We start from the raw sequence: 57,671 nt of genomic DNA on the forward strand, positions 1-57,671 counted from the left end.
CTGAATTGACCACCTCCTTCGCCACTGGTGCCAGGGCATCCTCTACATTTTGTTGTCGTGCCTTGTGCATTCCAGCATGGATTTCCTGCATGAAAGCATGAAAATGCACACGCCGTGCCGGGATGTCGCCCAGCGTATCGACGAACATATCCATCAGCATCGATTTTCCACGCCCGACACCGCCCCATAGATACAGTCCTCTGGGGGGCGGAGGTGCCTTGCGGAAGAACCCGCGTTTGACCGGCTCGGACAAAGCGGCTCGGATACGTTCGAATTGAGGCAGAACGGCCTCTTGCGCGTCGTCGCGTGTCAGGGTTCCATCCGCGATGCGGGCCTCGTAGAGCGAAATTAGATCCGTCATGAATCTGAGCCTTACCCGTCACCTCGCCCGTTGAAAAGAAGCCATTTTTGGCGAAACATCAATTTTGTATATCCGTGACCGCAAATCTGCTGAATTGACGCTGACACCAAAACTAATACGGTCCTTCGGACGCAACGCCTGAGGTCCCATGCCCCAATACGCCCGCTTGTTGAATCCGATCCTGATTGTTGGATGCATCATCGTCACGGTCAGTTTCGCCGTGCGCGCCTCTTTCGGCTTATTCCAGATTCCGATAGCGGTTGAGTTCGGCTGGCTGCGGACCGATTTCTCAATGGCGATTGCAATTCAGAACCTGGCTTGGGGTATCGGACAGCCGATCTTTGCCGCTATTGCCGAAAAGGTAGGCGACCGACGAGCCATCATTCTTGGCGCTCTCACCTACGCGGCCGGCATGGTGCTGACAGCGTGGTCTGTCACACCATTCGAACATCAGATGTATGCGTGGCTGGTGGGTTTCGGTATCGCCGGGACCGGGTTTGGTGTGGTTCTGGCGGTCGTCGGTCGCGCGTCTGCCGACGAAAACCGGTCCATGTCGCTTGCCATCGTTACCGCCGCGGGCAGCTTTGGGCAGGTTGTGGGGGCGCCAACGGCGGAATGGCTGCTGTCATTCTTGCCATGGCAGCACGTCTTTGTCGTGTTCGCCGTGGCGATTCTTGCGCTTGTGTTGACCTTGCCCTTTATGCGCGCACCACAGACGATCTCGAAGGCTGAGCTGGAAGAAAGCATGAGCGAGATACTGGGCAAGGCGTTCCGCGATCCTTCCTACGCTCTCATTTTTCTGGGGTTTTTCAGCTGCGGATATCAACTGGGCTTCATCACCGCGCATTTCCCGGCTTTCGTAACCGAGATGTGCGGGCCAATCCAGCCCGGAGGTGTACTGCATTCCATCGGTATCACCTCCACATCGGCGCTTGGAGCGGTGTCGATTTCATTGATCGGTCTGGCCAATATCGGCGGTACGCTTCTAGCAGGTTGGGCCGGCAATCACTTTCACAAGAAATACCTTCTGGCCGCAGTCTATACGTGCCGGACGATTGCCGCGGCATTGTTCATCCTGTTCCCGATCACACCACTTACGGTCATCGTATTCTCGTTGATGATGGGATCGCTTTGGCTGGCTACCGTGCCGCTGACTTCGGGTCTCGTCGCGCATCTTTACGGTCTGCGCTATATGGGCACGCTCTATGGTTTTATCTTCCTGAGCCACCAGATCGGCAGCTTTCTGGGCGTCTGGCTTGGCGGTCGCATGTATGACCAGTATGGCGACTACAACATGGTTTGGTGGATCGGGGTCGCGATCGGTGCCTTCAGCGCGATAGTACACCTGCCGATCCGTGAAGACCGATCCGCAGTTCCTGCCTGAGGCACATCGGTACACCACAGGCAGGGAACCAATCGGGCAAAGGCGTTACCGAAGTTCGGCTTCGGTGTTGCCGCCATCCACCGTCACGACATGACCGGTGGTGCGTTCCATCAGCGCCAATGCAACAAAGGCATTTGCGACGTGCTTTGCCTCGACTTCGCGGCCCAGCAGGTTGCCTGACATATAGGTCTCCTCGGAAACGCCACGTGCGGCAGCGCGTTCCTGAATGAACCCATCCGTCAGCAGGCCAGACCGAATTCGGTCTGCATTCACCCCATTCACACGGATTCCATATTCGGCCAATTCAAGCGTCAACTGGCGCAACAGAAACAGGGTGGCGGCTTTTGGCGTGCCATAGGCCCCCATGTTCCGGCCCGGGTTGATCGCCTGTTTCGAGATATTGAACAGGATCTGACCGCCGCGGCCCTGAGCTTGCATAACTCGGGCAGCCTGTATCGCAAATGCCTTGTGCGCGAAGAAATTCAGTTCAAAAGCAGCACGGAATTCCTCTTCGCCAAGATCCAGCAATGCGCCCGAGGTCGCGGCCCCGGCATTTGACACCATTACATCGAGCCCACCAAACCGGTGTATCACCGCGGCTATTGCGGCATCCGCGGCGCCTCTTTCGGTTACGTCGCAAGCGTATGTCGAATGCCATGTGCCAAGGGTCGATTTGGCCTCGGCCAACGCGCCTTCATCCCGATCCACCAGAACGACATTTGCACCGGCATCAGCAAAGGCCTTGGCGGTCGCCAGACCTATCGCCCCTGCACCGCCGGTTACCATCACGATCTTACCCTGAAGCGGAGGTGGTGAGCTCTTGCCCAGCTTCGCCTGTTCCAGCGACCAGTATTCACAATCAAAGCGATCTTTTTCATTGTTGGGAAAAAAACCGCCCGCGTCTTCGCCCACTGATCGCACCCGCAGGTTTTGTTCCGCAAGATCCGCCGCTGTCGAGGCAGCCTTCGCGTTTGGGCCTATTCCCAGGATTCCCACGCCCTCGATCCAAGCATGCTTGGGGTCTTGGGGCAGCAGTTTCTTGGGCTCGTCGGCCTGCGGGGCCTGCCGTACAAAATATTCCCGATAGTCTTTGGCAAACTCTGCGACCTTCGCCTTGATCCGCGCCCGGCCCCCAGACAAATCCGATGCTCGCAATACAAGCGGGCAGCCTTTTGTCCGTAATACATGATCCGGCGACGCCATGCCTCGCTGGGCCAATGAATCAATATCCAGACGATCAAAAAACTGCATGACATCCGGCCCGTTGCGGAGGTCAAAAACCGGCATCGGGTCATCCCGTTGGGCTGCAACTTCGGCAATGACCCCGCGCAGGATCGGCAATACCTCAAGATTCTCAGCCGGATCGCGACGGCCAATTGTCGTCAGGTCCTTCATTCCGAAATAGGCAGCGACTTCGTTGGTATGGGCCACGATCCGGTCATAGCTTTCCTGCGCCGTCGCGCCGAACGTAAAATGCCCATGCTGAAGCAGTAGAAGTCCTTCGACATTCGGGTTTTTGTCAAACACCTCGGCCGCCTTTTTGGCCAGCCCAAAGCCAGGCATGATATAGGGTACAATGCCCAATCGGTCACCAAAAATCTCGCGGCAAACCTCCTCGGCGTTTGGCAGATTGGCGAGCACCAGAAAGGGTGTCGCGTGCGTATGATCCACATATTTGTGCGGCAGAAACGCATGTAAGAGTGTTTCTACAGAGGGGTTCGGTGAGCCCGAGTCCAGCAGATTGGCGCGCTGAACATTGACCATCTGCGCATCTGAAAGGTGGTCCAGCGCGCGCAGTTTCATCAAAGGAGCAAGCCAAACACCTGGCAGGCCCGGCGCCTCGATGCTGTCCAGATCCCACCCAGACCCCTTGACATGCAGAACACGCCGCGGATCGCCGAACAGATCAGGGCGTTCCAGCTTGACTGACGTGTTGCCTCCACCATGCATCAGAAGGTCCGGGTTCTGACCGATCAGCCGCGAGGTGTAGACACGTTCGCCCAGTTCCTGATCTGCGGGATCTGTTCCGGCCCGATCCCGCCATTTTCGTGCCTCATCGGCCCTGTACCAGTTTTCAATCATCATTCATTCTCAGCAAGTTAAGCGGGTGCATGATCCGCGGGGGCGATTGCACAATTTAGGACTGTGCTAAACAAAGTATTAACCAGCCCGTTCGGGAAACAACCGGGCAAGCCCGTCGGCAGAAGCCTCGCTGATGCCGCGCTCGGTGATAAGCCCCGTCACCAGCCGGTTTGGTGTGACATCAAAGGCAGGATTGCCACCTTCTGTGCCATTTGGCGTCACGCGTACGTCCGAGATATTCCCCTGTCCATCAACCCCCATGACATGGGTTACTTCCCTTGCATCACGTTCCTCGATAGGGATCTCGGCCACACCGTCGCGAACTGTCCAGTCAATCGTAGGAGAGGGCAGGGCTACGTAAAATGGCACACCGTTGTCACATGCAGCCAAAGCTTTCAGATAAGTCCCGATCTTGTTGCAAACATCACCTTGGGCCGTGGTTCGGTCTGTGCCCGTAATCACCAAATCAACCAAGCCGTGCTGCATCAAATGACCGCCGGCATTGTCCACGATGTAACGATGGGGAATGCCATGCTCACCCAATTCCCAGGATGTCAAGGCGCCCTGGTTGCGCGGTCTGGTTTCATCCACCCAGACTTGCAGGGGGATGCCCGCGTCATGCGCGTGATACATCGGGCTTGTGGCCGTGCCCCAATCCACAGTCGCCAGCCATCCCGCGTTGCAATGGGTCAACAACTTTACCGGCTCACCGGCGGGTTTTCGAGCTGCGATATCCTTGATCAGTTCCAGCCCGTGACGGCCAATTGCGGCGTTGATCTCGACATCTTCGTCTGCAATCTCCTGCGCCAGCGACCAGGCGCGCTCGGCACGATCACCAGGAGCAAGCGGCATCAGCGCTTCTCGGCATCTGTCCAATGCCCAGCGCAGGTTGATTGCGGTGGGTCGGGTTGTGTGCAGAACGTCATACGCAGCGTCGAAGGAAGCTTCCGAACTGTCCCGAGACATCTGCTCGGCAATTCCAAACGCAGCGGTCGCGCCAATCAAAGGTGCGCCCCTGACCCACATATCCCGTATCGCCGCTGCAAATTCGTCAAGCGTTTTCAGGGTTACGACCCGAAAATCATGCGGCAACCACCTTTGGTCGATGATCCGAACCACACCTGCCGGTTTGTCCCGCCAAATAGACCGATAATGGGTGCCTTGTACTTTCATAACGCAGTCTCCGTATTCGAATAGCCTGATCGGAATTCAATTACAGGGTGCTTTCTTATGAAGAACTTGTAAACGGGCGTTTCTGATTTCGCGTCAGTAATTTGGGCAGGCCGCCGCCTTGGCTATCCCCGTCTGGCGGCACGTAATTCCCGTTCCAGGGCGTCCAGAAACCGCGAGCGGTCTGCCTTGCCGAACGGTCGACCACCACCGCCGGTTCCCAACGGATTGGCCGCGCGCAGATCGGCCATCAAATCACGCATGGCCAGTTGCTGACCAATATTCGCCGCGGTGAAGGTTTCACCGTTCGGGCGCAGCACGCGCGCAGCCGCTTCGACGCATTTTGCAGCCAAAGGGATGTCGGACGTAATGACGACATCCCCCGCTCCACAGCGTTCGGCAATCCATTTGTCGGCCTCATCGGCGCCTTCGGAAACGACAATGACCTGTACCAGCGGGTTGGCCGATGGTCGAAGCCCACCATTAGACACCAGCGCCATCGGCACTTTGTGTCGCGTTGCGACCCGTTCGGCCTCGGCCTTTACTGGACAGGCATCGCCATCGACATACAGCGTCGTCACGCTTTCTTCGCCTCTTTCTTTGCCGGTTCCGCGGGTTTCTTTTTTACCTTGAATTCCTCTGGTATGGGCATTCGGTTGAACGCATCCAGGCCCGCAATTTTGTAAGCTTCGGCAAGTGTCGGGTAGTTGAACGTGTTCTGAACGAAGTAGTCCACTGTGCCTTTCAGGTTCAGCACGGCCTGCGCGATGTGAATCAGTTCAGTCGCGCCTTCACCGACGATCTGAACGCCCAGCACCCTGCGGGTCTTTAGCGAGAACAGCATCTTCAACATGCCGTGTTCCAGCCCCATGATATGCCCGCGTGACGTCTCGCGGAACCGTGCCACACCGACCTCGTAGGGTATGTTGCGCTCCTGCAATTCTTCTTCTGACATTCCGCAGGTTGAAATTTCGGGCACTGAATAGATGCCGTACGGATACCACGGGCTTTCCGGCAGCGTGGGCGTCTCGAGCGCATGACAGGCAGCCACTCGCCCCTGTTGCAAAGAAGTTGACGCCAGTGACGGATGTCCGATCACATCGCCTGTGGCATAGATATGCGGCACAGCCGTTTGATAGGTTTTGCGGTCGACCTTGATCCGGTTGCGGTGGTCCGTCTCCAGCCCGACGGCATCCAGATTGAGTTTGGACGTCGCTCCCATGCGCCCGGCCGCGAACAGAAGCATTTCTGCACGAACGTGGCGACCGTTGTCGAGGGTCACTTCCACATGTTCGCCGGCGTCTTCAATCTTCTCGACAGCCGAGCCCAAACGCAGGTCGACACCGTTTTCCCGAATCTGGTGGGTGAAGTCGTGGATCAACCGGCTGTCTATGAAATCCAGAAACGTGTCGCGGGGTTCAATCAACGTGACGCGGACGTCCAGTGCCGAAAACATTGTGGCGTATTCCACGCCAATGACCCCGGCACCGATGACAACCTGCGAGCGCGGAATCTCTGCCATTTCCAGAAATTCGTCACCATCGACCACGGTTTTGCCGTTGAACGGAACATAATCCGGGCGATAGGTTTTCGTGCCTGTCGCAATCAGAAACTTCGCGGCCGTCACACGCGTTGTTTCTCCGGCATCGGTTGCGACTTCTACTTCGTGCGGTCCAACAAACCTGGCCAAACCGTCCAGAGTTTCGACGTGGTTCCGGTTGAACTGATGCTCCAAGACGTCGACCTCATGGTCGAGGGTCATATGCAGGCGGGCTTTCAGATCCTCTGCACGGATCTGATCCTTTACCCGGTAGGAACGCCCATAAAAGCTGCGCTCACGCCAGCCCGACAGGTTCAGCACCGTTTCGCGCAGGGTTTTGGACGGAATTGTACCGGTATGGACAGAGACGCCACCAAAACGGTCCTTGCGATCGATGACCAACACACGCCGTTTAAGTTTGCCTGCCTGAATTGCCGCAGAACGCCCTGAAGGTCCTGACCCGATGATGATCAGGTCGTAATCGTATCTGTTCATCCCTCAGTCTCCGTACAGTGCCTCGGCATGGAAGATGATGTGATCTTCCATAAACGTGGACACAAAGAAGTACGAATGATCGTAACCCGGCTGGAAGCGATATGTCGCTTGCTGGCGACGTTCGGCGATGGCTTGCGCCAACGCTTCGGGACGCAGAAGATCCATGAACTGATCGTTTGCACCGGTGTCGATCAGGATCGGACCGTCGAAACCGGATTTCTTCATCAACAAAGACGCATCGTGTTTTGCCCAAAGCGCTTCGTCGTCACCGAGATAGGCGCTCAGCTGTTTGCGGCCCCAATCCGCTCCGGTCGGGTTCGAGATCGGCGCAAAGGCTGACACCGAACGGAAGCGTCCGGGCAGGTCCATGGCAAGTGTTAGGGCGCCGTGCCCCCCCATGGAATGGCCCGTAATGGCCTGGCGTTCGCTGTCGATGGCGAAGTTTTCGAACAGCAGGGCGGGCAGCTCTTCGGCAACATAGTCCCACATACGGAAATGCGGCGCCCAAGGTTCCTGTGTCGCGTTCACATAGAACCCTGCGCCCTGACCCAGATCGTAATCTTCGTGATCCGCGACGCCTTCACCGCGCGGCGACGTATCCGGAAACACCACGGCGATTCCTTGTTCCGCAGCCCACGCCTGAGCCCCGGCTTTGGTCATCGCGTTTTCATGGGTGCAGGTCAATCCCGACAAATACCAAAGAACCGGAACCGGCCCGTCCTTAGCCTCGGCTGGAAGAAACAGGCCAAAAGTCATGTCACACTTGCACGACGAGGAGGCGTGGCGGTACACGCCCTGCACACCGCCAAAACAGGCATTCTCCGAAAGGGTTTCCATCAGGCACCGTCCTTATTTTAGAGTCGCAACATGGCTAACGATCAGCAGACCCGGCGTAAAGTCTGCGCGCCTTCGTTGAGAGATTTTTTCGAAAAGGTGAAAGTCAGAATGCGCCCATCCAGGCGATCACCATTGGCACGGTGAGAATACTGACGATTGTGGATAGAAGGATTGCGGCTGACGCGCGATGCGGGGCGATTCCATAATGCGCGGCCAGCATGTAAACATTGCCCGCAACAGGCAAAGCGGCTGCTGCGATGGCAACAGTTGCCGGAAAAATTTCAATCGGTATCAGCCACAACAGAGCAACCGCAACGCAGGCCGGGTGGATCACCAGTTTGCAAAAGCTTAACCAAGCGGCGATCTGGACACGTTCAGCCGACTTGCTTGCCAACGATGCGCCAATAGCGAACAATGCTCCGGGAGTTGCGGCACCACCGAGAATGGTCAGAAAATCGCCAAGAGGTTCAGGGACAGGTATTTGCAGCCAGGACCAGACGAGGCCGGCTGAGATGGATACGATCATGGGATTCCTGACCAAACCCATTCCGATCAGCTTGAACGTGGCCGGAGTCAGCTTTCCGTCACGGCCGCCATTGATCAAGATCACGATAAGGGATGAAAACACCACCAAATCGACGGTCAGGACCAGCATCACGGGCCCAATCGCAGCCTCAGAGAACAAAAGAGCAAGCATGGGAAGTCCCAGAAACCCGACATTGCCGATGGCCGCGCACTGAGCTTCGACCGCGGCGGTCGGAATATCGAGCCCCCGCAGCCACGCGACGACCGTCGCCAGCACATATACAATCACGGTTCCCAGCAGATATCCAAGGATGAGCCGGGCATTGAAAATCTCGGCAAAGGGTAGGGTGGCTGCAAAGCGAAACAGCATCGCCGAAAGTGCAAAATAAAAGACGAACTTGGTCAGATATGCCGTGGCTTCAGCCGAGAAAAACCGTGTGCGCCCCGCCCAAAATCCCAGGCCGATAATCGCGAAAAACGGAAGGGTGCGCAAAAAGATGTCGAGCATGGGCCAAGTCCTAGCACGGTTTGAACTCGCTGCAAGTACCCGACATCAAAGCAAATGCACCGTCGGATTCGCTGAAGTATCCGAGAATCGTTGTATCTAAACCGAACGGTTTATAAGCTGGTGTAGTTATCGATCAAGGAGACGACATGACCCAGACCGCCACCATCCTGCGCACCGGCCGAAAATTCGACCAGGTTCTGCGCGGGGCCCGAGAGGTTTTCATGGCGGACGGGTTTGAAGGTGCAAGTGTAGATGACATCGCCCGCGCGGCTGGCGTGTCAAAAGCAACGCTATACAGCTACTTCCCTGATAAGCGCCTTTTGTTCATGGAAGTTGCCCAAACAGAATGCTGCCTGATGGCCGAGCGGGTCATCTCGATGATCGACGAAACCAAACCTGCTCGTGAAGTGCTTCAGATCACGGCGACACAGCTGACCAGTTTTCTTGTGTCAGATTTCGCGCAACAGGTATTCAGGATCTGCGTTGCCGAACGCGACAGGTTCCCCGAACTAGGTCGCGCTTTCTATGAGGCTGGGCCACAAAATGGTCAGCGACAGATGGCCGAGTACCTGGAAAAGGCCGTGGCCAAAGGCGAATTGGCCATTGAAGATGTACATATCGCCGCCGAGCAGTTTTCCGAACTGTGCAAAGTGCGGATCTGGACCCGGGCGGCTTTCGGCATTCAGAACACTTTCACCCAGGATGAAATAGATCAGGTTGCTGCTCAGGCCGTTGACATGTTTCTTGCTCGTTATGGGGTGTAACCCACCAAAAGGATGGCCCGCGCCCGGAACAGGGGCGCAGACCATCGCTCACACACCAAAACACTCGATACTCAAAAGTTTAAAGCTATAAGTCTTGTAAAACCGTTTACTCGATAAACGTTTGGGCCAGACACTCGCTGATAGGCTGTGCCGGATAAGCAATCACTGCGCGTTCGCCTGTGCTTGCGAACAGGTCTGCGGGCATACCGGGGACCAACCCCAAAGCCGCCACAGCAACGGATTGCTTTTCATCCACTTCGACTCGGGTTTTTGAAAGATCCCGCAGGTATGTTCACTTTCCAATGCGTCAGCCGAGATATCAAAGATAACACCTCGGGCCTCGGGCACATCGGCCTGCGCGAAAAGGGACAAACTGGCCTGCCCCAGAAACGTCCCTCGTTCTGATGTAGAGTTTGTTTAGCTTTGGAAGGCGCAAATGAATGCGAAAAAGCTGTTTCACGAAAGCCCTGAACATTGGGATGGACCCGTCACGCTTTCGTGCCGCTCCGATTGCTTTCTATTGCAGCCTTTGCATCGAAGGCCAAAGAGCTTTTCCAGCCGAGGGCTGAGTGCCTGCGTCGTGGATTGTAGAAGCCGTTGAAATATTCGAAGATTGCGATCTCGGTGTCTCTACACGTTTTCCAGGATTGCTGCCACAACAACTCAGCTTTGATCGCCTTGAAGAAGGTTTCGACCATTGCCCGGCAGGCCCATGTATAGCATTCTTTCCAGAGGCGGGCGGCGTTGTCATAGCAGTTGCTGGTTCTGGCTGAGCGGACGATCGCGGTAGGCGCGATACCCTCTTGGACTGACATCCATGATCTGGCACAGCCGCTCGACAGGGAGGATGTCGGAGGTCTTGACGATGAAAGCAAACCTCATTTGCTTTACTCCGCAAAGAACTGGGTGGCAATTTTTAGCTCCTCTCCTTCTCAAGCATGCGGTTCTCTTTCCGCAGTTCCGCGACCTCGCGCTCGAGATCAGACTGGGCGGACGGCTTCTCAGGATTGCGCCGATCCTGCTGGATCAAACGGCTCAGCGTCGAGAAGCCAATACCAAAATCTGTTGCAACCTGTTTTCGCGGCAGGCCGCTGGTTAACCTTACCCGCACTGCCTCCGCGCAAAACCCCGGGACAGGACCAGATAGACTGGCTTTAGGATCGAAATGTCATCTTTCGGAAGGATCAAAGGGGTTATAACGGCAGTAAGGAAGGTGTGTTCGAAACAGTAAGGTCTTTCACCACCGTCAAAACCTGTTCAGCGCGTTGGCCTCAATACGTGGTGCGCATCTGGTATCCCTGATGGAAAGTCATGCGCACGAATGTAACCGGATCGCTGCGAAACCAGGTCGTGCGTTCCAATCGAAACAACGGTGTGCCGGGCGGTACCGCCAGGAACTCCTGCAAATGCCCTGTTGCCGGGACGGCCGAGAAAGCAATTTCAGCGTTTGAAAACGGCACCTCGGACAGCAGCCATTCATTCGGCCCGGTGGTCAGGAAATCTTCGTCGAGAACCTGAGGCACGGTGCTGACGTTGATCCAGCGTTCCTCGAACTGAAACGGACGGTTGTCGGCGTGGTGCATACATTGCAGATGGACGACATGCGCGCCTTCGGGAATGCTCAGCTTTGCCTGTAACCACGCGGGGCAGTCGATCAGTGTTCGGCTGACCAAAGCATAGCGGTATTCGGCATTCATTTCTTCTATTGTCTGCCGAACGACAGTGATTGGCAGCTTCGCCTGCTTTACCGGCGTGGTCACAACACGCGTGCCACCCTTACGTTTGCGGGTGACAATGCCCTGTTCGGCAAGTTCCCGCAGCGCCCGATTGACCGTCGCCCGTGCTACGCCGAACTCGGCTGCCAATTCCATCTCGGTAGGCAACAGACTTCCCTGCGGCCAGACTCGGGTTTGAATGCGGTTCACGACTTCGTCCTGAATGTCCTGAAAGCCGAGGTGTTTTTGATCGGTCACGTGGTGTTCATCCAATTACGTACAAACATATTGGCATTATGAAGCCATTTTTGTCAGCCCGTAAAGGGAACAGCAAACTCAAAGCCTCAGTATGAGATCAGCCATAGCCCGCCGATAGTCAAATACGATTCGATCCCGTGCAATATGACGGCCCTGGCGTACCTGATGGCGGCCCGCCGACCACAGATCGGTCACTACGTGATCCTTCGCGGCAAAGACCAACCCGTCGAGCAACTGTTCAGGACGCAGGGCACAAAGCGCGGGATCCTGACTGTCAATGGCAACAAGATCCGCCAGCATCCCTTCTGCGATCTGACCCGCTGCGCGCGCCAGGGCTTGCGCGCCACCCAAAGCCGCATTGCAATAAAGTGTCTGTCCAACCGAACCGTCCCCGTCGACCAGAACATTGCGCGACAGGTCTCGCAGGCGTTGTGAGTACTCCAGCGTTCGCAGTTCCTCTGTCATCGAAATCAAAATGTTTGAATCCGACCCAACTCCGAAACGACCGCCGGCTTCAAGATAGACAACTCCGTTGAAAGGGCCATCGCCCAAATTGGCCTCGGTGATCGGGCAAAGCCCCGCGACCGCGCCGGTTGCCGCCATATCTCGGGTTTCCCTTTCGGTCATATGAGTGGCGTGGATGAGGCACCAGCGATTGTTTACCTCTGCATTGTTCAAGAGCCATTCCACCGGGCGTGCGCCCAGACTCTCTTGAACCTGCGCCACCTCTTTGGGCTGTTCCGCGATGTGAATGTGGACAGGTCCTGTCGTTTTGGTTTCCAAAGCCCGGGCAAGATCTTGTGGTGACGTCGCGCGTAAGGAATGCGGGGCAATGCCTATCTGACAGTCATCCGGCAGATCGCCCAGTGCCGCTTGCGCTTGCTCGACCAGCGCCAGATAGCGGTCCACATCATTGCCAAATCGTTGCTGTCCCGATTCCAACGGTTGCTCGCCGACCCCTGCATAAGAATAAAGTACGGGCAGATGCGTCAGTCCGATTCCAGACTCGGCCGAAGCAGCCATGATCCGCTGGGACAGCTCTGCAAGATTGCCATAAGGTGTGCCGTCTGGCTGGTGATGCAGATACTGGAATTCACCAACCGAGGCATAGCCGGCTTCCTGCATCTCCATATAGACCAGTGCGGCAATCGCCTGTACCTGATTGGGCGTCAGGTGCGCGGTGAATCGGTACATTAGTTCCCGCCACGTCCAGAAGCTGTCGCGCCCGGCCTTTCGATATTCAGTCATCCCCGCCATCGCGCGCTGAAATGCGTGGCTGTGCAGATTGGCCAATGCGGGCAGCAAAGTGTCGACGCGCGTATCGCCTTCTTGCGCCGTCGCGCCCTTCTGCAACGACGTTATCAGACCTTCCTTGATTTCCACCCGCAGGTTCGAAGCCCAACCGGTGCTCAATAATGCGCGATTAGCGAAGATAGCCATTTTCCACCTCATTTTATGCATAGACATATAATTGATAGAAATGTACTAGAAAAGACGGAAATGCACGGAGGTTGCGAGTCACATGCAGACGCAAACGCGGGTTTTGACCGATCTTGACGCCGCAACGATGACCGAAGGCAGCACGCCATACGGTTTGGTTCCAGATGCCGCGATCGCGTTGCAGGACGGGCGCATCGCATGGATCGGAGCTGTCGCTGACCTTCCTTCACGATTCGCCGACCAGCCGCGGACTCGACTCGGTGGACGCCTGGTTACGCCTGCGTTGATCGATTGCCACACTCACGTGGTTCATGGTGGTCATCGCGCCGTAGAGTTCGAAATGCGCCTGAATGGGGCGAGCTATGAAGAGGTTGCCCGCACTGGGGGTGGAATCATCTCGACAGTAAAGTCCACGCGCGCGGCTGGCGTGGAGGAGTTGGTCGCACAAGCATTGCCGCGTGTGGACGCGATGCTGGCCGAAGGGGTATCGGTCATCGAAGTGAAGTCTGGTTACGGGTTGGATGACAAGACTGAATTGAAAATGTTGCGCGCGGCTCGGGCGTTGCCGGATCATCGTCCCGTCCGTGTTCTGACCAGCTTTTTGGGGGCTCATGCGGTGCCTCAGGACTATAAGGGCAGGGCGTCGGACTACATTCATCAGCTGTGCATTCCCACGCTTCGCGCCGCTCATGCCGAGGGATTGGTCGATGCAGTCGATGCCTTCTGCGAAGGCATCGCCTTTCAACCGGAAGAGCTGATCCCGCTTTTTGATGTCGCGACAGAGCTTGGCCTGCCGATTAAGATCCACGCCGAACAATTGTCGAATTTGGGCGGCGCAAAACTGGCTGCCGGATACGGCGCGTTGTCGGCAGATCATTTAGAATATCTTGATGAAGCAGGTGTTCAGGCCATGGCACAGGCCGGTACCGTCGGCGTCATTCTGCCGGGTGCGTTCTACACTCTTCGCGAAACCCAGGCACCGCCGATTGACTTGTTGCGCCGGCACGGTGTGCCCATGGCGCTTGCAACGGATTGCAACCCCGGCTCGGCGCCGATGACCTCGGTGCTGCTTGCGATGAACATGGGCTGTACCCTGTTTCGCATGACGCCAGAGGAAGCCCTTAAGGGCGTGACGACCCACGCTGCCCGCGCTCTCGGCATGGCTGACTGCGGACAGATTTCAGTCGGGCATCGCGCCGATCTGACGGTTTGGAATGTCGAACACCCCGCGGAACTGGCCTATCGCATCGGCTTCAACCCTCTTCATACCCGCATATTCGGAGGCTCACTTTGACGACCATAACCCTCACTCCGGGCACCGTTACCCTGTCACAGCTGGAACAGGTCTTTCGCGAGGAACGCCCGGTTCAACTGGATCCCGCTTGCCACCCGTCTGTCGAAGAAGCGCACAAGCGCATTGCTGATGCGGCGGCGGGAGAGGCCGCTGTTTATGGCGTGAACACAGGGTTCGGGAAACTGGCCAGCGTCAAAATCGCAGCCGAGGACACCGCCACCCTGCAGCGCAACCTGATCCTCAGCCATTGCTGCGGTGTAGGCCCTGCGATCCCGCGCACCCTTGCCAGATTGATGATGGTTCTAAAACTGCTGAGCCTTGGTCGCGGGGCCTCGGGGGTTCGGCCAGAGGTGATCACCCTGCTGGAAGGGATGTTGTCCAAGGGTGTGGCCCCGGTGATCCTGGCGCAGGGTTCGGTCGGGGCTTCGGGTGATCTTGCGCCCTTGTCCCACATGGCTGCCGTCATGATGGGCGCTGGTGAGGCCGAATTCGGTGGCGATGTGATGCCCGGTGACGCTGCGCTGTCCAAGGCGGGTCTGCAACCAATCGAGCTGGGCCCTAAAGAAGGGCTGGCGTTGATCAACGGCACCCAGTTTTCGACGGCCTTTGCACTGGCCGGCCTGTTTGGCGCGTGGCAGGCGGCGCAAAGCGCGTTGGTTACGTCGGCGCTGACGACGGATGCGATCATGGGTTCGACCGCCCCGTTGCAACCGGAAATCCACACGTTGCGTGGGCATCGCGGGCAGATTGAGGCCGGAGTGACCATGAGAGCGCTTCTGGCCGGGTCGGTCATTCGCGAAAGCCATCGGGATGGCGATACCCGCGTTCAGGACCCGTATTGTATCCGCTGTCAGCCTCAGGTGGTGGGCGCCGCGATGGATGTGCTGAGGCAGGCCGCAACAACGCTGGAAATCGAGGCCAACGCGGCGACGGACAATCCTCTGGTTCTTTCGGAAACCGGCCTGATCGTCTCGGGCGGGAATTTTCATGCCGAACCCGTTGGGTTTGCCGCAGACATGATAGCGCTCGCCGTGGCCGAGATCGGGGCAATTGCGCAACGTCGCATTGCGCTGATCGTCGATCCTGCGCTCAGCTTTGATCTGCCGCCTTTTCTGACGCCCAATCCGGGTCTGAACTCGGGCTACATGATCGCCGAGGTGACGACCGCCGCACTGATGAGCGAAAACAAGCATCTGGCCAATCCATGCGTGACGGACTCGACGCCCACATCGGCCAATCAGGAAGACCACGTTTCGATGGCGGCCCATGGTGCGCGGCGATTGGGGCAGATGGTTGCCAATCTGGAACGCATTCTGGGGGTCGAACTGCTCTGTGCCACACAAGGTGTTGAATTCCGCGCGCCGCTGCCCACGAGCGAAACGTTGCAGGCCGTGATGGCACGCCTGCGTGCCGTGGTGCCGGCCTTGGGTGATGATCGCTATATGGCACCCGAGATCGAAGCAGCCTCGGCCCTGATCGCCAGTGGCGAGATTGCCCGTGGTACTGGCATCGCAATGCCGGAACTTGGCGTATGAGCGGCCCGGTCGAGATTTCGCGCGGTGACAGTCCGATCGTGCTGGGTCTGCCGCATACCGGCACCTATGTGCCCGCCACGATCGAGGCCAAGTTGAATGCGCGGGGCAAGGCTTTGGCGGATACGGATTGGCATATTCATACCTTGTATGAAGGACTTCTGCCCGGTGCGACCACGGTTCGGGCGACCTTCCACCGATATGTGATCGACGCCAACCGAGACCCGTCGGGTGTGTCGCTTTATCCGGGTCAGAACACGACAACCCTTGTGCCGCTGACGGACTTCGACGGCCAGGGCATCTGGGACATCCCGCCTTCCGGAAAGGATATCCTCGAACGGCGGGAAGTTTTCCATGCGCCGTATCATGCCGCCCTGCAGGCTGAGTTGGAGCGGGTGAAGGCGGCCCATGGGGTTGCGGTGCTGTATGATTGCCACTCGATCCGCAGTCATATTCCTTTTCTGTTCGAAGGTACTTTGCCCGATCTGAACATCGGCACGAACAATGGGGCGACCTGTGCACCGGAAATCGAAGCCACAACGCATGAGTTCGCGGCGTCCTCGCCCCATACGGCTGTTCTGAATGGGCGGTTCAAGGGCGGATGGACAACGCGCCATTATGGGCGCCCCTCCGAAGGGGTTCACGCGATCCAGATGGAGCTGGCTCAGTCGGCTTACCTGAGCGCCGAAGCGCCGCCCTGGACTTTTGATACCGACAAAGCCAACCGCCTGCGCCGTTGGCTCAAAGACATCCTTGACGCCATCCACGACACTGCATTGGAGCTTGCCCGATGACCGACCCTCGTAAAAACACCCGTGACATCTATCCCCCGACAGGACCCGAACTGAACGCCAAAAGCTGGATGACCGAAGCCCCGATGCGGATGCTGATGAACAATCTGCACCCTGATGTGGCCGAGAACCCGCATGAGTTGGTTGTCTACGGCGGCATCGGCCGTGCCGCACGGACGTGGAAAGATTTTGATACCATCGTTGCCAGCCTCATGGACCTGGAGGAAGATGAAACGCTGGTGGTGCAATCCGGCAAGCCGGTCGCCATCGTTCGGACGCATGCCGACGCACCTCGAGTGCTGATCGCGAACTCGAACCTCGTGCCGCATTGGGCCGACTGGGATCACTTCAACGAGCTCGATAAGAAGGGCCTGATGATGTACGGCCAGATGACGGCCGGGTCGTGGATCTATATTGGGACGCAAGGCATCGTTCAGGGCACTTACGAAACCTTTGCTGAGGCGGGGCGTCAACACTATGACGGGGACCTGACCGGCAAGTGGATTCTGACTGGCGGTCTGGGCGGCATGGGCGGCGCGCAACCTCTGGCGGCCGTCTTTGCAGGGGCATGTTGTCTGGCCGTCGAGTGTAATCCTGACAGCATCGATTTCCGCCTGCGCACCAAGTACCTCGACGAAAAGGCCGAGACACTGGATGAGGCGCTCGAAATGATCGACCACTGGACCAGGGCGGGCGAGGCGAAATCGGTTGGTTTGCTCGGCAATGCCGCCGAGGTTTTCCCCGAGGTTTACCGCCGCATGCAAGCGGGTGGTAAGCGCCCCGATATCGTGACCGATCAGACCAGCGCCCACGATCCGGTAAACGGCTATCTGCCATTGGGCTGGAGCATGGCGCAGTGGAAAGACAAGAGGGAAAGCGACCCCAAGGCCGTGGAAACGGCAGCCCGAGCGTCGATGAAGCAACACGTGGCCGCCATGGTCGATTTCTGGAACGCGGGTGTGCCAACCTTGGACTATGGCAACAACATCCGGCAGGTGGCGCAGGACGAAGGCTTGGAAAACGCCTTTGCCTTCCCCGGTTTCGTACCCGCCTATATCCGCCCGTTGTTCTGCCGCGGCATCGGCCCGTTCCGCTGGTGCGCGCTGTCGGGTGATCCCGAGGACATCTACAAAACCGACGCAAAGATGAAGGAACTGTTCCCTGAAAACACTCATCTGCACAACTGGCTCGACATGGCGCAGGAGCGCATCGCCTTTCAGGGCCTTCCCGCCCGGATCTGCTGGATTGGACTGGGCGACCGCCACAAGGCTGGGCTGGCATTCAACGAGATGGTTAGGAATGGAGAATTGAAGGCGCCGGTCGTCATCGGTCGTGACCACCTCGACAGCGGCTCGGTCGCGTCGCCGAACCGCGAAACCGAGGCGATGAAGGACGGCTCGGACGCCGTGTCGGATTGGCCGCTGCTGAACGCGCTGGTCAATACCGCCTCGGGCGCGACGTGGGTCTCGCTGCACCACGGAGGCGGCGTTGGCATGGGTTTCAGTCAACACGCGGGTGTTGTGATTTGTGCCGACGGAACCGATGCAGCGGCCAGACGTCTCGAACGGGTTCTGTGGAACGATCCGGCTTCAGGTGTGTGGCGTCACGCAGATGCGGGTTACGAGGATGCCAAGGCCTGCGCACGTGAACACGGGCTGCGTCTGCCGGGGATTCTGGGCTGATTTGCCGTTCATCTTTGAATTTGTCTGCATGGCTTAGCGCTAACGCCGAATTTTCCGGTTTCGAACCGGGGATGTTTCAGCTAGGGCTAAGCCGTTAAGCAGCCCGCCAGGCTAACGACAACTGACAAAGGTGGCTCGCCCGTTGCTCGATATTGCACAAGTCCGCACTGTTCTTTCGGACGTCTATGACCTCGCCCCATCGGCCACGTTGGCCAATGAGATGAAAGACACGTTTGCCCGTATGGATCGTGTGATCAGCCCGCCGGATTGGGCGATCTATGCGCCCTATGTGCGGGCGATCAACGCGCTCAAGAAAGAGCGTAACGCCGTGATCCTTGGGCACAATTACATGACACCGGAAATCTATCATGGTGTGTCCGATTTCGTGGGTGACAGCCTGCAACTGGCGATCAAGGCCAGCGAGGTGGAAGAGGATGTGATTGTTCAGGCCGGGGTTCATTTCATGGCCGAGACATCGAAAATTCTGAGCCCCGGGAAAACTGTTCTGATGCCCGACATGGATGCGGGGTGTTCTTTGGCAGAATCGATTACTGCCGAAGGAATCGACGAAATGCGGGCCAAATACCCCGGTGCGCCGGTTGTGTCTTACGTGAACACCACTGCCGAGGTCAAAGCGGCCTCGGATATCTGCTGCACCTCGTCGAATGCCTTGCAGATCGTGAATGCCATGGAGAGCGACACGGTCATCATGACGCCGGATCAATATCTGGCTCAAAACGTGGCCAATGAAAGCCACAAGAACGTGGTGTACTGGCCCGGTTCCTGCATCGTGCATGAACAATACACCGCGCAGGACTTGCGCGACTTCCGAGAATGGAACCCCGGTACGCGCCTGATCGCTCATCCGGAATGTCCGCCGGATGTGGTGGCCGAGGCGGATTATTCTGGTTCAACGAGCGGTATCATCAAATATGTGCATGATGAGAAGCCTCAGAAGGCGATGCTGATCACCGAATGTTCCATGGCGTCGAACATCGCTGATGAACTGCCCGAGGTCGATTTCGTAGGGCCGTGCAACATGTGCCCATATATGAAAAAGATCACGCTTGAAAAGATCCTCTATGCTCTGCACTCGATGGAAGGCCAGGTCGAGGTTGCTGAAGACGTGGCAGAGAAGGCTCGCAAATCCGTTCAGGCGATGATTGATCTGTCCCGCAAGCTCGGCATCTGACCAGCAATGTCCAATATCACCACGGATCGCGTCATTATTGTCGGGGCCGGGATTGGCGCGCTCTATGCTGCGTTGAAACTGGCACCGCGACCGGTGGTGATCATCTCGCCTGATCCTTTGGGCGAAGGTGCAAGTTCGGCATGGGCGCAGGGGGGCGTTGCCGCCGCGATGGACTTGGCCGACAGTCCGGAAAGCCACGCTGTTGACACCGTCAATGCCGGGGCCGGCACCGTCGAGCAAAACGTCGCGGATTTGGTCACACGCGAGGCGCGTGAGTATATTCTCGACCTGACCTCTTTAGGCACTCCGTTTGATCGCACCGAGGATGGTGGGTATGTCCTGTCGCGCGAAGCCGCGCACAGTTTTGCCCGCGTGGTGCGGGTTAAGGGGGATCAGGCTGGTAGCGAAATCATGGCCGCCCTGATCGAGCGTGTGCGTGCAACTCCTTCTGTGCAGGTTTTGGAGGGGGTCCTTGCCATTGCGTTGGAAGTGACGGAAGGGCGCGTGGTGGGCGTGGTTGTGCAGGATGCCTCGGAAAGCGGATCCGCGCCTGTGACGCTTCGTGCACCTGCCGTATTGTTGGCGGGCGGCGGTTCTGGCGGGCTTTATGCCCTGACGACCAATCCGGCCCGCATCCGCGGGCAGGTCATCGGAATGGCCGCACGGGCCGGGGCTCTGATTGCCGACTCCGAATTCGTACAGTTCCACCCCACCGCCATGGACGTGGGTGAAGACCCGGCCCCGCTGGCGACCGAGGCCCTGCGCGGAGAAGGGGCCGTTCTGATAAACAGGCATGGCGAGCGTTTCATGCCGGCCATTCATCCTGATGCCGAGCTAGCCCCGCGCGACGTTGTGGCCCGCGCGATATTTGCAGAAGTGCAGGCCGGCGACCGACCGATGCTGGACACCCGCGAGGCTTTGGGCGCGCAAATAAACAAGCTTTTCCCGGCGGTTGCCGCATATTGCGCGCGCAACGGAATCGATCCGGTCAGGGACGCGATACCGGTCGCTCCGGCAGCGCACTACCATATGGGCGGGATTGCAACAGACACTGATGGTCGCGCGACACTGGATGGGTTGTGGGTGTGCGGTGAGGCGTCTTCGACCGGCCTTCACGGCGCCAATCGGCTAGCCTCGAACGGATTGCTCGAAGCATTGGTGTTTGCACGCATCTGTGCCGAGGACATTACGCGTTTGATACCGGATTCATCCGGGTCGGAGCCTGTGGTCCTTCGATTTGATCAAGCTGACACCCCGGATACGTCCGATGCAGTCAGTATATTACGCACGACTATGTCGCGCGATGTTGGCGTGGTCCGGGATCGCACCGGGTTATGCCGCGCATTGCGCACGATTGCCGCGCTTGAGGACCAGCATGGCGCGTGTCCGTCTTTCAGAAACATGTGTGCCACAGCAACCCTGATCGCCGCGGCAGCATTGCAGCGCGAAGAAAGCCGCGGCGCGCATGAACGATCCGACTTTCCGGAAATTGCCGACGGTCCCGGCAAACGATCCCGGATGTATCTTAGCGACGCACTGCACGTTCGCGCCGAAGCCTGCAAGGAATTACCATGAGTTTTGCGACCCTGCCCGATCTGATCCTCGAACCCGTCGTCCGCGCGGCGCTGATGGAGGATCTGGGAGCTTACGGTGATGTGACCACCCGCGCCGTGATCCCGCAGAGCACGACCTATACAGCCCGACTGAATGCGCGCGAGGACGCCGTTGTTTCGGGCATGCAGGTGGCCATGATAGTGTTCCGGCTGGTCGACCCGGCGCTTGAGGTTGAGGTGCTTGTCAAGGATGGCCAGTCCTGTCGACGCGGCGACACGCTGATGACCATCAAAGGTTCCGCAGCTTCGATCCTGTCGGGTGAGCGGGTCGCGCTGAATTTTGCCGGTCGTCTGACCGGTATTGCCACAAAAACTGCCACCTTTGTCCAGCAGGCAAAGGGCACGAATGCCCGCATGACTTGTACCCGTAAAACCACGCCCGGACTTCGCATCGTCGAAAAACAGGCCGTGCTGCACGGTGGCGGTTTCAATCATCGCTATTCGTTGTCCGACGCGATCCTGATCAAGGACAACCACATCGCCGCCGCAGGGGGTGTGAGTCAGGTTCTTGAATCCGCCAAAGCGCAAGCCAGTCACATGATGGCCGTCGAGATTGAAGTCGATCGACTGGACCAGTTGGCCGAAGTGCTCAGGATTGGCGGCGCGTCCGTCGTATTGCTGGACAACATGGACAACGAGATGCTGCGCGAAGCGGTTGCCATGGTGGATGGGCGAATGAAGACCGAAGCCAGCGGAAATGTGACTTTGGACCGGGTCGCATCGATTGCAGCGACCGGAGTCGATTACATCTCGTCCGGAGCGCTGACGCATTCGGCCCGAACCGTTGATCTGGGCCTTGATTTCTGAAAAGCGCGGCATTTTCGCTTGATTTGGGATCGTTTGCGCCAACACTGTTGCGCCTTCAGATTTTATCGATAATAAATCCACGGCAACGCAAGCTGCAGGAAGTTTTATAGATAAAATGATCATCCCTCATTCCGGCTGGACCCGAAAGTCTGCGCAAGCTGTTCATGACCTCCCGTTGATGGACCTTCTGTTCCGGGCACAGACCGTGCACCGCGAGAACTTTGATCCGAACAAGATTCAGACTTCTAAACTGCTGTCGATCAAAACAGGCGGGTGCGCCGAGGATTGCGCCTATTGCTCGCAATCGGCCCGAAACGGATCCATCCTGCCTGCATCGAAACTGATCGAGGTTCAGCGTGTACTGGCCGAGGCCAAAAAGGCCCGCGACGGTGGCGCGACCCGGTTCTGCATGGGGGCCGCCTGGCGCGAGCCCAAGCCGCGCGATATGCCTGCTCTGGTCGCCATGGTTGAGGGCGTCAAGGCTATGGGCATGGAAACCTGCATGACGCTGGGCATGCTGGATGACACCCAGGTGGTTCAGCTGCGCGATGCCGGATTGGACTATTACAACCATAATATTGATACATCCGAACGTTATTATTCCGAAGTGATCACCACCCGTACATTCTCGGATCGGATCGACACGATGAACCGGGTACAGGAAGCCGGAATCAAGGTCTGCTCGGGTGGTATTCTGGGGATGGGTGAACATACTGGCGACCGTATCGATATGTTGCTGACTTTGGCCAACATGACCCCGCCGCCGGATTCGGTGCCGATCAACATGTTGATGCCACAAGCGGATACCCCGCTGGCTGACGCCGAACCGATTGATCCGATCGACTTTGTGCGGATTATTGCAACCGCCCGAATTCTGATGCCCAAATCCTACGTTCGGCTGTCCGCCGGTCGCAGTGACATGAGTGACGAGATGCAGGCGATGTGTTTCTTCGCCGGAGCAAATTCAATCTTTGTCGGCGAAACTCTTTTGACGGCAGAAAACCCTGAGGAAGATACCGACTCGATCCTGTTTGCGAAACTTGGCCTTCAGGCCGAAACGGCTGAAGAACATAACCGCACGGAAGCCGCCGAATGAAAGCAGTCGAACGACTGGAATCTATGCTCGATGCACTGGAAGCCCGGCACCGCCGTCGGGCTTTGATCCCGGCGCGCGGGCTGGATTTTGCGTCTAACGACTATTTGGGGTTGGCCGGGTCAAACCTGTTGCAAGAGGCTGCGCAGGCAGCGTTGGCGCGCGGCGTGCCCGTAGGCTCGGGCGGCTCGCGGCTGCTGCGGGGAAATCACCCTGAGCATGAGGCGCTGGAACATGAAGCGGCGGCTTTCTTTGCGGCCGAGGCCGCATTGTTCATGGGTGGAGGGTTTCAGGCCAACCAAGCGATCTTTTCCACCCTGCCGGCTGCCGGGGATCTGGTTTTGTATGACGAACTGGTTCACGCCAGCGCACACGAGGGGATGCGCGCCAGCCGTGCGGATCTGCGTGCCTTTCGCCACAACGACGTCGCGGATGCGCGCAACGTTTTGACCGAATGGCGATCCGCTGGTGGGCAGGGTCAGGTATGGATTGCTGTTGAAAGTGTCTATTCCATGGAGGGCGATCTGGCCCCGCTAAAGGACCTGTCATGTCTGGCGCGTGAAACCGAAGCCGTTCTGATCGTGGATGAGGCGCACGCCACGGGCGTTTTCGGGACAGATGGCAGGGGTCTTGCGCATGATCTGAACGTTGACCTTCTGACCCTGCACACCTGCGGCAAAGGGCTTGGTGTCTCTGGTGGGCTGATCTGTGGCCCACGCGCGATGATCGATGCCCTGATCAACCGCGCGCGGCCATTTATCTTTGCAACAGCGCCGTCCCCTCTGAACGCTGCTCTGGTACGGGCAGCCCTGCGTGAATTGGCCGGGAATGAGGGTTTAGTCACTGCTGCAAGCAAGCGCCTGCGCCATGCACATGATGCGGCCCGTCAAGCCGGGCTGCCTGACACGGCCTTGAACAGCCAGATCATTCCCGTCGTTCTTGGCGATGAGGCCCGGACGATGGCGATGGCACAGGCTTTGCAACATCAGGGGTATGACATTCGCGGCATTCGCCCGCCTACCGTTCCAAAAGGCACATCCCGTCTGCGCGTCTCGATCACCGGGAATGTCAGTCCTGAGGACATTTCGGCCCTGTTTGCAACCATCTCCAGCCACCAATCGGAGGCCGCATGAGCGCTCTGGTCATTGTCGGAACCGATACCGGCGTCGGAAAAACAGTTTTTTCGGCTGGCCTGACGGCGGCCCTGAACGCCAGCTACTGGAAGCCGGTTCAATCGGGTCTGGAGGATGCAACGGACACGGAAACCGTCTGCACCTTGTCCGGTGTGGACGTGTTGCCCGAAGCGTATCGCCTGAACATGCCTGCCTCCCCCCATCTTTCTGCGGAAGATATGGGCATTGAGATCGATCTGTCCCGGCTTGCGCTGCCGCAGGTGGACGGGCCGCTGGTTGTGGAGGGGGCAGGGGGGCTGATGGTGCCTCTGAACCGCAAATCCTACTATTTGGATCTGATCGCCAAATGGCAGGTCCCGGTCGTTCTGGTCGCACGCACGGCGCTGGGAACGATCAACCACACCACGCTGTCCCTGATGGCGCTTCGAGACGCAGGGTGCGAAGTGGTCGGCGTCGCTTTTGTCGGGGACCCGGAGCCTGACGTGGAGCAAACCATCGTCGAAATGAGCAACGTTCGACACCTCGGACGCTTGCCATATCTTGGCTACCTTACGCAGCAAAGCTTGTCAGATGCGTTTTCGTCCATAGACGTGGCGACCATACGGAGGTTTCTGTGACCCCGCTTGAGTTTGACGCCCGCCACCTCTGGCACCCCTATACGAACGTGGCAGATCCCGGTGCGATGCATCTTATCGACCGGGCCGAGGGCGTATATCTCTATCGGGAGGACGGTGCGAAGATGATAGACGCCATGTCGTCATGGTGGTGCGCTATCCACGGCCACAAGCATCCCGAAATCACATCCGCCATGCAGGCCCAGCTGGAAAAGATGCCTCATGTGATGTTCGGGGGGCTGACACACCGTCCGGCCATTGATCTGGGGCGCAGGATGGTCGACATGTTGCCCGAGGGGTTGGACCGCATTTTCTATTGCGACAGTGGGTCTGTCTCGGTCGAAGTGTCGATGAAGATGGCGGTGCAGTACCAAATGGCCCATGGCCGCACCCGCAAATTCGAATTTGCCACAATTCGGGGCGGCTATCACGGTGACACGTGGAAAGCGATGAGCGTCTGTGACCCGGTGACGGGTATGCACGGGCTGTTCCGCGGGGCTTTGTCGATCCAGCACTTCCTGCCGCGTCCCCAGGTTCGGTTGGAGGATGACTGGCCCGAGGACCCGGCGCGGAACGGGTTGGAGTCGCTGGAACGACTGTTGGCCGACAAGGGCGATCACCTCGCGGCCCTGATCCTTGAACCCGTGGTTCAAGGCGCCGGGGGTATGTATTTCTATCATCCCCAATGGCTGCGCGCGGCACGCGCCATGTGCGATGCCCATGACGTGCTGATCATTTTCGATGAGATCGCAACCGGATTTGGCCGAACCGGCAAGCTGTTCGCCACTGATCATGCGGGCATCACCCCGGATATAGTGTGTTTGGGCAAGGCGCTGACCGGTGGGCATATCTCGTTTGCCGCAACCGTAACCAGCAAGCGGGTGGCGTATGGCATTGGTGAAAGTGAGGCCGGAGTGTTCATGCACGGCCCGACCTACATGGCCAACCCTCTGGCCTGTGCCGCAGGATCGGCCAGCCTTGGCCTTCTGGCAGGGGGGAGCTGGCAACGCCAGGTGGCTGATATTGAAAATCAGATGCGGACCGAGCTGGAACCAGCGCGCGGTTTGTCGGGCGTAGCAGACGTCAGGGTTCTCGGCGCCATTGGTGTTATTGAAATGAAGGAAACGGTTGATCCTTCTGTCGCTCACCGGCTGGCCCCGAAGACCGGAGTGTGGCTGCGTCCCTTTGCGCGAAACATCTATTGTATGCCGCCTTACATTATTTCACCTGATGAACTCAGCCGGGTCACGAGCGCGATGGTCGCTTTGGCCGGGGGGCAGCAATGAAACACCAGTGGCTGGCGCAATCGGATGACAGCAGGCTGACTCTCGTCTTCGGGGGGTGGGCGCTGGGTGCCGCACCGTTCCGCGGTCTCACCGGAGGCGGATCTGTTCTGCTGATGGATGACTATACTCGGCTCGATGATCCCTTGCCCGATCTGGCCGGGTTTGACCGCGTCGAAATGCTTGCGTTTTCATTCGGTGTCGCATCCGTGGCCCATTGGTTGGCCAGCACACAGTTTCGCCCTGACCGGCTGGTTGCCGTCAGCGGTACGTTGCATCCTGCCTGCGCAGACCGGGGCATCGCGCCTGATATTGTCCGGGCCACGGCGGATCAGCTGTCATCGTCAAGTTTCATCAAGTTTTGCCGACGCGCCGGACTATCTGCTGACATACCTGAACTGGACATCGAGCAGGCAAAAAAGGAACTTCACGCGGTTATTGAGCGCGGCTCGGCGCCTGATCCCGGCTTTGATCGGGTTTGGATATCAGAGCGGGATCGGATCATTCCGTCCAATGCTCAAAGGACGGCCTGGGCCGCGAACCCGGATGCTATCAAACGCGTCGCCGCTCCGCATGTACCTTTCCGATCGGGCCAAAGCTGGGCGGAGTGGATGTCATGACAGCGCAATTGGCGGACAAAGTGCAGCGAAGCTTCAGCCGAAGCTTCCAGACTTACAACGACTCAGCCAGCCAGCAGGCCTGGGTTGCCCGCAAGCTGGTTTCCGAGATGCGCCGGGTAGGCGCGCCAAGCCGGTTTGATGTGGCGTTCGAGCTGGGTTGCGGCACAGGCCATCTGACCCGGTTGCTGCGGCAGAGCTTTGACCTTCCCGATCTCTACCTGAACGATATCGCGCCTCAAGCGCGGGCGACGGCAGATGCGGAAAAGGCGGCGTTCATCGCCGGAGATGTTCGCCTGGTCGAGTGGCCAGCGAGGCTGGATTTGGTCGCGTCGGCTTCGATGATCCAATGGATGGAGGATCCGGCCCGATTGTTGCAGAAGGTAGCCGATGCGCTTGAACCCGGTGGGTGGCTGGCGATGTCCGGGTTTGGCCCACTCCAATACCAGGAGCTTACGCAAATCGGTTCAACAGCCCGGGCGCCGGGCCTTTGTGCAACTGATGCCCTTGTGGCTGCCATAGAAGGGCCGCTCAAAGTTCTGTCGGTCGGTGAAAGCGTGAGGCCATCCTACTTTGCCACCCCCAGAGATGTTCTGAAGTACTTGCGCAGGACGGGGGTAAATGGTCGGGCACAAGGTGCATGGACCCGCGCCACTCTGGCCCGGTTCGAAGCTGACTACGTGCAAAAGTTCGGAGCTGACGGCAGGGTTCATTTGACCTACCACCCAGTGTGGGTCATCGCCCAAAAGCGTTAGGCGCCTATTCGGCTACAACAAGGTCAATTTCATTCGCCGAAAGCATCTGGCGAATACCCTCGGGCGGGTTTACATCAGTAAAGAACAGATTGATCTTGTTGGCAGATTCCAGTGTTACCGGCGCGCGTTTTCCCAGCTTTTCGCCATCGGCCACTACAATACGGACCTGTGCGTTTTGAATGGCGACGCGGGCCAGGTTAGCTTCTTGCAGGTCGTGCAACATAAAGCCCGGATCCGCATTGACCGCTCCAACAGACAGAACCGCGAAACGGACGTTCAAACGTTTGATGAGGTCCTGAGCTTCAACACCAAATGCGCCACCATCATGTGAGCGCAGCTCGCCACCAGCCATGAAGACGCGGTTGTTGTTTCTTGAAGCCAATGCCTGGGCAACAAAAACCGAATTGGTCACTACAAAAAGATCACTGTGGTTGCCAAGCGCCTGCGCCACATATGCGGTTGTCGAGCCGATATCGAGGAAAACTGAGTCTCCGTCGCTGATGACCTCGGCAACCGCTTTCGCCAACTTCTCTTTTGCGTCAACCTTCTTGTCCAGACGGCTTTGCAGCGACGGTTCCAGAATGTCTTCGAGAAGATGAACTCCGCCATGGACCTTACGCACAATGCCGCGCTCTTCCAGATTGCGCACGTTTCGCCGAATGGTTTCGAGGCTGACCCCAAGATCATTTGCCAAAACGCTTACCCGGCATGACCCACCCGCGCGAAAAAGCGCGCGCAAGATTTCTTCTTCTCGTTGGTTGGTGGTCTGAAGGTTCATGGGCCGCGCTCTGATGGCATCGTCATAAGGGACTTAAAGCCATACCACAATACCCACATAAAGCAACGCGAAGCGACAGATTTGCTTTTGAAATCTGCATTAATCAGGAAAAAATGTGGCTTTACGTGGTTTTTATTGACACAAAACCCCACGATGTGGTCGTCTATACTCAATACCACCGATTCATCGAAAAAAATCACGACAGGGAGAAGGTGTTATGAATTGTAAAATGGGAATTTCTGCGCTGGCCTTTATGGCAGTCGGAGCCGCAACAAGTGCTTGGGCTGTTGAGTCCTCGGACCCGATCAAATTGACGCTCCACGACTGGTCGGGGCAGTTGATCAATACCAAGATCATGGGTTCGATACTGGAAGAAGCTGGATACAACGTTGAATATGTTCAGGCGGATTACATTGCTCAATTCGCCGGTCTGAAAACGGGTGACCTGCATCTGGCGATGGAAATCTGGGAAACCACCGGGCGCGAGGCTCTGGACGAAGCAACCGGAACCGGCAAGGTCGTCAATGTCGGCGAAACCGGCCTGATGGCGATCGAAGAGTGGTGGTACCCCAGTTACATGAAGGAACGGTGCCCGGGATTGCCGAACTGGGAAGCGTTAAAAGATTGTGCCGAGGAATTCGCGACGGCTGAAACTGCTCCGAACGGGCGTTATGTCGGTGGACCGGTGACCTGGGGTGGCTTCGATGACGAGCGTGTCGAAGCGCTTGAACTGGATTTCGAAGTCGTCCATGCGGGCACCGACGCGGCCCTGTTTGCCGAGTTGGAATCCGCGTATCAAAGGCAGGATCCGATTGTCTTATGGGTCTACGTCCCACATTGGGCGCCGGCGAAATACGAAGGCGAGTTCGTCGAATTCCCGCCATTTACGCCAGAATGCTACAGTGACCCTTCGGTTGGTGTGAACCCAGACATGGCCTATGATTGCGGCAAGCCGCGTGGCCCGATCTGGAAAGCCGCCTGGTCTGGCCTGCAAGAAAAATGGCCAGGCGCATATGACATTATCGAAGCCTACAATATCAATAATGATGAAATGAGCGCCATGGTCGGCAAGGCCGATCTTGATGGCGTGGAAATCGACAGCGTTGTTGCAGAGTGGATGGAGACCAACAAAGACCGCTGGTCTGGCTGGATCTCGAAATAATCCACTGGCCAGAGCGAGCCTGTCGCTCTCTCGGTCCGCTCTGGCCTTTTTCGCGAATTAACCGGACCACACTGATGCCCCCCAAGACCAAACTGTCGTGCCGAAATATCTGGAAGCTCTATGGCCCCAACGCAGATCGGCTTCTGCGGACAACCCCTGAACCTACGGCAGATGATATTCGCAAGGCAGGCGTGATCGGCGCAGTCCGCAACGCCAATATCGAAATCTCTGAAGGCGAGATTTTCGTCATCATGGGCCTGTCGGGGTCTGGCAAATCAACTCTGGTTCGGTGCTTGTCCCGGTTGATCGAGCCTACTGGCGGAGAAGTCCTGTTCGATGATGCTGACCTTTTGCGCGCCAGTGAGAAAGAACTGATTGAAATCAGGCGTCACAAGATGGGCATGGTGTTCCAGCATTTCGCGTTGCTGCCGCATCTGACCGTTTTGCAGAACGTAATGTTCCCGTTGACTATTCAGGCCACTCCCAAAGCCGAAGCCGACGCCAATGCCCGCGAGGTCGTGGAATTGGTCGGCCTGAAAGGTCGTGAAGATTATTATCCGCGCGAACTCTCGGGTGGACAGCAGCAGCGCGTGGGGATCGCCCGGTCGCTTGTGACTGAACCGGACCTTTGGTTTTTGGACGAGCCGTTTTCGGCCCTCGACCCATTGATCCGCCGCGAGATGCAGGACGAATTCCTGCGCCTGCAGGAGCGCCTGCACAAGACGATTGTCTTCATCACTCATGATTTTGAAGAGGCGGTCAGACTGGCTGATCGGATTGCCATCATGAAGGATGGTGAGGTTATCCAGATCGCCACACCAGAACAGCTTGTGATGCATCCTGCAACGGATTACGTCGCTGAATTCACGCGGCATATCCCCCGGTCCAAAGTTCTGACAGTCGGTGGCGTCATGATGGCCGGGGCTGCTGGCGAAGGGGATCCGATCTTGCAATCGACCCGCGTGTCCGATGTGGCCGAACGGATCATTGCCGCAGACGCGCCGATCCCTGTTGCTGACAACAACGGGCAAGTCGTTGGCGCCATTGATCGCAAGGCCGTGGCGCACGTGCTGTTTGGCGGTGGAGACGTGGCATGACACGCCTGAACCGCAGTCAGATCATCATTCTGGTGCTCGTTCTGATCACGGTCATTCTTGGGTATTATGGTCGCGATCTGAGCAAAGCCTTGGATGCGCGCTGGCTGACAAAGTTCCCTTCGGCCTGGGTCATTCCGTTCAAGTCCTATATCTCGTTGGCAATGTCCTGGCTGATCGAAGATGCGGCCGTTGGTCCGGTCTCGTTCACCGATATCACCCGCGCCATCGCATGGTTGATCGAACAGCCCTATAATCTGGTTCTTGCCCTGCTGGCCGATGGCTTTGTCAGCGGTCAGGGGAATGACGCACAGGTTATCCTGCCTGCAATCAGCTGGATTGTAGTCATCACCGCCGTTGTCGCCTTGGGTCAATATTGCCGTGACTGGGGATTGGCCGCTTTGGTCGGGGCCTGCTTTATCTATCTTGCAGTTTTCGGACAATGGGACAGCGCCATGGTGACGCTGGCGTCGGTCCTGATTGCCGTACCAATTGGCGCAGGTGGAGGATTGTTGTTGGGCATTCTGGCCTATCGCCATCCGCTTTTTGAAAAGATCATCTCGCCCATTCTGGACTTGATGCAGACGATCCCGATCTTTGCTTATCTGGTGCCGATCCTGTTCATGTTTGGTTTTGGCCCAATCTCTGCCTTGGTCGCGACGATCATCTATGCGACCCCACCGATGGTGCGGATCACCACGCTGGCGCTGAAAGGCGTTGATCCCGAAATCCTAGATTTCGGGCGCATGGCGGGTACAACCCAGCGGCAGTTGATGTGGCGAGTGCTTGTGCCCTCGGCCAGCCACAGCCTGATGGTAGGCGTCAATCAGGTGATTATGCTGACCCTGAACATGGTCATCATCGCCTCGATGATTGGGGCAGGGGGGCTGGGCTTTGACGTCCTCGCCGCGCTGCGCCGTCTGGACATTGGAGCAGGGTTCGAAGCCGGCATCGCCATCGTGGTACTGGCCATTGCCGTCGACCGTCTGAGCCAAGCCTTTGCCGAACGTATGGGGCAAGTGCATCATGAGGCTCCCGGCTCGTGGATCGCTCGTCATCGCCGGACGGTTTTGGTGCTGATTTTATTGGTGCTGACCTGGGTTCTGGGACAGTTCTCGCCACTGCTGCTGGAATACCCCCAAAGCCAGACCATCACGACCGGTGCGTTCTGGGATGACACTGTCGCGTACCTGAACGTCAACTATTTCGACACGTTCGAGGCGATCAAGGTCTTCTTTCTGACGTGGTTCATGATCCCGATCAAAACGGTTCTGCTGGGTATCCCATGGCCTTGGGCCATCGCGATGCTGACCTTGCTGGGATGGCACGCTGGCGGTTGGCGGCTGGCGCTGTTGTGTGGTGGGATGGCCTCATTGATCCTGCTTTCGGGCTTGTGGTCAAAGGCAATGATAACCGTGTATCTGTGCGGTGCATCCGTCATATTGGCGACACTGATCGGTGTGCCCCTGGGAGTTTTGTCGGCGCTGAACAAACGCGCCGGGACTGCCATCAACCTGCTGATCGACACGCTGCAAACCCTTCCCAGCTTTGTTTATCTGATCCCTGTCGTCATGTTGTTCCGGGTCGGCGATTTCACCGCCCTGATCGCCATCGTCCTCTATGCGCTGGCCCCAGCTGTCCGCTATGCCGCCCATGGCGTGCGCTCGGTCAGTGAGGAACTGATCGAGGCAGGTCTGGTCTCAGGCTGCACCCGTACGCAACTGCTGCGCCATATCCGGCTGCCGATGGCGTTGCCTGAAATCCTGCTGGGCGTCAATCAGACGATCATGCTGGCGCTGTCAATGCTGGTGATCACCGCTCTCGTCGGTACCCGTGATCTGGGGCAAGAGGTCTACATCGCCTTGACCAAAGCCGATACCGGTCGCGGTCTGGTGGCCGGTCTGTCAATTGCCTTCATCGCCATCATCGCTGATCGGTTGATCAATGCCAGTGCCCGTCAGGCCCGCATCCGCTTTGGACTGGAGAGTTGATTTGAGCCATCCTGATCTGATGACCCGCATCCGCGCTCTGCCAATCTGGCAGGGTAAAATCGAGGCCACTCCTCTGACCGGTGGCATCACCAATGTGAACTTCAAGGTAACGGATGGCAGCGGGTCTTATGTGGTGCGTGTGGGCGACGACATCCCCCTGCATCAGGTGATGCGGTTCAATGAGCTGGCCGCCAGCAAGGCAGCCAATGCAGCGGGTCTGTCGCCTGCCGTGGTACATTCCTCAGGTGATCTGACAGTGCTGGAGTTCATCGAAAGCCGCACCTTGACGGAAGAAGATGTCCGCCATCCGAACATGCTGCCCCGTGTTCTGGAATTGGTCAAAACCTGTCATGTCGAAGTGCCGAAACACCTGCGCGGGCCGTCGCTGGTATTCTGGGTGTTCCACGTCATCCGGGACTATGCCGCAACACTGACCGAGAATGACAGCGCCCATGCAAAGCTAATCCCCGATCTGATCGACGCAGGCACGCTGCTGGAGCGTGAGGCAGGGCCGTATGACATTGTGTTCGGCCATAACGACCTGCTCTGTGGCAATTTTCTGGACGACGGCAATCGCCTTTGGCTGATCGACTTCGACTATGGCGGATTCAACTCGCCGCTTTTTGATCTGGGCGGGCTGGCGTCGAACAATGGCCTGTCGCCTGAACAGGAAGACTGGATGCTTGAAGCCTATTTTGAGGCCCCGATAACCTACGACCTGCGCCATCGATATGCGGCGATGAAATGCGCCTCGCTGCTGCGGGAAACCATGTGGAGCATGGTGTCCGAGATCACCTCGGATATCGACTTTGATTACGCAGCCTACACAGCTGAAAACCTGGCGCGGTTCCGCGCAGCCCTTACCGATTTCGAAAACACCTGAGGACAGACATGACCGACCTTCCTACAACAGCCAAAGCCGTCATTATCGGCGGCGGGATCATCGGCTGCTCGACCGCCTATCACCTGGCCAAGCTGGGCTGGACTGACACGGTGCTTCTGGAGCGCAAGAAACTGACTTCAGGCACCACGTTTCACGCCGCAGGGTTGGTTGGACAGTTGCGTTCGAACGCAAATATCACGCAATTGCTGGGCTATTCCGTCGATCTGTACAACAAGATCGAAGAGGAAACCGGCCTCGGTACAGGCTGGAAGATGAATGGCGGCTTGCGCCTTGCTTGCAACGAAGAGCGCTGGACCGAAGTCAAACGGCAGGCCACGACAGCTCATTCCTTTGGTCTGGACATGCAACTTCTGACCCCATCCGAGGCGCAAGAGCTTTGGCCCTTGATGGATGTCTCTGACGTGATCGGCGCGGCCTATCTGCCGACTGACGGTCAGGCCAACCCGTCAGATATCACGCAGGCGTTGGCCAAGGGCGCCCGCATGGCCGGGGCGAAGATATTCGAAGACACCCAGGTCATCGATATCGAGATTGAAGATGGCAAGATTCTCGCGGTAATCACCGAACATGGTCGGATCGAGTGTGAAAAGGTGATCTGCTGCGCCGGGCAATGGACCCGCACCTTTGCCAGCCGCTTTGGCGTCAACGTTCCTCTGGTTCCGATGGAACACCAGTACATGGTGACCGAACCTTTCGACGTGCCCGGCAATCTGCCCACTCTGCGCGATCCCGACCGGCTGACCTACTACAAGGAAGAAGTCGGAGGTCTGGTCATGGGCGGGTACGAGCCGAACCCGATCCCCTGGGCCACCAAGGGGATTCCGCAAGGTTTCCACTATACCCTTCTCGACAGCAATTTCGATCATTTCGAACAACTTATGGAGCTTGCGCTGGGGCGCGTGCCTGCGCTGGAGAACACTGGCGTCAAAACGTTGACCAACGGGCCGGAAAGCTTCACGCCTGACGGCAATTTTATCATCGGCGAAGCGCCTGAGTTGAAGAATTTCTTCGTCGGCGCGGGCTTTAATGCCTTTGGCATCGCGGCTGGCGGCGGTGCAGGCATGGCGCTGGCGGAGTGGGTATTTAATGGCGAGCCGCCCTTCGATCTGTGGTCTGCTGATATTCGTCGCTTTGGCCGCCCGCATTTCGACACCGACTGGGTTCGCACCCGTACCGTTGAAGCATACGGTAAACACTACACGATGGCTTGGCCGCATGAGGAACATGACTCTGGCCGCCCCTGTCGCAAGTCGCCGCTTTACGACACGCTGAAAAAGCAAGGCGCGTGCTTTGGAGAGAAACTGGGCTGGGAACGCCCCAACTGGTACGCCGATGCATCAAAGGGCGAGACACCCAGGGATGAATACAGCTTTGGCCGCCAGAATTGGTTCAATGCCGTAGGTCGCGAACATAAAGCGGCACGCGAAGCGGCTGTGTTGTTCGATCAGACATCTTTCGCCAAATTCGCCCTTAAGGGTCCGGATGCACTGGCAGCGATGAACTGGATCTGTGCCAATGATGTGGACAAGCCGGTTGGTGCCCTTGTCTATACCCAAATGTTGAACAACAAGGGCGGGATCGAGTGCGACCTGACCGTTGGGCGGGTGGCTCATGATGAGTTCTACATCGTCACCGGTACTGGCTTCGCCACTCATGACTTCGACTGGATCGACCGCAGCATTTCCGAGGGTATGAATTGCCAGCTGTTCGATATCACCTCATCGAATGCAGTTCTGTCATTGATGGGACCAAAAGCGCGTGAGATTCTTGCGGCGGTGACGCGCGATGACGTCTCGAATAACGGGTTCAAGTTTGGCGCGATCCGCACCATCGGCATCGCCGGGTGTCCGGTCAAGGCGCTGCGTGTGACCTATGTTGGTGAATTAGGGTGGGAACTGCACCTGCCCGTGGAGTATGCACAGACCGTCTATGACGCGCTGATGGAGGCCGGGCGGCCGCATGGATTGATAAATGCGGGCTACAGGGCCATTGAATCGCTGCGCCTTGAAAAAGGCTACCGCGCCTGGGGTTCGGATATCGGGCCGGATCATACGCCGTTCGAAAGTGGCTTGGGCTGGGCCGTGAAACTCCGGAAGAATATTGATTTCAAAGGGCGTGCCGCCTCTGAGGCGCAAAAAACCGGCGGCGTAAAGAAGATGCTGGCATGTTTCACGGTTGAACCCGACGTTGTTCTTCTGGGGCGTGAAACGATCTATCGGAATGGCGAAAGAGTCGGGTGGCTGACCTCGGGCGGCTATGGCTACACCGTCGGAAAGTCGATCGGCTACGGTTACATCCGAAACGCAAAGGGCGTCGACGCGGAATACGTCACATCAGGGACATATGAATTGGATGTCGCAACTCAAAGGGTTCCGTGCGAAGTGACACTGCAACCGCTGTACGACCCGCAGATGAGCCGGGTGAAAATCTGACCCGAGGGTGCAAGAGCTGATCAACTGACAAACACACAGCGATCGGAACGCATAGGGAAAGCATGCTAACACGGTAAATCCGCCCCGAATGTCCGTTAGGTCGTTGAATCTGGCTGTTTTCGACCTATAAGCCGTTGATAAAGTTACAGTATTGCCACACTTCACGCCAATCTGAAGACTGAACTGCATGACTTCTCATTCAGTTTTCAGGGCAATCAATCCTTCATCCGTCGGAAATCGGATGACTTCAGCCGAAAGGACCGGAAATGGTAACCTCAGATGCGTTGACTGAACACGCGATGAAGATTGCTGATATTGCCTCGGAGTCCGCTATGCGTTTTTTTCGGGGTTCTTTAGGTGTTGAATTCAAGCAGGATGAAAGCCCGGTGACGCAGGCCGACAAGGCAGTTGAAGCAGAAGTACGGGCCTATCTGAATCAGCATTTCCCAGAGCATGGCATCTTTGGCGAAGAACACGGTCAGGAGGCTGGCGACGGGCTCCATATGTGGGTCATTGACCCCATTGACGGAACTCGATCGTTTCTGTCCGGCCATCCCTTGTTCGGATTCCTTTTGGCTCATCTATTTGATGGACAACCTCAGTTCGGACTGGTCGGAATGCCGGCCTTAGGTGAGACCTACTTGGGAGTAATTGGTGACGGCGCCCGCCTGAACGGGCGACTGGTACAGGTCGCGCAAACAACACGCCTGGATCAATCGGTTTTGTATGTGAATGAAGGGGACAAGATCTACCGCGACCATCCTGACCTGTTCACCCGGCTGATGACCGCAGGGCAGACGCGCCGATTTGCCTATGATTGTTACCCCCATGCCTTGCTTGCTTCGGGGCATGTCGATGCTGTCGTGGATTACGATTTGCAACCTTATGACTATCTGGCGGTCTCACCCCTTGTCACAGCCGCTGGCGGAGTGATGACCGATTGGCAGGGGCACGCTTTGACCCTCGATTCAGATGGCGCGGTCGTTTCCGCCGCAACCCCCGAATTGCATGCCGAACTGCTTGACCTCATCAATGTTGAAAAATGAAAGTGTCGCGCAACCTCTGGAAACTAGTTCCCGCGATCAGATTTGAATAAATACAAGAAGACAAAAAGTGATCCTATTGACGTTGTGACGATTCCGACGGGCAACTCCTGCGGAGCCAGAAGAAGGCGTGACAAGATATCAGAGAGAGTCAGTAGAATTGCGCCCACGATGGCTGAGGCGACCAGCAGGTTTCGGTGCAGAGTTCCGGCGATGCCGCGTGCAATATGCGGTACCATCAACCCGACGAAGCCGATGACGCCGGCAACGGAAACGAAACTGGCCGTCGCCAACGCGGCAACGAAGAACATACTGAACCGCAGGCCCTGAACGGGAATACCCAGTGAAGAGGCTGTAAAATCTCCGGTCAGCAGTGCGTCAAGCCACCGGCTGCGATAAAGTGAATAGCTCAGGATCAGGCCCAATCCGATTAAGACAAGCGGGAACGTTTCCCATCTTGCTAGTCCCAAACCGCCAAGCATCCAGAATATCACCGAATGCGCAGCGCGATTGTCGCCAGAGAAAATTAGGTAATTGGTGATCGCGGAAAACAGAAAGGATACCGCCAAACCAGCCAGGATAAGTTTTTCAGGCGCGCTCGTGCGTAAGCCCTGAACCAGCGCCAGAACAATGCCTGATGCGATCAGACCGCCGCAAAACGCCGCCAACGGCAACGTCCAGATGCCCAATACATCACCTGTGACCGTGATCACCAGAACGGCGCCAGCAGCTGCACCAGAGGACAGACCGAACAGAAACGGATCTGCCAGATCGTTTCGCGTCGTTGTTTGCAAAACAACACCAACAACGCCCAGCCCCGCGCCAATCACGGCAGCAAACAGGGCGCGGGGCAGGCGAAGGTCGAAGACGATCCGGTGCAAAGGCGACATGTCTCCGTCCACCAGACCGGTTCCAAGACCGATGGCTGAAAAAACTTCGCGCATGGGGATAGGAGTGGTCCCGTAGACGATGGACAACAGCAAAAGGGCGGTCAGAACAACCGCCCCCAGCAAAATCAAACGGCCCAATTGGACCATATCAGTTGGTCTCCGGGTGCATGGCCTTCGCCATTTTTTCGATTGCCTCGATGTTTGCCGGGCCGGGCGTCAGTTCTTCGTAACGCAGGCCAATCCAGCGTTCGTTCTTTACCGCGTCCGTTTGTGACATCACCGGATGATCCTTCAGGAACTGAAAGGTGTCCTCTGCGCCGTTGCCGGACTGATAGTCGAGCAGCACCAGAAATTCCGGGTTAGCCGCTGCCACGGCTTCCCACGACGTGCGGCCCCAGCTGGTATCCAGATCATGTGTCACGTTTTCGCCACCGGCGGCTGCGATCATTGCATCGGGAATGGCGAACTTGCCGGCAGTAAACGGAGCATCGGCCGGTCCGTCCAGCAGGAACACGCGGGGCTTTGCCAGATCGGCTGTTTTTGCTTCAATGGCGGACAGTTGGTCCTTCCAGTTGGCAACCAGCGCTTCGGCCTCGTCCTCGACCTGCATCACCATGCCCAGACGCAGAACGTCACCAAACAAAAGGTTCATGCTGGCCTCGGGGCGATCCTTGTCCAGATGCACGCAGCTTTCGGTCAGGACCATGGTCTTGATACCAAAGGGTTCCAGGGTGTCGGGCGTAACATCGCCACCGGGTTTCATGCCATAGTACCAACCGGCAAAGAACAGATCGGGCTCGACGGCCACAAGGTTTTCAATGGTCGGGTATTTGGGGGCAAGTTCTGGGATATCGCCACGCTGAGCATCAAAATCGGGGCTTGTTTTGTACCAGCCGGTAATTCCGGTAAGCCCCACGATCTTGTCCTGAAGGCCGAGCGCAAAGGCCATATCCGTCATGTTCATGTCGTGCACGACCAGACGCTCGGGCGCCGTTTCAAAAACAAGCGGTTCGCCGCAGTTGTCCACCGTGACGGCCTCCGCTGCTGCGCCACTTGCCAAGCCAGTGAAAACAACCACTGGCCAGAGTTTGTGCATCATTTTTAACTCCTGTTATGATGACAGTTTTCGTTTTCGGATGTCCAGCGCCGGGATCATGCGGCCTTCGTGCTGAAAGCACAGATAATCCACACCAAATGTGTCACGTACCCGGTCTGTGGTCAGAACTTCGCTGACAGGCCCGAACCCGGTCAGGCGCGTGGCTTTCATCAACGCCACATGGCTGGCGAATTCCGGGATCATGACCAGATCATGGACGATCATGACGACCGTTACCCCCAGGTCAGCGACCAAGGACAGCATGTGCCCCTTGGCATCCGGGTCCAGATGGTTGGTTGGTTCGTCCAGAAACAACAAAGACGGATTCTGGGCCAGTGCGCGAGCAATATGCGCGCGCTGACGTTCACCGCCCGACAGTTGGCTCATCGGTTTGTTTGCGAAATGCGACAGTTCGGTCGTCGTCAGCACCCGTTCAAGGTCAGCTTTATGTTGAGCCGTCGATCGTTCACCCTGAATCGGGATTTGTCCCAGCGCAACATAGTCTTGCAGCCGCATCCGTCCATCGGGCGTTTCCTGCTGTCCGACCACAGCAATGGATCGGGCGCGTTGGCGGGCGGACAGAGTGCGAAGGCTTTTGCCTTGAATCCAAACATCACCCAACGCAATCCGTTCGATCCCGCATAGCAGTTTCAGCAGAGTGGTCTTACCGGCACCGTTCGGTCCGGCAATTGCCAGAATTGATCCTTCTTCCAGACGAAAGGACACGTCCTGCAACAGGATATCACCATTGAGAGCGTAGTATTCCAGATCCTCGGCAACCAGAAAACTCATGACGTCCCTCGGGATGGCAAAGCGGGTATTCGCGACAGGGTCTTTGCAAAGAGGGCAGGAGGACGGTCCGACGCGCTGGTCCAGCCATCGTCGCTGTCGCCGAACTGCGTCGCGAATTCGACCAGGGCAGCCAGGTCGTGTGATGTCTTAATGTCGCCGAACAGGTACTGCGCTTTGCCTGCGGCCTGAAATCCAACGGTCATGGCCCGTTCACAACCTGCCATGCAGGCCACCATTCGGGTTTCAAAACCGTCAGGCAACTGAGCGTCCAGTGCGTCTTGCGCGGCCTCGGCAGGCATCGTCCCCTGACATGTTGAACAGATCAGAACGTAGTGATCAGAATAGCAGGCCATTGCCATCTCCGTCGTTTGCCAGATGCAGACAGAGGGCAAATACCCATATATTACGCAAACGCGCCATCAAGCCTCCTTCGGGGACGCCCCGCCCCGGGTTGGTTTACCATGCGATGGCAGGTCTCCTGACTTGCGGGTCAAGGCTCAGCCCACCTTCCCAACCCTTTCGGATCAGTGGTACAGTGGCGTCGCTCACCGCTTACAGTTGCGGGGGCAGTCACGGACTTGGCGCATCCCTGCGCCGCACCGTATTCCCATTTTCATCCCTTACGGAACCATCCCGATCAGCTAGTCCGGCTACGCAAGACTTGTCAAGCGGCAGACGATGTGGGGTGGTGGAAGGATATGCGATAGTTGAGCCGATTATCCTGTTCACGCCAGCCCGGACCGAACGGTTTCAATAGTCCGATACAAGCAGGAAATCCGGCTCTGCATCTTCTTCGACCTTTGAAAACCGCGGGATTGGCTCTTCAAAGACATTGTCCGTACGGTCGTCATTCACGGTCGAAACCTCGCCAATAAGGCAATCGCCGCGCTCCGCCCAGAAAGCGTGCCAGATGCCGGGCATCAGAGTTACACTTTGCCCCGGCTTCAGCCGCAAGTGCTCTCCGGGTTGCAAGGTTACAGGGCAGGCATCGCTGGGGACCGTCACCGGGTTGTCGCGGTCAACGCCACCGTTTGGATCCGACGCATAGATTTCCAGAACGAGGTCGCCGCCGCCCCGGTTGATGATGTCTTCTGCTTTGACGATATGCCGGTGCATCGGAGAAAGCTGATTGTCTTTCGAGATCAACAGTTTTTCCGCATAGAGCATCCCGCGCCCGGATTTCAGATCCCTCGCCTCACCATTGCGCAGAGTGAACAGAAAAAGTCCAAGTTCGTCGAAACGGCCTTGTGCGTAATCGGTGATGTCCCATCCCAGCCCGCGGTTGCGAATCGTTTCCGCCAGAGGGCTGCGCATTTGCTCTGGCGTCCAATTCGCAAAGGGTGGCAACACGGCACCGAAGGACTGAATAAACGCGTGTGCCTGGGATTTGATACGGTTGATTTCAGATCGTTTCATTGTGCCATTCTAAAGATCAAAGCTCATGCGCCCAAGGCGGTTCCGCCCCGGCTCGGGATACGGTCACTGCGGCCACATCCGCGCCCAGTTCCATGGCCGTTCGCAAGTTTTCCGCAGTCAATCCGCGCAGACCTGATTTGGTCAGATGCCCTGCACGGCTGAGACCGGTCAGGACGCCAGCGTTGAACGTGTCACCTGCGCCGATTGTGTCGACCACTTCAACGGGCTTCACAGGAACTGAGACTTCTGAACCATCTGCCAGGTAACCGTGCGCCCCGTCGCTGCCACGCGTGACGATGACAGCGGTTGGACCCGCCTGCAACAGCATAGACGCCTTCGCGGCTTCGGGTTCGTTACCCGGAATGATCCAGTCCAAGTCCTCGTCCGAAACCTTGACGATATCTGCTCGTGAGATCATGCGGTTCAAACGCGTTCTAAATCGGGTGTGATCCTTGATGAAACCCGGGCGGATATTCGGATCAAGCATCACAGCCCGGTCGAAACCGTGGCGGTCCAGGAGGGCGGCATAAGCATCTGCGCAAGGTTCACAGGCAAGGCTGATACCACCGAGATACAGAGCGGAAACCGCTGGAAGTTGATCGGGCAAGTCTTCGGGCAGCAACATCCGGCCCGCCGTGTTTTCATCAACAAAGCTGTAAGACGCGTGCCCATCAGAAAGCTGTACAAAGGCAAGCGTGGTCGGGCGGTCCGAGATAATCACATGCGTCGTGTCCACATGACTGGCTTTCAGGGCATCGATCAGTTGCCGTCCGAACATATCCGATGACAAACCTGTCAGCATTCCAACCGGCACGCCCAGACGCCCCATCGCAACAGCTGTGTTCAGAACTGCACCACCGGTATGTGGCACAAAACCCAGTGCACCCGACACGGTCGGTTCTGAGATCATATCTATCAGCGCTTCACCACAGCACAGGATCATGTCTTGGTCCTTCTTGGAATAGAAATTTCGGTTAGTCTGGTTACTGTCTCAGCGCGTTCTTGCAGAAGTTGTTTGCGCCGATGATCCCGAACTCTGCCTGTTCAGACACGTAGAGGTTCAGGGAACGGCGCAAATCGCTGAAGCGGCCGCCGCCGTTGAACGCATCCTTGAAGTTGTCACTGAAAAGCCAGCGGTTTTTCTCGGCAACGCCACCCACAAGGAAAACGCCTCCCTCTGGCATCAAGGTGACCGCCAGATCACCCATCAATGCACCCAGATGAGTGGTAAAAATCTGCGCCGTTTTTTCGGCGATGAGATCGGTGCCGCTGCGGGCATCGTTCAGAATTTCTTTCGCAGAGCGCACCTGTGCCCGCGCCTGACCGGCTGCCAACTCAACCGCCTGATACAGGACCGGTAGGCCGGTTCCACTCAGGAACATTTCTGCTTCCAGCGCCAGGCTGTCCCCAAAGAAACAGCCCGGTGCGATACGACGCGCCGCTTCAAAGATATCAACTTCTTCGCGATGGCGCGGGTACAGACCCACATGCCCGCCTTCGCCGGAAACCGTATGATATCTGCCTTCTGAGTAAAGCAAGGCGCCAACGCCGAGCCCGGTTCCGGGGCCAACAACCAATCGCGTGCCCGCGGGCGGCGTTGCCTGTCCCTGCAAGACGGCAACATCCGACCGGGTCACCTCGGCCACCGACCATGCCGCGGCGGTAAAATCATTTATGACAAAGGTGCGCTGCGCTCCTGTTGCATTTGCCAACTCTGTCTCCGAGAGATCCAGGTTTGCGTTGGTCAGTTGAATAGTCCCATCCCTGACGGGCCCCGCGCCCGCAGCTACGACGGCCTGTGGATTTGTTCCGATTTCGTCTCTGAGATCATGGAATGCCTCCAACAGGTCTTCCAATGTCCCCGTCGGATGCTTCCGAAGATCTGCCAATTCGCCATTCGTGACGACGCCCAAACGTGTGTTCGTGCCACCAATATCCGCAACCAAGTTCCAATGCTCATGCACAGCCCCGAATGGTTGCGCTAACGGTTGAGAGACGTTCTGACCCTCGGACAGGGCGGATTTTAGCGCCATGAAAGACGCTTTGGGCGTTCTCGCAAGTGTTTCGAAATCCACGTCCACCAGTCCAAACCTCTTCTCGTACCCGAAGGCCCATTCGTAATTGTCCAGTAGAGACCAGACAAAATAGCCATTCACCGGAACACCTTGTGTCAAGGCGTCCTGCACGGCCACGAGGTGCCGGTCGAGATAATCGATACGATCATCGTCCTGCACGCGCGCCTCACTCGCCATACCGTTTTCGGTGATATAGATTGGCATCGCGCCCGTATAGTCTTTCGTTGTTCTGATAAGAAAGCGGGTGAGGGCAGAGGGCTCAATTTCCCATCCCATCTGCGTTTTCGGCAAAGGCCCGGGAACCTCTTGCAGGCTGGGCCAGGCGGTGTCCGCCGGGGCGATCAATTTTCGGGTATAGTAGTTCAACCCGCACCAATCGACCTGTGCTCCGATGGTTTCAAAGTCGTTCTGCCAGCCCTTGGGCAGGTGTGGCTCCAATCCCACCAAGGCTGTTTGGGGATATTCTCTTTTGAAAATCCCGGCAAGGAAGAACCGGTTATAAATGGCGTCGTAGCGATCTGCGGCAAGCCGCGCTTCCGCGCTGTCATCTGCTGGCTCGGACCATTCGAGGTTGAACACAGCGCCCAGATTGCTCATGCCAAGACTGCGCATGGCCTGAATGGCCCTGCCGTGGGCCAACAAAACGTGATGCATCGCTCGCGCAGCGGCGCGGATGTCGCGCAGACCGGGCGCATGGTGGCCTTCAAAATGACTCAGCCAACTGACACACCAGGGTTCGTTGATCGGCGCGGCGCTGAACATCCGGTCACCGATCCGACCCATGATGACCTGCGTATAATCCGCGAACCAATCCGCGATATCGCGATTGCACCACCCCCCCTGATCCGCAAGCGCTGACGGTAGTTCCCAATGATAAAGCGTCACACAGGGGCGGATACCGCGCTCCAGCAGGGCGTCCGCCAATCGGTCATAATAGTCCAACCCCGCCTGATTGACCTGACCACGCCCTTCCGGCAATACACGTGCCCAACTTGTCGAAAAGCGATAACAGTCAAACCCGGCTTCGCGCACTAGATCGAAATCCTGCTCGAACCGGTTCAGGTGATCGCAGGCCACGTCTCCGTTTTCTCCGCGCACCACGTTGCCCGGCGACGCCGCAAAGGTATCCCAATGAGTCTGCCCCGCACCGCCCTGTGCATGGCCTTCAATCTGGTACGCAGAGGTGGCAACACCAAAGAGGAAATCTTTGGGGAAATCAGCGCGTGAGTGTTTCATGGCTACAACCTGTTGGGCGCAGGGCCGGTTGACCTGCCAACTACCAGTTCGGCCTCCAGCAATCTAGTTTTGACTGGATCATTCGGAGATTTGATGCGCTGGATCAACATGTCAGCAGCCATTTCACCTGCCTGCCGGACGGACGAGCGCGTTGCGGTGAAGATAGGTACATCCTGCCCGTTCTTCAAATAGGACAGGTCGTCGTCATGGGCGATCACTGATACATCCGCACCCATCTCAAGCCCGCTTTCGGACAGAGCGCGCCGCACACCGATGGCGGATATCATCGACGAACACAGAATCGCAGTCGGAGGGGTGTCCAGGCGCAACATGTTTTGCGTTTCGTGGTGGCCGTAAACCTCTGTCATTTCAGCGCTGCGCATCAGATTTGCATCGGGCGCAAGCCCGGCCCGCCCAAGCGCCTCAAGATATCCGTCGCGGCGGCGTTGGGCGAAATCCATATCTTCCAAACCGTTGATCAGAGCGATACGGCGATGGCCAAGGTCAATCAGAAAGCGCGTGGCACGCATGAACGAGCTTTTGTTGTTCACATCGATCCAGTCATACAAAGTGTCGACGCCGGTTGAGCGTCCGTGCACGATGAATGGGACGCCCATGCGGGTCAGGACTTCGATCCGTGGTTCGTTCACTTTGGGGCCTTGCAGCACGACTCCGTCCACCGCGCCCCGCTGAAAGAGACTCCGATACGCTTCTTCAATCGAGGTGTCGTCGGCGTTGGTGAACATCATGTCATAGCCATGTTCAGCGTATTTCTTTGCGGCACCGGCGACGAAATCCCCGAAGATCGGGTTGACCATTTCATGTTGTGACGAGCTGGGAATCACGTGGCCGATTACCATGGATCGTCCGGTTGCAAGCCCTTTGGCACGACTGTTCGGGCGGTACCCATGTTTGTGCGCCGCAGCTTGAACGCGCGCACGTGTGTCCTCGCTCACTTCAGGGTACCCGTTCAACGCCCGGCTGACCGTAGTTTGCGAAAGACCCAGAACTTCCGAGAGCTGCTTCAGGTTCATTTTACGATTCAAAGCGCCTTCAATTGAGTGGTTCTTTTTTGTTTTGTGAGCAAATGCTGCTTCCGTCAACTTATTTTGCGTGGAAAGCAGAAAATATAAGTAATTTTGGCGATGGGAAGCAAAATGTTGACAGAGAGCTATTGTTAGCGGATAACACGCAATATCCAAAGCGCTTTGAAAGCGAGTCTTTGAGCGCACGATAGCTTGGGAGGAGGATTTGATGAAAAACGCGCTTTACGCAGGTGCGGCGGCACTCGCCCTGATAGCCGGATCAGTTCAGGCGGAGGGTGAGTTGATCCACGCCGTCGGCGAGGGCAGTTTTGACTGGGATGGGTTTCAGGCCTTTGCCGAAGCAAATGATCTGTCCGGCGAAAGCCTGACTATTTTCGGCCCCTGGCTGGCTGGCGAGGGCAAGTCTTTCGAGAACCTTGTGGCCTATTTCGACGAAGCAACAGGTGCGAATTCCAGCTATGTGGGCTCGGACTCTCTGGAACAGCAAATCCTGATTGATGCAGCCGCAGGTTCCGCGCCGAACCTGACTGTTTTCCCGCAGCCCGGTCTGGCGGCAAACCTCGCCAAGCAGGGGTATCTGACACCTTTGGCCGAGGGCTCGGCGGACTGGATAAAGGAAAACTTTGCTGCCGGTCAGTCCTGGGTGGATCTGGGAACGTTTCAAAACGCCGACGGAGTCGACGATTTCTACGGATTCTTCTTCAATGTGAATGTCAAGTCTCTGGTCTGGTACGTGCCCGAAAACTTCGAAGACTTTGGGTATGAAGTGCCCGAAACCATGGAAGAGTTCAAAACGCTGATGGATCAGATGGTCGAAGACGGTGAGACGCCCCTATGCGTCGGTTTGGCCTCGGGTGGCGCAACGGGTTGGCCCGCAACGGACTGGGTCGAAGATCTTATGCTGCGCACGCAACCACCAGAAGTCTATGACCAATGGGTTTCCAACGAGATCAAGTTCGATGATCCCCGCGTCATCGCTGCGATTGAGGAATATGGCAGCTTTACCCGCAATGACGAATATGTGGTTGGTAATGCAGACGACACGGCGGCAATTGACTTCCGGGACAGCCCCAAGGGTCTATTCGATAGCCCGCCGGCTTGCATGATGCATCGGCAAGCGTCGTTTATTCCCGCCTATTTTCCTGAAGGCACGGAATTGGGGGTTGACGCTGACTTCTTCTATTTCCCGGCGTACGCCGAAAAAGACCTGGGCACACCAGTGCTTGGGGCAGGGACACTGTTCACGATCACGAACCCGAACCCGGCCACCGAATCATTTATGGAGTTCCTGAAGACGCCATTCGCTCATGAGATCATGATGTCGCAGGATGGCTTCCTGACGCCCCACCTGAGTGCAGACCCCGAGAACTACTCGAATGATTCACAGCGCGGACAGGGCGAAATCCTGACCAACGCAACAACCTTCCGCTTTGACGGGTCTGACCTGATGCCGGGTGCGGTTGGGGCAGGTACTTTTTGGACCGGGATGGTCGATTACTCTTCGGGTGCAAAAGATGCAGCCACCGTGGCACGTGAAATCCAGGCATCCTGGGACGCAGCCAAGTGACCAACTCATGGGGCGGTCCTAGGGCCGCCCCACTTGCCAAACGGATGGGCGCACCATGACACCCGCACTTCAAGGCCTGCTGACGATCGCCATCGGCGTGTTGGGTTGCGTGGGCTACTTCTACTTTTCCAACCAGTTTCTGGACAAAATCCTGTTTCCGCCGCGTGGTCCGAATGCGGGCCGAAACATCAACCGCGCGAACTTGATCCGTCCATGGTTGTTCCTGTTCCCGGCGCTTGCTGCGCTGGGGCTTTATCTGGCGTATCCGGTGGTTGAAACCTTGCGCCTTTCGCTTACGGAACGTGTGCCCGGTGGCGGATACCGATGGGTCGGCCTGGACAACTATACCCAAATGGCGGCTGAGCCGAAGTTTTGGGAAGCCATGCGCAACAACATGTTCTGGTTGATTGTCGTACCAGCCATGTCAACGGCTTTTGGTCTTCTCGTGGCGCAACTGACTGACCGCATCCGCTGGGGCAACTTTGCCAAGTCCTTGATCTTCATGCCGATGGCCATTTCGTTTGTTGGTGCATCGGTGATCTGGAAACTGGTTTATGACGCGCGACCAGCTGAACAAGACCAGATAGGAATCCTGAACGCGCTGTACATCTTCTTCGGCGGCACCGAACCCAACACGTGGTTAACAATTCCCTTCTGGAACAGTTTCTTTCTGATGGTTGTCCTGATCTGGATTCAGACGGGTTTCGCCATGGTCATTCTGTCGGCGGCCTTGCGCGGTATTCCCGAAGAAACCATCGAGGCGGCCATTTTGGATGGCGCCAATCCCTTTCAGATCTTCTTCAAGATCAAGGTGCCGCAGATCAAAACCACAATCCTTGTTGTTTGGACGACGATCACGATCACCGTTCTCAAAGTGTTCGACATCGTCTTTGCCATGACCAACGGCCAGTGGGAGACGCAGGTGCTGGCAAACTACATGTATGACAAGCTTTTCCGCGCCAATGACTGGGGCGTCGGGTCGGCCTCGGCCATGGTGATCATGTTGCTTGTTGCGCCGATCCTCGTCTGGAACGTGCGCAATGCACGCAAGGAGATGGAGTAAGCCATGAGCGATATCGCAGGAACGAAACCCGCGCTCAGATGGGTGGTGCATCTGTCAGTCGTCTTTCTTGTGGCCCTTTGGGTCATCCCCACGCTTGGCTTGCTGATTTCATCCTTTCGGACGGCAGATCAGATATCGTCCAGCGGCTGGTGGCGGTCGCTGTTCCCCTCCGAACAAAATCTGACCCTTCGCAGTGCCGCACCGGAGACGCAGGTGCTGGAAAACGGAGTGTATGTCATTCAGGGGGCGTTGTTCGGCGAAGATGAGCAAGCAACGATTTCCAGATGGGGTATCAGTTCGCGCGAGGTAGATGCGTTTGAGCCGGGCCAAACAGCAGAACTGCGGCGAGGTGGCACGATCACGGTGGATGCGGTTGGCAACTACCGGATGGAGAACACCGAAGAGTTCACAGGTGATCGCGGCGCACGCATCTTTGTTACGGCCGAATTGCCGCCCGAGTTCACTTTGAAAAATTACCAAAAGGTTCTTCTGGATCAAAGCAGTACAGACAGCATGGCCAAGGCGTTCTTCAACACGCTGACAGTGACCATCCCAGCGACCATAATCCCGATTCTGGTTGCCGCCTTTGCAGCTTACGCGCTGGCGTGGATGGATTTCCCCGGACGGGCCTTGCTGATCGCGGCCGTTGTTGGCCTTTTGGTCGTGCCGCTTCAATTGGCCTTGATCCCGTTGCTGAAATTTCACCTCAATATCGGGATCGGTAAAGGATACCTGGGCGTCTGGCTTGCGCATACAGGGTTTGGGATGCCCCTAGCGATTTACCTGCTGCGAAATTACATGGCCGGATTGCCGCGTGATCTGATCGAAAACGCCCGCGTCGACGGCGCCACCGAGTTTCAGATCTTCACCAAACTGATCCTGCCACTCAGCTTCCCGGCGCTGGCGTCTTTCGCAATCTTCCAGTTCCTGTGGACATGGAATGACCTGCTTGTCGCCAAGGTTTTCCTGATCGACGCGACCGGCCAGACAACCGTGATGACGAACCGCATCGTCGAGTTGCTGGGTACACGTGGCGGCAACTGGGAAATCCTTGCGACCGCTGCCTTTGTCTCGATCTTCGTGCCGCTGGTCGTCTTCTTCGCAATGCAAAAATACCTGGTCCGCGGCCTGTTGGCCGGATCTGTCAAATAGAGGCGTCTGATGAACGTGCAGAACAACCTTGAACAATGCAAAGCAACGAAACTGTCTTCGGACTGGTGGCGCGGGGGGGTGATCTATCAGATCTACCCACGCAGTTTTCAGGACAGCAACGGCGATGGGATCGGCGATCTGAAGGGCATCACTGCGCGACTGGACTACATCGCCTCTCTGGGCGTTGATGCAATCTGGATCTCGCCGTTTTTCAAATCGCCGATGAAGGATTTTGGCTACGATGTCAGCGATTACAGCGATGTCGATCCCATGTTCGGGTCGCTGGCGGATTTCAAAGAGCTTCTGGATCAGGCCCATGCGAAGGGTCTAAGGATCATGATTGATCTGGTTCTGTCGCATACATCAGATCAGCACCCTTGGTTCAGCGAAAGCCGCAGAAGTCGAGAGAACCCGAAATCCGACTGGTATGTTTGGGTGGACCCTAAACCGGATGGCACGCCTCCGAACAACTGGCTTTCGATCTTCGGCGGCTCGGCCTGGCAATGGGATGCCCGACGCCTGCAATATTATCTGCACAACTTCCTGACATCGCAGCCGGATCTGAATTTCCACTGTCCGGCTGTTCAGGATGCGTTGCTGGACGTGGCGCGGTTCTGGCTTGATCTGGGTGTGGATGGTTTTCGGCTGGATACCATCAATTTCTATTTCCACGACAAGGCGCTGCGCGACAATCCCGCGCTGCCGATGGATCAACGCAACGCCACGATCGCACCGGCAGTGAATCCTTACAACCATCAGGATCACGTGTTTTCAAAAAGCCAGCCCGAGAACATCGCCTTCCTCGAACGACTGCGGGCTTTGACGGACGAATATGAAGACCGAGCTTGCCTGGGCGAGGTCGGAGATGCGCAGCGCGGGCTCGAGATCATGGGCGAGTACACATCTGGGGATAAACGGATGCACATGTGCTATGCCTTCGAATTCCTGGAAAAACGCGCATTGACAGCCGCTTACACCAGGCACGTTTTTGATCAGTTAGAGGCGAAGGCAGGGGACGCGTGGCCATGTTGGGCGTTTTCCAACCACGACGTGCAGCGTCACGTCTCGCGCTGGAATTTGGACGACGCCTCAGCCCGCCAGCACGCGGTTCTGATGATGTGCCTGCGCGGCTCTGCCTGCCTCTATCAGGGCGAGGAGCTGGGCCTGCACGAAGCGGACGTGCCGTTCGAGAAACTGCAAGACCCTTATGGCATCGAGTTCTGGCCCGAGTACAAGGGCCGCGACGGCTGCCGCACACCGATGGTTTGGGCGGCACAAGATGAACAATCGGGTTTCAGCACCGCAGAACCCTGGCTGCCGGTTAGCGCACAGCAGGCCGGGCACGCGGTAGACCGATTGGAGGCGGATCCACATTCGATGTTGAATCACTACCGTCGCGCCATTGCCTTGCGGCATGCGCATCCTGCTTTGGCAATGGGGGCGCAGACCGGGATGACAGAAACGGGTTCGGTTCTGTCTTTTGTACGTGAGGATTCACATGAGCAGATATTCTGTGCGTTCAAACTGGGTGCAGACACTGCCGAGTTCAAACTGCCCGAAGGCGGTTGGCAGGTCATGGGTCAGGACTTGGGCGGCATTGAGGGAAGCGGCAACGTTATCCTGAACGCGGCGCAGTTCATCCTGATGTTTAGGAAAAAGGGATAACGCATGTCTGAACTCAACCTTACAGATGTCGCCAAGTCCTATGGCCCTGTCGATGTTTTGAAGAACATCAATCTCGACATTGAACAGGGCGAACTGATCGTTTTTGTTGGTCCTTCCGGATGTGGCAAGTCCACCCTGTTGCGGATGATCGCCGGGCTGGAGAAGATTACAGGCGGCACGCTGGAAATCGAAGGACAGGTTATGAACGATGTTCCGCCTGCACAGCGGGGCATCGCGATGGTGTTCCAAAGCTACGCCTTGTATCCCCACATGACCGTTCGCGAAAACATGGCCTTTGCCCTGAAAATTGCACAAATGCCCGCAGCCGAGATTGATGCTGCCGTAGATCGTGCCGCTCAAATCCTTCAGCTGGAACCATTCCTGGACCGCCTGCCAAAAGCTCTTTCCGGGGGCCAACGTCAACGGGTTGCCATCGGGCGCGCGATTGTACGTGACCCAAAGGTGTATCTTTTCGACGAACCCCTCTCAAACCTCGACGCAGCACTTCGGGTGGCCACACGGATTGAGATTGCGCGCCTGAAAGAGGCTATGCCTGACAGCACCATGATCTACGTGACCCACGATCAGGTCGAGGCCATGACTCTGGCCAGTCGGATCGTGGTTTTGGCCGACAAGGGCATCGCGCAGGTCGGGACACCGCTCGAGCTTTATGAAACTCCAGACAACGAGTTTGTTGCGCAGTTCATCGGGTCGCCCTCCATGAACCTGCTATCCGGCACAATCACTGGAACCGGCGAAACGACAACCGTTGAACTGTCATCAGGCGGGATTGCAAAGTCCGGGGTTCCAACTGAAGACAGTGACCTGGGTAAAAAGGTTAATATCGGGGTGCGTCCCGAAGACTTGGTCACGACAAAGGAAACCGCGATTCTGTCCGGGAAAGTGGATTTTACCGAAGCCCTGGGCGAAGTCACGTTGCTGTATTTTGAGCAAGCCGATGGTGCGGATGCGGTGATTGCGAAACTGCCGGGGATTCAGCGAAACCTGCGTGGCCAGACAGTCTCGGTCACCGCCGCACCGGATAAGGTGCATCTGTTCCACAACGGATTATCCATGCGCAATTAGCAACGAAATGCAGTTCTTGACAGAGTTGCATTTTGTATTTCACCATATTTGAAACGTTTCAATGGTGAAGAATGAGGGTATCAGCGCAGCTTTACACGATCCGGCAATGCGGTGACCTCACGGACCAACTGAAGTTGGTTTCCGTTTGTGGGTTTTCGGATATCGAAACCACCGGGCTGCATGACATGACACCGCAAGAGATGGCACGCATCGTCCATCAATCAGGTCTTAACCTTCGTTCTGCACATTTCGATTGGGAGGAGTTCAACGAGCGTTTCGACGACATCGTTGAAGTACTGCATCTTTTGGAATGCCAGGTGGCGGTCATGCCTTGGCTAGCGCCACAGGCGCGGCCCGGCACTGTCGAGGGATGGAAGGCAGTGTCGGGCCAGTTGTCCGATTGGGCAGATCGGCTGAGGGATCACGGCATCCGTCTAGCCTACCACAACCACGACTTTGATCTGAATGGCGAGCCGGGTGAAACGCCTCTTGATCAGATTCTCGCGCAGGGAAACATTTATTGGCAGCCTGATATCGGTTGGCTCGTTGCGGCGAGTCAGTGCCCAGCTGATTTGATCACGCGTCACGCGTCACGCATCCTGTCTGTCCACGCAAAGGACGTGGACCCGCAGGGCGGATCAGGTGACGGGCGTTGGCGTGATCTGGGTGAGGGTGTTGTCGATTGGGACGCCACGCTACGAGCCCTTCTAAGGACCAAGTGCACCGACCTTTTTGTCGAGCATGATGAAACCGCAGATCACAAGCGTACTTTGCAAACCGGCCGGTCGTTTTTGACTGAACAGCTAGAGGGTATCGGCTGATGGCGCGGGCAACGATCAAATCGATTGCCAAAAAAACCGGCTATTCAATCGGAACAGTGTCAAACGCCCTGCGCGGAGCCTCTTCGGTAAAGCGCGAAACGCGGGACGAAATTCAGAAGGCGGCTTCCGAGCTTGAGTACCGGGTCAATCTGGATGGCCTGAAACTGCGCACCAACAAATCCCACAGGATTGCGGTATTGGTCAGCGTTTCAGACAACGCCGCTGATGAGTGGGAAGGTGTGGAGTTTACGAGGATCTTGGCCGGAATATCCGACGCGGTTCAGGGATCACGCTATCAGTTGAGCGTCTTCAGCATACGAGATGGCGACGCCGCACTGCGAACCCTTCACTCTATCGTGCAGGAAGGGTCGGCAGATGGGGTGATCTTTTCCGGAACACGGGTGAACGACCAGCGTATCGCCTATCTGCAAGATAAAGGTTTTCCGTTTGTCACATACGGCATGAGCGACAGTGTCGAACCGCATCCCTACGTGGATCTCGACAGTCAGGCTGCCGCTTTTGATGCGACGGCTCGGCTGCTGGCATTGGGGCACAAGCGGATTGCGCTTATCAACCCGCCGGATGACCTGATCTATGCACACCAGCGTCGCCAGGGATATTCAGATGCTCTGTCGGCAGGTGGCATAGAGTTTGACCCGGCACTTGTTTTCCCCGGCCCGACCACTGCGAAAACCGGGCAAAGGGCCTTTGCGGCGCTCATGCGAATGCGCAACCGACCAAGCGCCATTATTTGCGCCAACGAGGCGATGACCCTTGGCGCCTTGTCCGGAGCCGCCGATATGGGTGTTCAAGTCGGCAGGGATGTCGTCCTAATTTCAAACGACGACCTGAAACTCAGCCAGTATTTCGTCCCCCCGCCCAGCACCTACTATTTGCCGATTGGCGAGACCAGCCGCCTGCTGGGTGAATTCATGCTAAAAGCACTGGACGGCGTTGATCCGTCCGAAACTCAAAAAAAGATCAGGGCCACATTGATCGAGCGACAACCTGACACCCCGGCGCCGGGTACGGCGCAGACCAACTGAGCCAACAGAGGAGAAACCGAACATGTTCAGAAACCTATTAGCCGCTGTAACGCTTGCAATGCTGACAGCGCCGGTGGCTTTTGCCGCCGATCTGGAAGGTCGCGTACTCAAGATCGGAACGGATGCAACCTACCCCCCGATGGAAACCGTCGACGAAACAACCGGTGAAATCGTAGGCTTTGATGTCGATGTGATGAATGCAATCTGCGAAAAGATCAATTGCGTTCCGAATTTCGTAAACACCGCCTGGGACGGCATCTTTGCGGCGCTTCAGCAGGGTGAATTCGATCTGGTCATCTCGGGCGTATCGATCACGCCCGAGCGTGAAGAGACTATGGACTTTTCCGAACCTTACATCGTTGTCAGTCAGGCCATTTTGCTGCAGGTCGACAACGCGGATATGACGCTTGAGGATTTCAAAGCGGGTGGCCAGAAACTGGCGGCACAAACCGCGACGACCAATGCCCAACTGGCGGAAGAGCTTGTGGGGCGCGAGAATGTCAGCCTCTACGACAACTTTTCGGCGGCTATTTTGGCGCTGCAGAACGCAGACGTGCAAGGGGTGATCATTGATGGTACGTCCGCCGCTGCCTACGAGCAGGAGTTTGCCGGAGAGCTGACCGTAGGCATCACAGGCCTGCAATCGGATCCATTGGGTATCGTGTTTCAGGAAGGTGACCCGACGGTGGATGCAATCAATGCCGGTCTCGCAGCCATTCAGGAAGACGGCACGCTGGACACGCTGAAAGCCAAATACTGGGGCGCAAACTGATCCTTCAAGCCCTTTTGGGCCCGGCGGCTGAGTTTGCCGGGCCATGTTTCAGCGGAGAAGTACCATGTCGCGTCTCAGCACGATCCGCCCGAGCAATCTTGTGTTGCTCGCAGCCGCTCCCTTCATCTTCTATCTATTCGCCACGTCTTCGAAATACCTGCGATCTTTGATTGCAATTCTGGGGATCGGCAACAATGCAGGGCCTGTTTTCGTCGGCTTTCTGCTGATCGTCTCGGTTGCAATCCTTGGATATCTCTGCGCTCGGTATACGCGTTTTACAAATCATGCCCCGGGCTGGTTGCGCGTTTCCGCCTTAGCGGCGCTGCCCGCATCAATTGCGCTTTTGGTCTCAAGCTTCGTATCTCCACAGCTTTTGATGCCCTTCGTGGAATCCGTTTTCTTTCACTCGCTCAGCGAGAACACATCATCCCTTATCGACAGGTCCAGCCAGGCGTGGGTGTTGTATCCCGAAGTCGTGACCCAGCTTCAAACAGGTCTGCAAGTTCTTCTGGCAGTATACGCAGCCGTTGTCGCCTTGTGTCTGCTGTCGGCGCGGTTGCAACCCCGTTGGCGCTGGCGCGTTCTACTGGGGCTGGAATGCCTTACAGGTGCGGTTTTGTTTTATCTGATGTTCATGGCCCACTGGCAGTTCGCGACAGGCGTAGCCATTACATTCCGCGCGGCCATCTTCGCCTATATCTTCTCGGCCATTCTGGGCCTGATCTGGGTGGGGTTGCAGTCGTTCAAACCAAAGGCACGTACCACGATCCTGTATGGCTCGATCAGCCTGACATTGCTTGCAATATCAGCCTTTTTCTTCATGCAGCCGCAGGTCAGTTACGTTCTGGTCGGAAGCACCGAAGGGCGCATCGCCATTGTACGTGGCACGCCACAGGCGCAGGCTGACGTCATCCGGTTCGGCGAGTTCGAAGGTGCCGGCGACCAGCAATACCGCATACGCAGTGCCACTGATCCTGTCGCGGCTTTGGAGCAGATAGAAACCGTCGACAGCGTGTCCGGAGCCTTTGTGCCAGTAGACGCTCACACACAAGGCTATCCGGTTCTATGGCAGACAGTTTTCTTGCCTGACAAATACAGAAATCCCGCGCTGGCCTTCGCCGTTTTTGGCTTTTTGCTACTCACGCTGACCATCGGCGGCGCACAGCACAAGCTGCATCCTTTGGCGGTCGGGGCTGAATTCTTTGTGGACACGATACGCGGCATTCCGATGCTGGTGATCATCCTTTATATCGGTCTGCCTTTGGCGGGCGCGGTCAAGGATGCCACTGGGGGCGGCATTGATATGACCAACATGACACGCGGGATTATCGCGATTTCGGTAGGGTACTCGGCCTATATGGCCGAAATATTCCGATCGGGGATTGAGGCTATTCCCAAAGGGCAATTGGAAGCGGGCAGTTCCCTGGGTTTGTCCCGCTGGCAGACAGCGCGGTTGATCGTGTTGCCTCAGGCCTTGCGGATCGTAACCCCACCTCTGGGAAATGAGTTTATCGCGATGATCAAGGACACCTCGTTGCTGTCCATCCTGTCCGTCCGCGACATGACCCAAAGGATGCGAGAGTTTCAGGCAGCAAGCTTTCTGCCATTTGCGCCGTTCAACACGGCGGCAATTCTGTACGTGGTACTCACCCTCGGTTGCGCAAGCTTCCTGAAATGGATCGAACGGCGCACGGCAAAGGATAGCAGATGAGCAAACTGGAGCTTGGGGTTTGCTACTATCCCGAACAATGGGGCCCGTCCCAGTGGCGCAGTGACGCCGCGCGGATGGCCGAGATGGGTTTGGATTGGGTTCGGATCGCCGAGTTCACCTGGGGTCTGATTGAACCGGCACGCGGTCAGTTTCGCTGGGACTGGCTGGATGAAGTCATTGAGGTTCTGGGGCAGGCCGGCCTGCGGGTCATGATGTCGACGCCAACGGCTGCACCTCCCAAATGGCTGATTGATGAGCACCCCGAAATCCTGCCGGTTGGCCCGGACGGTGGGGTCAGAGGGTATGGGTCGCGCAGACATTATTGCTTTTCCAGTGACGTATATCTGGCCGAGGCGCACAGAATAGCGACGGAATATGCCGCCAGATATGGCCAGAACCCTCATGTCCATGCCTGGCAGATCGACAATGAGTACAACGACCACGACACCGCTCTCAGCTATTCTGATGCTGCACGGGCAGGCTTTCGGCGCTGGCTGGCACAACGATACGGCACAATCGACGCACTGAACGAGACCTGGGGGACCGTGTTTTGGGGGACCTGCTATTCCGGCTTTGACCAGATAGAACTGCCCAACGGTTTGGTCGCCACACCCAACCCCACGCATGCGCTGGATTTCATGCGCTATTCCTCGGATCGGGTACGGCTGTTCAACAAGACACAGGTGGATGTGCTGCGAAAACACGCGCCGGGTCGCGATATCACGCACAACTTCATGGCCGGCAGTTTCGAGTTTGATCACCACGCAGTGGCCGCAGATCTGGATGTCGTCGGCTTTGACAGCTACCCGCTGGGCAATCTGATGGGCTCAACCCTGTCAGAGACAGAAAAGCGCCGCTATCTGCGGACCGGTGCGCCAGACTATCAGGGGTTTCATTGCGATTTGTATCGCAGTCAGGGGCAGGGTCGGATGTGGGTGCTGGAACAGCAACCGGGGCCGGTGGACTGGGCGGCTCAGAATCCTTCTCCGGCAGAGGGAATGGTTCGGCTTTGGACGTGGGCAGCTTATGCCCATGGCGCGCAAGCTGTGATGTTCTTTCGATGGCGACAGGCAAAGTTCGCGCAGGAACAATACCATACAGCTTTGCTGCGCGCGGATGGTAGTGCCGATCAAGCCGCTCTTGAGCTGGTTCAGGTTGTGAAAGATTGCGAAAACTTGCCGCCGACGACGCGCAGGAAAGCCTCGGTGGCGATGATGCTGGATTACGCTTCGATCTGGGCGGCCGATATCCTGCCGCATGATGATCACTTTCCCAATTCCCATATCTTTCGCGAATGGTACACTGCCTTGCGTAGTCTGGGGGTGGACATTGATTTTGTGGGGCCCGA

51 protein-coding genes, 2 pseudogenes and 1 riboswitch (2 of these 54 cut by a window edge) are annotated in these 57,671 nt (G+C 57.1%); of the genes and pseudogenes, 32 read left to right on the top strand and 21 right to left on the bottom strand.

Annotated features, from left to right (window positions below; all coding sequences use genetic code 11):
• Nucleotides 1–361: the 5' portion of a cell division protein ZapE gene (zapE, locus tag AC2FFA_RS09600; protein ID WP_496670532.1), read on the bottom strand. Its footprint begins 707 nt before the window's first position; 361 of the gene's 1,068 nt are visible here — the first part of the coding sequence; its start codon is at nt 359–361; its stop codon lies off the left edge, out of view.
• Between the two features lie 148 nt (nt 362–509).
• On the opposite strand from zapE, the gene AC2FFA_RS09605 reads away from it, so the two are divergent.
• Entirely contained in the window at nt 510–1,745 is a 1,236-nt protein-coding gene (locus AC2FFA_RS09605) for an MFS transporter (protein WP_496670534.1), read from the top strand.
• 45 nt (nt 1,746–1,790) lie between these two features.
• On the opposite strand, the gene AC2FFA_RS09610 is transcribed toward AC2FFA_RS09605, so the two are convergent.
• The 6 genes from AC2FFA_RS09610 to AC2FFA_RS09635 all read right to left on the bottom strand — a co-directional run bounded on the left by AC2FFA_RS09610 (nt 1,791) and on the right by AC2FFA_RS09635 (nt 8,902).
• Nucleotides 1,791–3,830 (bottom strand): bifunctional aldolase/short-chain dehydrogenase, encoded by a 2,040-nt coding sequence (locus AC2FFA_RS09610; RefSeq protein WP_496851408.1) that lies wholly within the window; start codon nt 3,828–3,830, stop codon nt 1,791–1,793.
• A gap of 75 nt (nt 3,831–3,905) precedes the next feature.
• Nucleotides 3,906–5,000 (bottom strand): S-methyl-5-thioribose-1-phosphate isomerase, encoded by a 1,095-nt coding sequence (gene mtnA, locus AC2FFA_RS09615; RefSeq protein ID WP_496851410.1) that lies wholly within the window; start codon nt 4,998–5,000, stop codon nt 3,906–3,908.
• Between the two features lie 122 nt (nt 5,001–5,122).
• Nucleotides 5,123–5,578 carry a YaiI/YqxD family protein gene (locus AC2FFA_RS09620; protein WP_496851412.1) on the bottom strand — a complete coding sequence of 152 codons (456 nt, stop codon included), beginning with the start codon at nt 5,576–5,578 and terminating at the stop codon, nt 5,123–5,125.
• Nucleotides 5,575–7,032 (bottom strand): Si-specific NAD(P)(+) transhydrogenase, encoded by a 1,458-nt coding sequence (gene sthA, locus AC2FFA_RS09625; RefSeq protein ID WP_496851414.1) that lies wholly within the window; start codon nt 7,030–7,032, stop codon nt 5,575–5,577. Before sthA ends, AC2FFA_RS09620 begins: the two co-directional genes overlap by 4 nt.
• Nucleotides 7,033–7,035: 3 nt before the next feature.
• A complete protein-coding gene (fghA, locus tag AC2FFA_RS09630) occupies nt 7,036–7,869 on the bottom strand; it encodes an S-formylglutathione hydrolase (protein WP_496851416.1) in 834 nt (277 codons plus the stop codon).
• Between the two features lie 103 nt (nt 7,870–7,972).
• Nucleotides 7,973–8,902: an AEC family transporter gene (locus AC2FFA_RS09635; RefSeq protein ID WP_496851418.1), complete on the bottom strand. Its 930-nt coding sequence runs from the start codon at nt 8,900–8,902 to the stop codon at nt 7,973–7,975.
• Nucleotides 8,903–9,048: 146 nt separating this feature from the next.
• Between AC2FFA_RS09635 and AC2FFA_RS09640 the strand changes: the two genes are divergently transcribed.
• Entirely contained in the window at nt 9,049–9,666 is a 618-nt protein-coding gene (locus tag AC2FFA_RS09640) for a TetR/AcrR family transcriptional regulator (RefSeq protein ID WP_117873141.1), read from the top strand.
• A 488-nt stretch (nt 9,667–10,154) separates the two neighbouring features.
• Here AC2FFA_RS09640 and AC2FFA_RS09645 read toward each other — a convergent pair.
• Nucleotides 10,155–10,424: pseudogene (locus AC2FFA_RS09645) on the bottom strand (IS3 family transposase); the annotation flags it as partial.
• On the bottom strand, nt 10,414–10,548 hold the full coding sequence (locus AC2FFA_RS09650; RefSeq protein ID WP_496670997.1) for a hypothetical protein: 135 nt from the start codon (nt 10,546–10,548) through the stop codon (nt 10,414–10,416). The gene AC2FFA_RS09650 and the pseudogene AC2FFA_RS09645, both read right to left, overlap by 11 nt.
• Here AC2FFA_RS09650 and AC2FFA_RS09655 point away from each other — a divergent pair.
• A complete protein-coding gene (locus AC2FFA_RS09655) occupies nt 10,532–10,765 on the top strand; it encodes a hypothetical protein (RefSeq protein ID WP_496670549.1) in 234 nt (77 codons plus the stop codon). The two genes, AC2FFA_RS09650 and AC2FFA_RS09655, sit on opposite strands and share 17 nt — an antisense overlap.
• Nucleotides 10,766–10,937: 172 nt before the next feature.
• Here AC2FFA_RS09655 and hutC read toward each other — a convergent pair whose 3' ends face one another.
• Both hutC and AC2FFA_RS09665 read right to left on the bottom strand, forming a co-directional pair.
• On the bottom strand, nt 10,938–11,639 hold the full coding sequence (gene hutC / locus AC2FFA_RS09660; RefSeq protein WP_496851419.1) for a histidine utilization transcriptional repressor HutC: 702 nt from the start codon (nt 11,637–11,639) through the stop codon (nt 10,938–10,940).
• A 78-nt stretch (nt 11,640–11,717) separates the two neighbouring features.
• A complete protein-coding gene (locus AC2FFA_RS09665; RefSeq protein ID WP_496851421.1) occupies nt 11,718–13,079 on the bottom strand; it encodes a formimidoylglutamate deiminase in 1,362 nt (453 codons plus the stop codon).
• Between the two features lie 82 nt (nt 13,080–13,161).
• Here AC2FFA_RS09665 and hutI point away from each other — a divergent pair, with 82 nt between their 5' ends.
• The 13 genes from hutI to AC2FFA_RS09730 all read left to right on the top strand — a co-directional run bounded on the left by hutI (nt 13,162) and on the right by AC2FFA_RS09730 (nt 27,485).
• Nucleotides 13,162–14,373 carry an imidazolonepropionase gene (hutI, locus tag AC2FFA_RS09670; RefSeq protein ID WP_496851422.1) on the top strand — a complete coding sequence of 404 codons (1,212 nt, stop codon included), beginning with the start codon at nt 13,162–13,164 and terminating at the stop codon, nt 14,371–14,373.
• Nucleotides 14,370–15,908, top strand: a complete 1,539-nt coding sequence (hutH, locus tag AC2FFA_RS09675; protein ID WP_496851424.1) for a histidine ammonia-lyase — start codon at nt 14,370–14,372, stop codon at nt 15,906–15,908. The genes hutI and hutH overlap by 4 nt, the downstream gene beginning before the upstream one ends.
• A complete protein-coding gene (gene hutG, locus AC2FFA_RS09680) occupies nt 15,905–16,699 on the top strand; it encodes an N-formylglutamate deformylase (protein ID WP_496851426.1) in 795 nt (264 codons plus the stop codon). The genes hutH and hutG overlap by 4 nt, the downstream gene beginning before the upstream one ends.
• Nucleotides 16,696–18,378 carry a urocanate hydratase gene (hutU, locus tag AC2FFA_RS09685; RefSeq protein WP_496851428.1) on the top strand — a complete coding sequence of 561 codons (1,683 nt, stop codon included), beginning with the start codon at nt 16,696–16,698 and terminating at the stop codon, nt 18,376–18,378. The genes hutG and hutU overlap by 4 nt, the downstream gene beginning before the upstream one ends.
• Nucleotides 18,379–18,520: 142 nt before the next feature.
• Complete coding sequence (gene nadA / locus AC2FFA_RS09690) at nt 18,521–19,570, top strand: quinolinate synthase NadA (RefSeq protein WP_496851430.1); 1,050 nt, start codon at nt 18,521–18,523, stop codon at nt 19,568–19,570.
• A 6-nt stretch (nt 19,571–19,576) separates the two neighbouring features.
• Entirely contained in the window at nt 19,577–21,145 is a 1,569-nt protein-coding gene (locus AC2FFA_RS09695; protein WP_496851431.1) for an L-aspartate oxidase, read from the top strand.
• Nucleotides 21,142–21,990: a carboxylating nicotinate-nucleotide diphosphorylase gene (gene nadC / locus AC2FFA_RS09700; protein WP_496851433.1), complete on the top strand. Its 849-nt coding sequence runs from the start codon at nt 21,142–21,144 to the stop codon at nt 21,988–21,990. Before AC2FFA_RS09695 ends, nadC begins: the two co-directional genes overlap by 4 nt.
• A 115-nt stretch (nt 21,991–22,105) precedes the next feature.
• Nucleotides 22,106–23,086 carry a biotin synthase BioB gene (gene bioB, locus AC2FFA_RS09705; RefSeq protein ID WP_496851435.1) on the top strand — a complete coding sequence of 327 codons (981 nt, stop codon included), beginning with the start codon at nt 22,106–22,108 and terminating at the stop codon, nt 23,084–23,086.
• Nucleotides 23,083–24,216 carry an 8-amino-7-oxononanoate synthase gene (locus AC2FFA_RS09710; protein WP_496851437.1) on the top strand — a complete coding sequence of 378 codons (1,134 nt, stop codon included), beginning with the start codon at nt 23,083–23,085 and terminating at the stop codon, nt 24,214–24,216. The genes bioB and AC2FFA_RS09710 overlap by 4 nt, the downstream gene beginning before the upstream one ends.
• On the top strand, nt 24,213–24,833 hold the full coding sequence (gene bioD, locus AC2FFA_RS09715; RefSeq protein WP_496851439.1) for a dethiobiotin synthase: 621 nt from the start codon (nt 24,213–24,215) through the stop codon (nt 24,831–24,833). The genes AC2FFA_RS09710 and bioD overlap by 4 nt, the downstream gene beginning before the upstream one ends.
• The gene (gene bioA / locus AC2FFA_RS09720) at nt 24,830–26,116 is read left to right on the top strand and encodes an adenosylmethionine--8-amino-7-oxononanoate transaminase (RefSeq protein WP_496851441.1); all 1,287 of its coding nucleotides are present in this window, start codon (nt 24,830–24,832) and stop codon (nt 26,114–26,116) included. The genes bioD and bioA overlap by 4 nt, the downstream gene beginning before the upstream one ends.
• Nucleotides 26,113–26,733, top strand: a complete 621-nt coding sequence (locus tag AC2FFA_RS09725; RefSeq protein ID WP_496851443.1) for a pimeloyl-ACP methyl esterase BioG family protein — start codon at nt 26,113–26,115, stop codon at nt 26,731–26,733. Before bioA ends, AC2FFA_RS09725 begins: the two co-directional genes overlap by 4 nt.
• Complete coding sequence (locus AC2FFA_RS09730; protein ID WP_496851445.1) at nt 26,730–27,485, top strand: methyltransferase domain-containing protein; 756 nt, start codon at nt 26,730–26,732, stop codon at nt 27,483–27,485. Before AC2FFA_RS09725 ends, AC2FFA_RS09730 begins: the two co-directional genes overlap by 4 nt.
• Nucleotides 27,486–27,489: 4 nt before the next feature.
• Here AC2FFA_RS09730 and AC2FFA_RS09735 read toward each other — a convergent pair whose 3' ends face one another.
• Nucleotides 27,490–28,263 (bottom strand): DeoR/GlpR family DNA-binding transcription regulator, encoded by a 774-nt coding sequence (locus tag AC2FFA_RS09735; protein WP_496851446.1) that lies wholly within the window; start codon nt 28,261–28,263, stop codon nt 27,490–27,492.
• Nucleotides 28,264–28,480: 217 nt separating this feature from the next.
• On the opposite strand from AC2FFA_RS09735, the gene AC2FFA_RS09740 reads away from it, so the two are divergent.
• The 6 genes from AC2FFA_RS09740 (at nt 28,481) to AC2FFA_RS09765 (ending at nt 36,892) form a co-directional block, all read left to right on the top strand.
• Nucleotides 28,481–29,425 carry an ABC transporter substrate-binding protein gene (locus AC2FFA_RS09740; RefSeq protein ID WP_496851448.1) on the top strand — a complete coding sequence of 315 codons (945 nt, stop codon included), beginning with the start codon at nt 28,481–28,483 and terminating at the stop codon, nt 29,423–29,425.
• A 74-nt stretch (nt 29,426–29,499) separates the two neighbouring features.
• Nucleotides 29,500–30,522: a quaternary amine ABC transporter ATP-binding protein gene (locus tag AC2FFA_RS09745; protein WP_117873172.1), complete on the top strand. Its 1,023-nt coding sequence runs from the start codon at nt 29,500–29,502 to the stop codon at nt 30,520–30,522.
• Nucleotides 30,519–32,510, top strand: coding sequence for an ABC transporter permease (locus AC2FFA_RS09750; RefSeq protein WP_496851451.1), 1,992 nt, complete (start codon nt 30,519–30,521; stop codon nt 32,508–32,510). Before AC2FFA_RS09745 ends, AC2FFA_RS09750 begins: the two co-directional genes overlap by 4 nt.
• 19 nt (nt 32,511–32,529) lie before the next feature.
• Nucleotides 32,530–33,393 (top strand): phosphotransferase, encoded by an 864-nt coding sequence (locus AC2FFA_RS09755; protein ID WP_496851675.1) that lies wholly within the window; start codon nt 32,530–32,532, stop codon nt 33,391–33,393.
• An 8-nt stretch (nt 33,394–33,401) separates the two neighbouring features.
• The gene (locus AC2FFA_RS09760; RefSeq protein WP_496851453.1) at nt 33,402–35,846 is read left to right on the top strand and encodes a GcvT family protein; all 2,445 of its coding nucleotides are present in this window, start codon (nt 33,402–33,404) and stop codon (nt 35,844–35,846) included.
• A gap of 266 nt (nt 35,847–36,112) precedes the next feature.
• Nucleotides 36,113–36,892, top strand: a complete 780-nt coding sequence (locus AC2FFA_RS09765) for an inositol monophosphatase family protein (RefSeq protein ID WP_496851455.1) — start codon at nt 36,113–36,115, stop codon at nt 36,890–36,892.
• Between the two features lie 23 nt (nt 36,893–36,915).
• Here AC2FFA_RS09765 and AC2FFA_RS09770 read toward each other — a convergent pair whose 3' ends face one another.
• From AC2FFA_RS09770 to AC2FFA_RS09810, 9 genes and pseudogenes are all read right to left on the bottom strand, one after another.
• Nucleotides 36,916–37,926, bottom strand: a complete 1,011-nt coding sequence (locus AC2FFA_RS09770; RefSeq protein WP_496718271.1) for a FecCD family ABC transporter permease — start codon at nt 37,924–37,926, stop codon at nt 36,916–36,918.
• Between the two features lies 1 nt (nt 37,927).
• Nucleotides 37,928–38,878: an ABC transporter substrate-binding protein gene (locus AC2FFA_RS09775; protein WP_496851457.1), complete on the bottom strand. Its 951-nt coding sequence runs from the start codon at nt 38,876–38,878 to the stop codon at nt 37,928–37,930.
• Nucleotides 38,879–38,890: 12 nt separating this feature from the next.
• Nucleotides 38,891–39,667 carry an ABC transporter ATP-binding protein gene (locus tag AC2FFA_RS09780; RefSeq protein ID WP_299898064.1) on the bottom strand — a complete coding sequence of 259 codons (777 nt, stop codon included), beginning with the start codon at nt 39,665–39,667 and terminating at the stop codon, nt 38,891–38,893.
• Complete coding sequence (locus AC2FFA_RS09785; RefSeq protein WP_496682873.1) at nt 39,664–40,020, bottom strand: DUF1636 family protein; 357 nt, start codon at nt 40,018–40,020, stop codon at nt 39,664–39,666. The genes AC2FFA_RS09780 and AC2FFA_RS09785 overlap by 4 nt, the downstream gene beginning before the upstream one ends.
• A 98-nt stretch (nt 40,021–40,118) precedes the next feature.
• Nucleotides 40,119–40,313: riboswitch (cobalamin riboswitch) on the bottom strand.
• A gap of 104 nt (nt 40,314–40,417) precedes the next feature.
• Nucleotides 40,418–41,083 carry a D-lyxose/D-mannose family sugar isomerase gene (locus AC2FFA_RS09790; RefSeq protein WP_496851460.1) on the bottom strand — a complete coding sequence of 222 codons (666 nt, stop codon included), beginning with the start codon at nt 41,081–41,083 and terminating at the stop codon, nt 40,418–40,420.
• A 16-nt stretch (nt 41,084–41,099) separates the two neighbouring features.
• Nucleotides 41,100–42,026 (bottom strand): carbohydrate kinase family protein, encoded by a 927-nt coding sequence (locus AC2FFA_RS09795; protein WP_496851462.1) that lies wholly within the window; start codon nt 42,024–42,026, stop codon nt 41,100–41,102.
• A gap of 40 nt (nt 42,027–42,066) precedes the next feature.
• A complete protein-coding gene (locus AC2FFA_RS09800) occupies nt 42,067–43,116 on the bottom strand; it encodes a glucokinase (RefSeq protein WP_254683882.1) in 1,050 nt (349 codons plus the stop codon).
• Nucleotides 43,093–44,394, bottom strand: a pseudogene (locus tag AC2FFA_RS09805) (GH1 family beta-glucosidase); the annotation flags it as partial. The gene AC2FFA_RS09800 and the pseudogene AC2FFA_RS09805, both read right to left, overlap by 24 nt.
• Before the next feature lie 2 nt (nt 44,395–44,396).
• On the bottom strand, nt 44,397–45,428 hold the full coding sequence (locus AC2FFA_RS09810; protein WP_117874029.1) for a LacI family DNA-binding transcriptional regulator: 1,032 nt from the start codon (nt 45,426–45,428) through the stop codon (nt 44,397–44,399).
• Nucleotides 45,429–45,648: 220 nt separating this feature from the next.
• On the opposite strand from AC2FFA_RS09810, the gene AC2FFA_RS09815 reads away from it, so the two are divergent.
• The 10 genes from AC2FFA_RS09815 to AC2FFA_RS09860 form a co-directional block, all read left to right on the top strand.
• Entirely contained in the window at nt 45,649–47,007 is a 1,359-nt protein-coding gene (locus AC2FFA_RS09815) for an ABC transporter substrate-binding protein (protein ID WP_496851464.1), read from the top strand.
• A 55-nt stretch (nt 47,008–47,062) separates the two neighbouring features.
• Nucleotides 47,063–48,070, top strand: coding sequence for a carbohydrate ABC transporter permease (locus AC2FFA_RS09820; RefSeq protein WP_496851466.1), 1,008 nt, complete (start codon nt 47,063–47,065; stop codon nt 48,068–48,070).
• 3 nt (nt 48,071–48,073) lie between these two features.
• The gene (locus tag AC2FFA_RS09825) at nt 48,074–49,222 is read left to right on the top strand and encodes a carbohydrate ABC transporter permease (RefSeq protein WP_496851467.1); all 1,149 of its coding nucleotides are present in this window, start codon (nt 48,074–48,076) and stop codon (nt 49,220–49,222) included.
• A 9-nt stretch (nt 49,223–49,231) separates the two neighbouring features.
• Nucleotides 49,232–50,887, top strand: a complete 1,656-nt coding sequence (locus tag AC2FFA_RS09830) for an alpha-amylase family glycosyl hydrolase (RefSeq protein ID WP_496851469.1) — start codon at nt 49,232–49,234, stop codon at nt 50,885–50,887.
• Between the two features lie 3 nt (nt 50,888–50,890).
• Complete coding sequence (locus AC2FFA_RS09835; RefSeq protein WP_496851471.1) at nt 50,891–51,973, top strand: ABC transporter ATP-binding protein; 1,083 nt, start codon at nt 50,891–50,893, stop codon at nt 51,971–51,973.
• A gap of 71 nt (nt 51,974–52,044) precedes the next feature.
• Nucleotides 52,045–52,794: a sugar phosphate isomerase/epimerase family protein gene (locus AC2FFA_RS09840; protein WP_496851473.1), complete on the top strand. Its 750-nt coding sequence runs from the start codon at nt 52,045–52,047 to the stop codon at nt 52,792–52,794.
• Entirely contained in the window at nt 52,794–53,840 is a 1,047-nt protein-coding gene (locus AC2FFA_RS09845; RefSeq protein WP_496851475.1) for a LacI family DNA-binding transcriptional regulator, read from the top strand. Before AC2FFA_RS09840 ends, AC2FFA_RS09845 begins: the two co-directional genes overlap by 1 nt.
• A gap of 22 nt (nt 53,841–53,862) precedes the next feature.
• On the top strand, nt 53,863–54,612 hold the full coding sequence (locus tag AC2FFA_RS09850) for a basic amino acid ABC transporter substrate-binding protein (RefSeq protein ID WP_496851476.1): 750 nt from the start codon (nt 53,863–53,865) through the stop codon (nt 54,610–54,612).
• Between the two features lie 64 nt (nt 54,613–54,676).
• The gene (locus AC2FFA_RS09855; RefSeq protein ID WP_496851478.1) at nt 54,677–56,323 is read left to right on the top strand and encodes an amino acid ABC transporter permease; all 1,647 of its coding nucleotides are present in this window, start codon (nt 54,677–54,679) and stop codon (nt 56,321–56,323) included.
• Nucleotides 56,320–57,671: the 5' portion of a beta-galactosidase gene (locus tag AC2FFA_RS09860; RefSeq protein ID WP_496851480.1), read on the top strand. 613 nt of this gene lie beyond the right edge of the window; 1,352 of the gene's 1,965 nt are visible here — the first part of the coding sequence; the start codon lies at nt 56,320–56,322; the stop codon falls past the right edge of the window. The genes AC2FFA_RS09855 and AC2FFA_RS09860 overlap by 4 nt, the downstream gene beginning before the upstream one ends.

This window comes from Ruegeria sp. YTSB088 (assembly GCF_059609825.1).

Bases quoted from the DNA above. Each gene is read 5' to 3' on its own strand.
- AC2FFA_RS09605 (WP_496670534.1), top strand. From the start codon at position 510: ATGCCCCAATACGCCCGCTTGTTGAATCCGATCCTGATTGTTGGATGC.
- AC2FFA_RS09610 (WP_496851408.1), bottom strand. From the start codon at position 3,830: ATGATGATTGAAAACTGGTACAGGGCCGATGAGGCACGAAAATGGCGG.
- mtnA (WP_496851410.1), bottom strand. From the start codon at position 5,000: ATGAAAGTACAAGGCACCCATTATCGGTCTATTTGGCGGGACAAACCG.
- sthA (WP_496851414.1), bottom strand. From the start codon at position 7,032: ATGAACAGATACGATTACGACCTGATCATCATCGGGTCAGGACCTTCA.
- fghA (WP_496851416.1), bottom strand. From the start codon at position 7,869: ATGGAAACCCTTTCGGAGAATGCCTGTTTTGGCGGTGTGCAGGGCGTG.
- AC2FFA_RS09635 (WP_496851418.1), bottom strand. From the start codon at position 8,902: ATGCTCGACATCTTTTTGCGCACCCTTCCGTTTTTCGCGATTATCGGC.
- AC2FFA_RS09640 (WP_117873141.1), top strand. From the start codon at position 9,049: ATGACCCAGACCGCCACCATCCTGCGCACCGGCCGAAAATTCGACCAG.
- AC2FFA_RS09655 (WP_496670549.1), top strand. From the start codon at position 10,532: ATGAAAGCAAACCTCATTTGCTTTACTCCGCAAAGAACTGGGTGGCAA.
- AC2FFA_RS09650 (WP_496670997.1), bottom strand. From the start codon at position 10,548: ATGAGGTTTGCTTTCATCGTCAAGACCTCCGACATCCTCCCTGTCGAG.
- AC2FFA_RS09665 (WP_496851421.1), bottom strand. From the start codon at position 13,079: ATGGCTATCTTCGCTAATCGCGCATTATTGAGCACCGGTTGGGCTTCG.
- hutI (WP_496851422.1), top strand. From the start codon at position 13,162: ATGCAGACGCAAACGCGGGTTTTGACCGATCTTGACGCCGCAACGATG.
- hutG (WP_496851426.1), top strand. From the start codon at position 15,905: ATGAGCGGCCCGGTCGAGATTTCGCGCGGTGACAGTCCGATCGTGCTG.
- hutU (WP_496851428.1), top strand. From the start codon at position 16,696: ATGACCGACCCTCGTAAAAACACCCGTGACATCTATCCCCCGACAGGA.
- AC2FFA_RS09695 (WP_496851431.1), top strand. From the start codon at position 19,577: ATGTCCAATATCACCACGGATCGCGTCATTATTGTCGGGGCCGGGATT.
- nadC (WP_496851433.1), top strand. From the start codon at position 21,142: ATGAGTTTTGCGACCCTGCCCGATCTGATCCTCGAACCCGTCGTCCGC.
- bioB (WP_496851435.1), top strand. From the start codon at position 22,106: ATGATCATCCCTCATTCCGGCTGGACCCGAAAGTCTGCGCAAGCTGTT.
- AC2FFA_RS09710 (WP_496851437.1), top strand. From the start codon at position 23,083: ATGAAAGCAGTCGAACGACTGGAATCTATGCTCGATGCACTGGAAGCC.
- bioD (WP_496851439.1), top strand. From the start codon at position 24,213: ATGAGCGCTCTGGTCATTGTCGGAACCGATACCGGCGTCGGAAAAACA.
- AC2FFA_RS09725 (WP_496851443.1), top strand. From the start codon at position 26,113: ATGAAACACCAGTGGCTGGCGCAATCGGATGACAGCAGGCTGACTCTC.
- AC2FFA_RS09730 (WP_496851445.1), top strand. From the start codon at position 26,730: ATGACAGCGCAATTGGCGGACAAAGTGCAGCGAAGCTTCAGCCGAAGC.
- AC2FFA_RS09735 (WP_496851446.1), bottom strand. From the start codon at position 28,263: ATGAACCTTCAGACCACCAACCAACGAGAAGAAGAAATCTTGCGCGCG.
- AC2FFA_RS09740 (WP_496851448.1), top strand. From the start codon at position 28,481: ATGAATTGTAAAATGGGAATTTCTGCGCTGGCCTTTATGGCAGTCGGA.
- AC2FFA_RS09745 (WP_117873172.1), top strand. From the start codon at position 29,500: ATGCCCCCCAAGACCAAACTGTCGTGCCGAAATATCTGGAAGCTCTAT.
- AC2FFA_RS09750 (WP_496851451.1), top strand. From the start codon at position 30,519: ATGACACGCCTGAACCGCAGTCAGATCATCATTCTGGTGCTCGTTCTG.
- AC2FFA_RS09755 (WP_496851675.1), top strand. From the start codon at position 32,530: ATGACCCGCATCCGCGCTCTGCCAATCTGGCAGGGTAAAATCGAGGCC.
- AC2FFA_RS09760 (WP_496851453.1), top strand. From the start codon at position 33,402: ATGACCGACCTTCCTACAACAGCCAAAGCCGTCATTATCGGCGGCGGG.
- AC2FFA_RS09765 (WP_496851455.1), top strand. From the start codon at position 36,113: ATGGTAACCTCAGATGCGTTGACTGAACACGCGATGAAGATTGCTGAT.
- AC2FFA_RS09770 (WP_496718271.1), bottom strand. From the start codon at position 37,926: ATGGTCCAATTGGGCCGTTTGATTTTGCTGGGGGCGGTTGTTCTGACC.
- AC2FFA_RS09775 (WP_496851457.1), bottom strand. From the start codon at position 38,878: ATGATGCACAAACTCTGGCCAGTGGTTGTTTTCACTGGCTTGGCAAGT.
- AC2FFA_RS09780 (WP_299898064.1), bottom strand. From the start codon at position 39,667: ATGAGTTTTCTGGTTGCCGAGGATCTGGAATACTACGCTCTCAATGGT.
- AC2FFA_RS09785 (WP_496682873.1), bottom strand. From the start codon at position 40,020: ATGGCCTGCTATTCTGATCACTACGTTCTGATCTGTTCAACATGTCAG.
- AC2FFA_RS09790 (WP_496851460.1), bottom strand. From the start codon at position 41,083: ATGAAACGATCTGAAATCAACCGTATCAAATCCCAGGCACACGCGTTT.
- AC2FFA_RS09795 (WP_496851462.1), bottom strand. From the start codon at position 42,026: ATGATCCTGTGCTGTGGTGAAGCGCTGATAGATATGATCTCAGAACCG.
- AC2FFA_RS09800 (WP_254683882.1), bottom strand. From the start codon at position 43,116: ATGGCGCTAAAATCCGCCCTGTCCGAGGGTCAGAACGTCTCTCAACCG.
- AC2FFA_RS09810 (WP_117874029.1), bottom strand. From the start codon at position 45,428: ATGAACCTGAAGCAGCTCTCGGAAGTTCTGGGTCTTTCGCAAACTACG.
- AC2FFA_RS09815 (WP_496851464.1), top strand. From the start codon at position 45,649: ATGAAAAACGCGCTTTACGCAGGTGCGGCGGCACTCGCCCTGATAGCC.
- AC2FFA_RS09820 (WP_496851466.1), top strand. From the start codon at position 47,063: ATGACACCCGCACTTCAAGGCCTGCTGACGATCGCCATCGGCGTGTTG.
- AC2FFA_RS09825 (WP_496851467.1), top strand. From the start codon at position 48,074: ATGAGCGATATCGCAGGAACGAAACCCGCGCTCAGATGGGTGGTGCAT.
- AC2FFA_RS09830 (WP_496851469.1), top strand. From the start codon at position 49,232: ATGAACGTGCAGAACAACCTTGAACAATGCAAAGCAACGAAACTGTCT.
- AC2FFA_RS09835 (WP_496851471.1), top strand. From the start codon at position 50,891: ATGTCTGAACTCAACCTTACAGATGTCGCCAAGTCCTATGGCCCTGTC.
- AC2FFA_RS09840 (WP_496851473.1), top strand. From the start codon at position 52,045: ATGAGGGTATCAGCGCAGCTTTACACGATCCGGCAATGCGGTGACCTC.
- AC2FFA_RS09845 (WP_496851475.1), top strand. From the start codon at position 52,794: ATGGCGCGGGCAACGATCAAATCGATTGCCAAAAAAACCGGCTATTCA.
- AC2FFA_RS09850 (WP_496851476.1), top strand. From the start codon at position 53,863: ATGTTCAGAAACCTATTAGCCGCTGTAACGCTTGCAATGCTGACAGCG.
- AC2FFA_RS09855 (WP_496851478.1), top strand. From the start codon at position 54,677: ATGTCGCGTCTCAGCACGATCCGCCCGAGCAATCTTGTGTTGCTCGCA.